Annotated in this window: 55 protein-coding genes (1 of these 55 cut by a window edge); 24 read left to right on the forward strand and 31 right to left on the reverse strand. The window is 67.5% G+C overall.

The window, feature by feature from the left end; all coding sequences use genetic code 11:
- The first annotated feature begins 227 nt into the window (after positions 1-227).
- Entirely contained in the window at positions 228-1,121 is an 894-nt protein-coding gene (locus RM532_RS06750; RefSeq protein ID WP_311652450.1) for a bile acid:sodium symporter family protein, read from the forward strand.
- Positions 1,122-1,245: 124 nt separating this feature from the next.
- The gene (locus RM532_RS06755) at positions 1,246-1,455 is read left to right on the forward strand and encodes a hypothetical protein (RefSeq protein WP_311652451.1); all 210 of its coding nucleotides are present in this window, start codon (positions 1,246-1,248) and stop codon (positions 1,453-1,455) included.
- A gap of 227 nt (positions 1,456-1,682) precedes the next feature.
- Here RM532_RS06755 and RM532_RS06760 read toward each other — a convergent pair whose 3' ends face one another.
- A complete protein-coding gene (locus RM532_RS06760) occupies positions 1,683-2,000 on the reverse strand; it encodes a DUF1244 domain-containing protein (RefSeq protein ID WP_311652452.1) in 318 nt (105 codons plus the stop codon).
- A 132-nt stretch (positions 2,001-2,132) separates the two neighbouring features.
- Between RM532_RS06760 and RM532_RS06765 the strand changes: the two genes are divergently transcribed.
- Complete coding sequence (locus tag RM532_RS06765; protein WP_311652453.1) at positions 2,133-2,621, forward strand: hypothetical protein; 489 nt, start codon at positions 2,133-2,135, stop codon at positions 2,619-2,621.
- A gap of 67 nt (positions 2,622-2,688) precedes the next feature.
- Here RM532_RS06765 and RM532_RS06770 read toward each other — a convergent pair whose 3' ends face one another.
- Positions 2,689-3,597: a hypothetical protein gene (locus RM532_RS06770; RefSeq protein WP_311652454.1), complete on the reverse strand. Its 909-nt coding sequence runs from the start codon at positions 3,595-3,597 to the stop codon at positions 2,689-2,691.
- A 324-nt stretch (positions 3,598-3,921) separates the two neighbouring features.
- On the opposite strand from RM532_RS06770, the gene RM532_RS06775 reads away from it, so the two are divergent.
- Positions 3,922-4,836 (forward strand): crotonase/enoyl-CoA hydratase family protein, encoded by a 915-nt coding sequence (locus RM532_RS06775; protein WP_311652455.1) that lies wholly within the window; start codon positions 3,922-3,924, stop codon positions 4,834-4,836.
- 52 nt (positions 4,837-4,888) lie between these two features.
- On the opposite strand, the gene RM532_RS06780 is transcribed toward RM532_RS06775, so the two are convergent.
- A complete protein-coding gene (locus RM532_RS06780) occupies positions 4,889-5,278 on the reverse strand; it encodes a group I truncated hemoglobin (protein ID WP_311652456.1) in 390 nt (129 codons plus the stop codon).
- Between the two features lie 184 nt (positions 5,279-5,462).
- On the opposite strand from RM532_RS06780, the gene RM532_RS06785 reads away from it, so the two are divergent.
- Entirely contained in the window at positions 5,463-5,945 is a 483-nt protein-coding gene (locus tag RM532_RS06785) for an MOSC domain-containing protein (protein ID WP_311652457.1), read from the forward strand.
- Between the two features lie 92 nt (positions 5,946-6,037).
- Here RM532_RS06785 and RM532_RS06790 read toward each other — a convergent pair whose 3' ends face one another.
- On the reverse strand, positions 6,038-7,366 hold the full coding sequence (locus RM532_RS06790) for an NAD(P)/FAD-dependent oxidoreductase (RefSeq protein ID WP_311652458.1): 1,329 nt from the start codon (positions 7,364-7,366) through the stop codon (positions 6,038-6,040).
- Positions 7,367-7,368: 2 nt separating this feature from the next.
- Positions 7,369-7,851, reverse strand: a complete 483-nt coding sequence (styC, locus tag RM532_RS06795) for a styrene-oxide isomerase StyC (protein ID WP_311652459.1) — start codon at positions 7,849-7,851, stop codon at positions 7,369-7,371.
- A gap of 158 nt (positions 7,852-8,009) precedes the next feature.
- Between styC and RM532_RS06800 the strand changes: the two genes are divergently transcribed.
- Complete coding sequence (locus RM532_RS06800) at positions 8,010-8,486, forward strand: hypothetical protein (RefSeq protein WP_311652460.1); 477 nt, start codon at positions 8,010-8,012, stop codon at positions 8,484-8,486.
- Positions 8,487-8,505: 19 nt separating this feature from the next.
- Here RM532_RS06800 and RM532_RS06805 read toward each other — a convergent pair whose 3' ends face one another.
- Positions 8,506-8,844, reverse strand: coding sequence for a hypothetical protein (locus RM532_RS06805; RefSeq protein ID WP_311652461.1), 339 nt, complete (start codon positions 8,842-8,844; stop codon positions 8,506-8,508).
- A 162-nt stretch (positions 8,845-9,006) separates the two neighbouring features.
- On the opposite strand from RM532_RS06805, the gene mddA reads away from it, so the two are divergent.
- The 5 genes from mddA (at position 9,007) to RM532_RS06830 (ending at position 12,997) form a co-directional block, all read left to right on the forward strand.
- The gene (gene mddA / locus RM532_RS06810; protein WP_311652462.1) at positions 9,007-9,747 is read left to right on the forward strand and encodes a methanethiol S-methyltransferase; all 741 of its coding nucleotides are present in this window, start codon (positions 9,007-9,009) and stop codon (positions 9,745-9,747) included.
- Between the two features lie 53 nt (positions 9,748-9,800).
- Positions 9,801-10,658, forward strand: a complete 858-nt coding sequence (locus tag RM532_RS06815) for a fumarylacetoacetate hydrolase family protein (RefSeq protein WP_311652463.1) — start codon at positions 9,801-9,803, stop codon at positions 10,656-10,658.
- 54 nt (positions 10,659-10,712) lie between these two features.
- On the forward strand, positions 10,713-10,967 hold the full coding sequence (locus RM532_RS06820) for a hypothetical protein (RefSeq protein WP_311652465.1): 255 nt from the start codon (positions 10,713-10,715) through the stop codon (positions 10,965-10,967).
- Positions 10,968-11,130: 163 nt separating this feature from the next.
- Complete coding sequence (locus tag RM532_RS06825; RefSeq protein ID WP_311652466.1) at positions 11,131-12,537, forward strand: TolB family protein; 1,407 nt, start codon at positions 11,131-11,133, stop codon at positions 12,535-12,537.
- The gene (locus RM532_RS06830) at positions 12,530-12,997 is read left to right on the forward strand and encodes a GFA family protein (RefSeq protein WP_311652467.1); all 468 of its coding nucleotides are present in this window, start codon (positions 12,530-12,532) and stop codon (positions 12,995-12,997) included. Before RM532_RS06825 ends, RM532_RS06830 begins: the two co-directional genes overlap by 8 nt.
- Here RM532_RS06830 and RM532_RS06835 read toward each other — a convergent pair.
- Positions 12,994-13,332, reverse strand: coding sequence for a DUF4326 domain-containing protein (locus RM532_RS06835; protein WP_311652468.1), 339 nt, complete (start codon positions 13,330-13,332; stop codon positions 12,994-12,996). The two genes, RM532_RS06830 and RM532_RS06835, sit on opposite strands and share 4 nt — an antisense overlap.
- A gap of 104 nt (positions 13,333-13,436) precedes the next feature.
- Between RM532_RS06835 and RM532_RS06840 the strand changes: the two genes are divergently transcribed.
- On the forward strand, positions 13,437-15,119 hold the full coding sequence (locus RM532_RS06840; protein ID WP_311652469.1) for a PHA/PHB synthase family protein: 1,683 nt from the start codon (positions 13,437-13,439) through the stop codon (positions 15,117-15,119).
- A 9-nt stretch (positions 15,120-15,128) separates the two neighbouring features.
- Here RM532_RS06840 and RM532_RS06845 read toward each other — a convergent pair whose 3' ends face one another.
- The 8 genes from RM532_RS06845 to RM532_RS06880 all read right to left on the reverse strand — a co-directional run bounded on the left by RM532_RS06845 (position 15,129) and on the right by RM532_RS06880 (position 22,840).
- The gene (locus RM532_RS06845; protein ID WP_311652471.1) at positions 15,129-15,773 is read right to left on the reverse strand and encodes a flavin reductase family protein; all 645 of its coding nucleotides are present in this window, start codon (positions 15,771-15,773) and stop codon (positions 15,129-15,131) included.
- Positions 15,774-16,036: 263 nt separating this feature from the next.
- Positions 16,037-16,576 (reverse strand): PaaI family thioesterase, encoded by a 540-nt coding sequence (locus RM532_RS06850; RefSeq protein ID WP_311652472.1) that lies wholly within the window; start codon positions 16,574-16,576, stop codon positions 16,037-16,039.
- 51 nt (positions 16,577-16,627) lie between these two features.
- On the reverse strand, positions 16,628-17,536 hold the full coding sequence (locus tag RM532_RS06855) for a fatty acid desaturase (protein WP_311652473.1): 909 nt from the start codon (positions 17,534-17,536) through the stop codon (positions 16,628-16,630).
- A gap of 16 nt (positions 17,537-17,552) precedes the next feature.
- Positions 17,553-18,179 carry a TetR/AcrR family transcriptional regulator gene (locus RM532_RS06860; protein ID WP_311652474.1) on the reverse strand — a complete coding sequence of 209 codons (627 nt, stop codon included), beginning with the start codon at positions 18,177-18,179 and terminating at the stop codon, positions 17,553-17,555.
- A gap of 66 nt (positions 18,180-18,245) precedes the next feature.
- Positions 18,246-18,893 (reverse strand): 3'-5' exonuclease, encoded by a 648-nt coding sequence (locus RM532_RS06865; protein ID WP_311652475.1) that lies wholly within the window; start codon positions 18,891-18,893, stop codon positions 18,246-18,248.
- Entirely contained in the window at positions 18,890-20,818 is a 1,929-nt protein-coding gene (locus tag RM532_RS06870) for a DUF294 nucleotidyltransferase-like domain-containing protein (protein ID WP_311652476.1), read from the reverse strand. Before RM532_RS06870 ends, RM532_RS06865 begins: the two co-directional genes overlap by 4 nt.
- An 88-nt stretch (positions 20,819-20,906) precedes the next feature.
- Positions 20,907-22,418, reverse strand: a complete 1,512-nt coding sequence (locus tag RM532_RS06875; RefSeq protein ID WP_311652477.1) for a flavin-containing monooxygenase — start codon at positions 22,416-22,418, stop codon at positions 20,907-20,909.
- Positions 22,419-22,552: 134 nt separating this feature from the next.
- Complete coding sequence (locus RM532_RS06880) at positions 22,553-22,840, reverse strand: hypothetical protein (RefSeq protein ID WP_311652478.1); 288 nt, start codon at positions 22,838-22,840, stop codon at positions 22,553-22,555.
- Positions 22,841-22,923: 83 nt separating this feature from the next.
- Between RM532_RS06880 and RM532_RS06885 the strand changes: the two genes are divergently transcribed.
- Positions 22,924-23,583 carry a thiopurine S-methyltransferase gene (locus RM532_RS06885; protein ID WP_311652479.1) on the forward strand — a complete coding sequence of 220 codons (660 nt, stop codon included), beginning with the start codon at positions 22,924-22,926 and terminating at the stop codon, positions 23,581-23,583.
- A 15-nt stretch (positions 23,584-23,598) separates the two neighbouring features.
- On the opposite strand, the gene RM532_RS06890 is transcribed toward RM532_RS06885, so the two are convergent.
- The gene (locus tag RM532_RS06890) at positions 23,599-24,069 is read right to left on the reverse strand and encodes a flavodoxin family protein (RefSeq protein ID WP_311652481.1); all 471 of its coding nucleotides are present in this window, start codon (positions 24,067-24,069) and stop codon (positions 23,599-23,601) included.
- Between the two features lie 191 nt (positions 24,070-24,260).
- Here RM532_RS06890 and prpC point away from each other — a divergent pair, with 191 nt between their 5' ends.
- Positions 24,261-25,421 (forward strand): bifunctional 2-methylcitrate synthase/citrate synthase, encoded by a 1,161-nt coding sequence (gene prpC / locus RM532_RS06895; RefSeq protein WP_423246885.1) that lies wholly within the window; start codon positions 24,261-24,263, stop codon positions 25,419-25,421.
- A 654-nt stretch (positions 25,422-26,075) separates the two neighbouring features.
- On the opposite strand, the gene RM532_RS06900 is transcribed toward prpC, so the two are convergent.
- Together RM532_RS06900 and RM532_RS06905 are read right to left on the reverse strand one after the other, a co-directional pair.
- Positions 26,076-27,203: a zinc-dependent alcohol dehydrogenase family protein gene (locus RM532_RS06900; protein WP_311652484.1), complete on the reverse strand. Its 1,128-nt coding sequence runs from the start codon at positions 27,201-27,203 to the stop codon at positions 26,076-26,078.
- A 14-nt stretch (positions 27,204-27,217) separates the two neighbouring features.
- Positions 27,218-27,598, reverse strand: a complete 381-nt coding sequence (locus RM532_RS06905) for a hypothetical protein (protein WP_311652485.1) — start codon at positions 27,596-27,598, stop codon at positions 27,218-27,220.
- A 162-nt stretch (positions 27,599-27,760) separates the two neighbouring features.
- Here RM532_RS06905 and RM532_RS06910 point away from each other — a divergent pair, with 162 nt between their 5' ends.
- From RM532_RS06910 to RM532_RS06930, 5 genes are all read left to right on the forward strand, one after another.
- On the forward strand, positions 27,761-28,390 hold the full coding sequence (locus RM532_RS06910) for a TetR/AcrR family transcriptional regulator (protein WP_311652486.1): 630 nt from the start codon (positions 27,761-27,763) through the stop codon (positions 28,388-28,390).
- Positions 28,387-29,769: a TolC family outer membrane protein gene (locus tag RM532_RS06915; protein WP_311652487.1), complete on the forward strand. Its 1,383-nt coding sequence runs from the start codon at positions 28,387-28,389 to the stop codon at positions 29,767-29,769. Before RM532_RS06910 ends, RM532_RS06915 begins: the two co-directional genes overlap by 4 nt.
- Before the next feature lie 3 nt (positions 29,770-29,772).
- Positions 29,773-30,897 (forward strand): efflux RND transporter periplasmic adaptor subunit, encoded by a 1,125-nt coding sequence (locus RM532_RS06920; protein ID WP_311652488.1) that lies wholly within the window; start codon positions 29,773-29,775, stop codon positions 30,895-30,897.
- A 54-nt stretch (positions 30,898-30,951) separates the two neighbouring features.
- Positions 30,952-34,056 carry an efflux RND transporter permease subunit gene (locus RM532_RS06925; protein WP_311652489.1) on the forward strand — a complete coding sequence of 1,035 codons (3,105 nt, stop codon included), beginning with the start codon at positions 30,952-30,954 and terminating at the stop codon, positions 34,054-34,056.
- Positions 34,057-34,270: 214 nt separating this feature from the next.
- Positions 34,271-37,714 (forward strand): pyruvate carboxylase, encoded by a 3,444-nt coding sequence (locus RM532_RS06930; RefSeq protein WP_311652490.1) that lies wholly within the window; start codon positions 34,271-34,273, stop codon positions 37,712-37,714.
- A 70-nt stretch (positions 37,715-37,784) separates the two neighbouring features.
- On the opposite strand, the gene RM532_RS06935 is transcribed toward RM532_RS06930, so the two are convergent.
- Entirely contained in the window at positions 37,785-38,186 is a 402-nt protein-coding gene (locus RM532_RS06935) for an Hsp20/alpha crystallin family protein (RefSeq protein ID WP_311652491.1), read from the reverse strand.
- 127 nt (positions 38,187-38,313) lie between these two features.
- Here RM532_RS06935 and RM532_RS06940 point away from each other — a divergent pair, with 127 nt between their 5' ends.
- A complete protein-coding gene (locus RM532_RS06940) occupies positions 38,314-39,492 on the forward strand; it encodes an acyl-CoA dehydrogenase (RefSeq protein ID WP_311652492.1) in 1,179 nt (392 codons plus the stop codon).
- A gap of 48 nt (positions 39,493-39,540) precedes the next feature.
- Positions 39,541-41,406, forward strand: a complete 1,866-nt coding sequence (locus tag RM532_RS06945) for a monovalent cation:proton antiporter family protein (protein WP_311652493.1) — start codon at positions 39,541-39,543, stop codon at positions 41,404-41,406.
- Between the two features lie 49 nt (positions 41,407-41,455).
- On the opposite strand, the gene RM532_RS06950 is transcribed toward RM532_RS06945, so the two are convergent.
- The 7 genes from RM532_RS06950 to RM532_RS06980 form a co-directional block, all read right to left on the reverse strand.
- Complete coding sequence (locus tag RM532_RS06950) at positions 41,456-41,911, reverse strand: hypothetical protein (protein WP_311652494.1); 456 nt, start codon at positions 41,909-41,911, stop codon at positions 41,456-41,458.
- The gene (locus RM532_RS06955) at positions 41,908-42,183 is read right to left on the reverse strand and encodes a hypothetical protein (protein ID WP_311652495.1); all 276 of its coding nucleotides are present in this window, start codon (positions 42,181-42,183) and stop codon (positions 41,908-41,910) included. Before RM532_RS06955 ends, RM532_RS06950 begins: the two co-directional genes overlap by 4 nt.
- Positions 42,184-42,236: 53 nt before the next feature.
- Positions 42,237-42,422: a CsbD family protein gene (locus RM532_RS06960; RefSeq protein WP_311652496.1), complete on the reverse strand. Its 186-nt coding sequence runs from the start codon at positions 42,420-42,422 to the stop codon at positions 42,237-42,239.
- A 63-nt stretch (positions 42,423-42,485) separates the two neighbouring features.
- A complete protein-coding gene (locus RM532_RS06965; protein ID WP_311652498.1) occupies positions 42,486-42,749 on the reverse strand; it encodes a hypothetical protein in 264 nt (87 codons plus the stop codon).
- A 142-nt stretch (positions 42,750-42,891) separates the two neighbouring features.
- The gene (locus RM532_RS06970; RefSeq protein WP_311652499.1) at positions 42,892-44,367 is read right to left on the reverse strand and encodes a PAS domain S-box protein; all 1,476 of its coding nucleotides are present in this window, start codon (positions 44,365-44,367) and stop codon (positions 42,892-42,894) included.
- Between the two features lie 60 nt (positions 44,368-44,427).
- A complete protein-coding gene (locus tag RM532_RS06975) occupies positions 44,428-48,786 on the reverse strand; it encodes an efflux RND transporter permease subunit (protein ID WP_311652500.1) in 4,359 nt (1,452 codons plus the stop codon).
- 39 nt (positions 48,787-48,825) lie between these two features.
- Complete coding sequence (locus RM532_RS06980; RefSeq protein ID WP_311652501.1) at positions 48,826-49,893, reverse strand: efflux RND transporter periplasmic adaptor subunit; 1,068 nt, start codon at positions 49,891-49,893, stop codon at positions 48,826-48,828.
- An 80-nt stretch (positions 49,894-49,973) separates the two neighbouring features.
- Here RM532_RS06980 and RM532_RS06985 point away from each other — a divergent pair, with 80 nt between their 5' ends.
- The gene (locus RM532_RS06985; RefSeq protein WP_311652502.1) at positions 49,974-50,633 is read left to right on the forward strand and encodes a TetR/AcrR family transcriptional regulator; all 660 of its coding nucleotides are present in this window, start codon (positions 49,974-49,976) and stop codon (positions 50,631-50,633) included.
- Between the two features lie 15 nt (positions 50,634-50,648).
- Here RM532_RS06985 and RM532_RS06990 read toward each other — a convergent pair whose 3' ends face one another.
- From RM532_RS06990 to RM532_RS07000, 3 genes are all read right to left on the reverse strand, one after another.
- Positions 50,649-51,881: an MFS transporter gene (locus RM532_RS06990; RefSeq protein ID WP_311652503.1), complete on the reverse strand. Its 1,233-nt coding sequence runs from the start codon at positions 51,879-51,881 to the stop codon at positions 50,649-50,651.
- Positions 51,882-51,888: 7 nt separating this feature from the next.
- Positions 51,889-52,362 carry a transcription elongation factor GreB gene (greB, locus tag RM532_RS06995; RefSeq protein WP_311652504.1) on the reverse strand — a complete coding sequence of 158 codons (474 nt, stop codon included), beginning with the start codon at positions 52,360-52,362 and terminating at the stop codon, positions 51,889-51,891.
- A gap of 133 nt (positions 52,363-52,495) precedes the next feature.
- Positions 52,496-53,356 (reverse strand): SDR family oxidoreductase, encoded by an 861-nt coding sequence (locus tag RM532_RS07000; RefSeq protein ID WP_311652505.1) that lies wholly within the window; start codon positions 53,354-53,356, stop codon positions 52,496-52,498.
- 114 nt (positions 53,357-53,470) lie between these two features.
- Between RM532_RS07000 and RM532_RS07005 the strand changes: the two genes are divergently transcribed.
- Positions 53,471-54,358 (forward strand): alpha/beta fold hydrolase, encoded by an 888-nt coding sequence (locus RM532_RS07005; RefSeq protein WP_311652506.1) that lies wholly within the window; start codon positions 53,471-53,473, stop codon positions 54,356-54,358.
- Here RM532_RS07005 and RM532_RS07010 read toward each other — a convergent pair.
- Positions 54,355-55,164 carry an SDR family NAD(P)-dependent oxidoreductase gene (locus tag RM532_RS07010; RefSeq protein ID WP_311652507.1) on the reverse strand — a complete coding sequence of 270 codons (810 nt, stop codon included), beginning with the start codon at positions 55,162-55,164 and terminating at the stop codon, positions 54,355-54,357. The two genes, RM532_RS07005 and RM532_RS07010, sit on opposite strands and share 4 nt — an antisense overlap.
- A 134-nt stretch (positions 55,165-55,298) precedes the next feature.
- On the opposite strand from RM532_RS07010, the gene RM532_RS07015 reads away from it, so the two are divergent.
- A complete protein-coding gene (locus RM532_RS07015; protein ID WP_311652508.1) occupies positions 55,299-55,679 on the forward strand; it encodes a DoxX family protein in 381 nt (126 codons plus the stop codon).
- A 19-nt stretch (positions 55,680-55,698) separates the two neighbouring features.
- On the opposite strand, the gene RM532_RS07020 is transcribed toward RM532_RS07015, so the two are convergent.
- Positions 55,699-55,963 carry the 3' portion of a TspO/MBR family protein gene (locus tag RM532_RS07020; protein ID WP_311652509.1) on the reverse strand. 185 nt of this gene lie beyond the right edge of the window, so 265 of the gene's 450 nt are visible here — the last part of the coding sequence; the start codon falls outside the window, past its right edge — the gene reads right to left on this strand; it ends in the stop codon at positions 55,699-55,701.

Raw genomic sequence — 55,963 nt, forward strand, 5'->3', positions numbered from 1 at the left:
TCGACCGTTCAAGCTCAAAAGGTCGTTGGCCGGCGATCCTGTGCGTTCGCGACAGGGACCATGGCCGGCCCTCTGTCTGCTCGGCTAGTCTGCAAGCGACACGCGATTCGCCGGCGCCAACGGTGGCGGAAAGCGAATCGGGCATACACTGTCGCGAGTTGATAATCGGCTGATAACACTGACCGGCGTTCAGCGCATGAGCAGGGCCGGCAGCAAGGGAGACACCCGTGGATCAGACACCGCTGATCGAGATCGGCCTGCCGATCTCGCTGATGATCATCATGGCCGGCATGGGGCTGACCCTGACGCTGGGGCATTTCCGGGAGGTGCTGCTGGCGCCGCGGGCGCTGATTGTGGGGACGGCGGCCCAGATTCTGCTGATTCCGGCGATCGCGTTCGCGGTGATCGAGATCATGGGGCTGCCGCCGCTGATCGCGGTGGGCCTGATCGTGGTGGCGGCCTGTCCGGGCGGCACCACGTCCAACGTGTTCACGTTCCTGGCGAAGGGCAACGTGGCGTTGTCGATTCTGCTGACGGTGATTGCCAGCCTGATCACCATCGTGACGCTGCCGCTTTTCACCAACATGGCGCTGGATCTCTACACGACGATGGACGCCGATGCGCCGCTGCGGCTGCCGGTGTTGCGCACGGTGGTCACGCTTGCCGTGATCGTGATTCTGCCGGTTGCCGCCGGCATGGCGCTGCGGGCGCGCCGGCCGGCGTTGGCCGCCAGCGCCGAACGCTTCGTGGGTGCCTTCGGCATGCTGGTGCTGGCCCTGCTGATCGTGGCCATTGTCTATCAGACCCGGGACGACATCCTGAGTCTGCTGGCCCAGGCCGGGCCGGCGGCCGCGATCCTGAATATCGCCGGCATTACCATCGGCCTGGCCAGCGGCTACCTCAGCGGCATCGCGCTGCGGGACGCCCTGACCATCGCCATCGAGGTGGGCATCAAGAACGGCACGCTCGGTTTGCTGGTGGCGCTGACGCTGCTGGATTCGCCCGAGATCGCCATTCCGTCCGCCGTCTACGGCGTGCTGATGTTCGGGTTCGGGGCCTTGCTGGTTGCCTGGGGGCGGCGGCGGGTTTCGCCCGTGCCGGAAAGCGGCGTTGCGCCTTGACGCGTGAGTCGGCGGCGCGTTCCGGCTGGTGTCTTGCGCTCATAGAAGATCGGCTGGCGTCATGCTTCGCGGATTCCCCGGCCCGCGCTACACTCGATGTGTGCACCGCACAGGGGAGATGGCGATGACCAACGAACTCCACGACTTGATCCTGCACGTCGACGGTTTCGATAAGCCGCTCAAGCTTCACGGGGGCTTTGAGGGCTACGACGATCCCTACCAGGCGCTGGCCGAGTACGGTTTTTTCCGGGACGCTCGCAGCGGCGAAATGCAGGTAGGCAACGCCCACATCCACATCCGCTTCGAGACGCGGCTGAAGCGCGACGACGAGTGAAAGCGGCGGACTGAAGTCCGCCCTACGACAATGGATGCTGGTGTAGGGCCGGCTTTAGCCGGCCTGTCGTTCCGGCTGGGCCTGTGAACGATACAACCGCCAATTGTTCGGGTGCGATATCGATAACAAATCCGGTCTGCTCCGGACCGGTGAAGGCGGCGGACTGAAGTCCGCCCTACAACAATGGATGCTGGTGTGGGGCCGGCTTTAGCCAGCCCTGGTGACAGCTAGTTCCCCCCTCGCGTATCCGCATGCAGGTGCTGCGTCGACTCGAACAACTGCTTCTGTTCTTCGCTGGCCTCCACCTGATAACGACGCTTCCAGTCCGGGTAGGGCATTCCGTACACGCGCTCCCGGGCCTGCTCGTAGTCCATGTCGATGCCGCGATGCTCGGCTTCCGCGCGGTACCACTTCGCCAGGCAGTTGCGGCAGAAACCGGCCAGGTTCATCAGGTCGATGTTCTGCACGTCGGTGCGTTGCTGCAGGTGCCTGATCAGGCCGCGGAAGGCGGCGGCTTCGGTTTCGATTCGAGTCTGGTCGTCCATGTTTTCCTCTGTGTTGACGCGAGATGACCGCTGCCCGGTGGGGCGGCGGCCGTGGGTTGTGCGTGCTGTTCTGGTTCCCGTCATAGGCCGGCGTTATGCTTCGAGGCCCACACAAGACCTCGGAGATTTGCCATGCACGCACGATCGGGTCTCAGCGTAGCAGCGGGCGCGCTGGTCCTCATGATGAGTGGTCCGGTGGCGGCGCAACTGCCGCTCGGCAACGGGCTGACTGGCGGCGGTACGGGCCTGTCGGTGGTGGATACCTCCGCGCTGGGCACGACGTTGCTGCAGGCCGGCTCGGATGGCGCGGTGGCCGCGACGGCGGGTACGCCGCTGGCGTCGCTTGGCGTCGCCACCTCGGACACGGTGTCGGGCGCCGCGCCGCTGGTCACGCTGCCGCTGGCCTACGCGGATTTCGTGTTCTTCGACGGCCCGGTGCCGTTGCCGCGCGTGCTGCCGGATTCGCCGGTGGATGTGCTGGCGCCGGTGCTGGCGGAACTGGGCGGCGGGGAGGGATCGGCCCTGCCCGGTCTGGCCGATCTGCCGCAGGTGAACATCGTGCCGCGGCTGGACCCGCTGCCGGTGCCGATTCCGCAGCTAGGGCAGGGCCTGGACCTGTAGGCGACCCCGCGGGGCGCGGTTGCCGCCGCCTAGAACATCGGATCGATCCGCAGGATGGCCTGGTTGTTCAGGGCGTAGGTGGTCTGGTCGGAGACGTCGCCGGCCGGCGCACGGCGGGGCCGGCGGCTTCCACCAGCACGTAGCTGCGGCCCTCGTGGGTGATCCAGGCCTGACCGGGGGCCGGCTCGGCGGCGATGCCGAGCAGATAGTGATCCGGCACCTTGACGCCGATGATGGCGGCGTCGGTGAGGTTGCCGAGGATGGCGGCCAGCAGCGCGGCCTTGGTGTCGCAGTCGCCGTAGCCCTCCGCCAGCGCCCGCGGCGGCGGGTAGAAGCCGATGATGCGGCGGCCGTTCTCCACCCCGGCCGGATGCCCGTAGGCCATGCCGCCCTGGACCAGTGCCATGGCGGCTTCCAGCGTCCATTCATGGCCGTGCCCGTGCCGGGCGGCCAGATCGCGTAACGCCCCGGCCACCGGGGTGACGCGCTCGCGGTTGCGGGCAACCACCGCGGGCACGTCGACCGACAGGCGCATGTGTCGATCGCTGAGGTGGCGGACCCGCACGCCGCGGGCCTGCAGGTAGCGGGTCATCTCGTGATCCAGCGCCGCCTGGTCGCAACCGGTGGTGGCGCGGCAGCGCTCGACGATGGCGTCCAGTTCCGACTGGAACACGCCGAACTCGCTGGCAGCTTCGTGGCTCCAGGCGACTGGCATGTCGAAGTTAATGGCCACCGGGTTGCCGTCGAAATCGTGGAAGCGGGCGTTGAACTGGTACTCGCCGTTGCCGGCCAGCGTCTTGTTCAGCGCTTGCCAGCCGCCGGGCCAGACCTCCTGGCCCGAGGCCACCGAGGCCGGCTCGGTTTTCGACGCCCGGACCTCGCCGGCGCCGGCCCCGGGGTGCCAGACAAGCGTCAGCGCCAGCAGCAGCCCGAGGCCGGGCAGACGAGGATGGCGGGCGAGGGGTGATGCGGTCATGGCCGATTCCGTGCAGTGTTGACTGGAGCGATGGCCGCTGGAATCCGGATGCGTTGTTGCGCGGTCCCGGTTCCGTCGTGCCTGACAAGGGCATCGGCCCGGCAACATGGCGACTTGATGACGACGCGTATTGGCCTGCGCGGTGGCTGGCGACCGCAAACGCCTGGTAGTCAATGGCTCGGGGCGGGCGCCGACACGGCGGACGGAAAATGCTGACAGCAGAATCCGCCCCGCCGCATGGCCGGCATGTCGAATTACGACGGGCCTCGCCGGCGCTCGCGGTTGCGGCACAATGGGCGGGTTGCCCGCTGATTAGTGACGCCGATGGCCTTTGAAACGCTTGTCTACGAAACCCGCGGCCCGATCGCCGCCATCACGCTCAATCGTCCGGACCGGCTGAATACCATCGTCCCGCCCATGCCGGACGAGTTCGAGGTGGCCATCGATGCGGCCACGCGGGATGCCGCGGTGAAGGTGATCGTGCTGCGCGGGGCCGGTCGGACCTTCTGTGCCGGCTACGATTTCGGCGGCGGTTTCGAGCACTGGGATGACTACATCACCACCGACGGCCGCTGGGACGCGGGCAAGGATTTCGCCTTCGCCACCGCGCCGCAGATCGCCCCCACCCAGAAGTTCATGAGCATGTGGCGTTGCCCCAAGCCGGTGATCGCCCAGGTGCATGGCTGGTGCGTGGGCGGCGGCAGTGATACCGCGCTGTGCGCGGATCTGGTGATTGCGTCCGACGATGCCTGCATCGGCACGCCGTACTCGCGCATGTGGGGTGCCTATCTGTCCGGCATGTGGCTGTACCGGCTGGGGCTGGCCAAGGCCAAGGAATACGCGCTGACCGGCAAGCCGCTGTCCGGCCGCGAGGCGGCGGACGTGCAGTTGATCAACCAGGCCGTGCCGTTCGCCGAGCTGGAAGACACGGTGCTGGCGCAGGCCGAGCAGCTGGCCTCGATTCCGGCCTCGCAACTGGCGGCGATGAAGCTGATGGTCAACCAGGCCTACGAGAACATGGGCCTTGCCAGCACCCAGACGCTGGGCCCGATCCTGGACGGGCTGATGCGCAACACGCCGGATGCCCTGAGCTTCATCGACAAGGCCGAGCGCGAGGGCGTGCGTGCAGCGGTGACCGCGCGCGACGGCCCGTTCGGCGACTACACCCAAGCCCCGTCGGCGCAGCGCCCCGATCCGGCCAACGAGGTGGCGGTTGCGGTGCCCTGGCGCCGGGACTGATCCGGGGCACGCATCACGCCCGGGCAGCCGGGCCCGGACGTGACGCAGCCGTTCAGGCAGCCTTGCCGACCACCATGCCGCGGTAGCTCTCGATGATGTCCATGAACTCGTTGGTTTCCGCGGGCGGCACGCCGACCGAGTACAGCGTGTTGCGGATTTCGTGCGCGGTCACGTCGAACTCGTATTCACTCAGGCCCAGGTTCTTGTGCGCCTCGAACATGTCGCGGCCGATGTAGCACTTGGGCCCGCCGGTCACCTCGATACTCCAGGCCGTGACCATGAACTTGTAGCCGGCCTTGTACGGCTCGACGTGAAAATCCTTCACGCCCTGGTTCATGTTGTTGAGCGTCTGGTTCACGTGCAGACGGTCGATCAGCACGTCCACCGCCCCCGAAATGGCATAGGCGCCGCCGAGGCGCTCGTAGAGTGATTGTTCCGACATCCTCTCCTCCTTGTTCGCTTGATTGCGCGTGGCCGGCTGCCTCCGCAGGGCCGGGCCACGGGTTTTGGTAGCACGCCCGGCGGATACTGGCAAGACAAACAATGGGAAAGCCAAGAATTGTGGAAATGCTCCCATGCAGGGCTAGACTGGTGGCCGAACGAATTTCCACACGGAGCGGTTGGCCATGACCGAGCAGGCGCGTCTGCTGGATATCTTCATCGCCCCCGACGCGGGCGCGCCGATGCAGTCGGTCGAGCGCTGCTGGGCCCTGGTAGAGACGGGGCTGGAGGGCGACCGCTACGCCCGGCGCTGCGGCACGTTTTCGGCGCGCAACCCGGCGGTGGCCGGGTCGCGGCCGGTGTCGCTGATTGCCGCCGAAGCGGTGGCCGAATGCAACGAGCGACTGGGCACCGACATCGCCGCGCAAGTGATGCGGCGCAACCTCCTGGTCTCCGGCATCGACCTGAAGGCGGCCATCGGCTCGGTGCTGTATATCGGCGAGGTGGAACTCGAGGTGATGAGCACCTGCCCGCCTTGCAGCTATCTGTCGCGCCTGCTGGGGGCGGATATGCGGGCGGGCCTGCGGAATCTCGGCGGGGTGCGCGCCACCGTGCGCGAGCCCGGCGAGCTGGAAGTGGGGACCGCGATCGAGCTGGTGCCGGGCTGATCCTGGCCGTTGACCGGGCCCCGGGGCCGTATCCGGGGAGAGAGATTGCGTCGCCGCCTTCGGCGACTCGCAATGACCGTCCTTCTCTGGAACTAGGCTGCGGCCAGCCGCTCGACCGCCCGTTCGGCATCCGCCTGCAGGCGCTTCGCCGTCCGAGCCGTCTGCAGGTAGCGCCAGACCGAATCGTGACCGACCGGGTTGAGCCGGCAGCGCCGCAGCCACCAGGGAAAGTGCTGGTTGGCGCGCAGCAGGTTCTGCAGGCTGATGTTCAGGCAGCCGGGCAGGTCGCCGGCCTGTTCCGGATGCGGGACGACCTGGCAGATCTGGTTGCGATCATCGTCGCTCAGGTCCAGCAGGGCGATGCGGGCCACCAGCGCGGCGCTGAACACCTGCTGGCACATGAATACCGACTGCAGAGCGATCTCGCCCGGCGCGAACATCGGCCGCGGGTCCAGCCGGGCCAGGCCGTTGGCGGTGCAGTCGACATGCAGCGTCCGGCCGTCGGTGGGCAGGCTGCCCTGTTCCAGGCGGATTTCGTCCGCGGTGATCGCTTCCACCCGGCCCAGCCGGACGACGTCGTCGATGCGGCGCAGCGCGGCCAGTTCGTCGCGGTTGACGGTGGCGCAGCGCCATTTGGTCGGGCGGACGGTGTCGTCCAGGCGCATGATGCTGCCCTGCTGCTCCAGCCGCAGGAACACGTCATCGACGGTCCCGGCCTCGACCATCACCTGCGTCATGCGCATCAGTTCCGCCCCGACGATGCCGGGCTGGATGCTGGCACGATCCCACAGCCAGGCGTCGTTGGGCACGATCCATTGGATGCGCTCGGCGGCCACGCCGCGTTCCAGCAGGTAGAGCACGGCGTCGATCCCGGTCTTGCCGCCGCCGATCACGGCATAGCGTTCCCAGGGTTGCCGGATGGCCGCCAGATGGTTGATCGGAATCAGCGCAGCGGCCGGGTCCACCTCGAACCGGGGCGGACGCATGGCCGGCACTTCCACGTTCATGCAGGTGGCGTCCACCACGCGCTGATGGGTGGTGACCTCGATGCGGCGTTCCGCATCCAGCGCGGATACCAGCTGGCCGTTGCCGCGGTACTCGGTCTGGGGCAGGAACTCGACCCGGCCGCTGGCCAGGAACCGCTTCATCAGCGCTTCGTAATAGGCCAGTATCCGGGTGCGCGAGGCCAGGTCGGCGCCGCCCTCACCGAGTTTCGCCGAGGGCGCGCCGTAGAAGGCGGCCGGCTGGTGCAGCGTGACGAACGGGTACGCATCCAGCCAGTGGCCGCCGGCCCGGTCGCGCCGGTCGGCGAGGATGATGCGGGCATCGGGCCGGGCTTCGAACACCACGTCGGCGAAGGCCATGCCCATGGCCCCGGCGCCGATGATGAGGTAGTCCGTCTGGCGTTGTTCCGCCGCCATGATCAGCGATCCCCGGCGTCGCGCCCGAACGCCTGCACCATCAGGATGACCATCGCGGCCATGGCCACGAACGCGAACACGAACGCCGGCAGCAGGCCGATGATGCCGGCGATGTTGGTGTCGCCGAAGCGGTTGTCGCCAAAGGTCAGGGCGCGGCTGGGGGCGAACAGCGCACCCCAGTAGAAGATGGTGTTGGCGTAGCCGGTGCCCACGAACATCCAGCCCAGGTGGAAGGCCGGGCGTTCCGGGATGCGCATCACATGGATCAGCACCGCGCCAGCGAATACCAGCAGGCCGTTGAGCAGGCCGCCCACGTGGGCCCGCGCCCAGGCGGCGCCGTCACCGGGCAGGCTGATCTGGAGGATGGTGCCCGGGAAGATTTCCAGGCCGCCCACCAGGCTGGTGGCCAGGCCGAAGCCCGCCACCAGGGCGATGAAGATCACGATGGCGCCGTGGCCCACCATCCTGCGCTGACGTCGATCCATCACGGTGTCTCCCCCGTCTCGTTGTTGTGGAATCATTCTGTCAGCAAATTTGGCGTTTTGCCCCACCTTTCCGCCGGGTCGGTACGGCGCATGATGCCGACGCCGAGGCATGTTTCTTGCTGGATATTCACGGCACCTTCCGATGAAGCGCCGTCACCATGTCCATCCCCGTTTGCTGCATCGCCTGCGAACCCAAGGAGGAGCGACTCATCCGCGGCCTGTTATCGGCCTTCGGATCCCGCCTGAATGCCGAATTCGCTTACGTTGCGCCGGAACTGGCGCAGTTGCGGATCGTGGACACGCGACAGCCGCTGGGCCGCGAAATCATCGAACTCAGCGGGCCGGATCAGTTGCACCATCTTGTGGCACTGGTGCCGGGGCGGCACGAGGAGGGGGAGCCGGATGCGCCGACGGGGGTCATCTGCCTGAAACTGCCGCTGTCGGGCAACGCCTTCATCCAGGCGATGAACACCTACGCCGAATCGCACGAACCGGCCCCCCCGCCGGCGCCGGCGGACGAGGGCGGCCGCTACTACCGCGGGGTGGCGGTGCCGCGATCAGCGCCGCCATCCGGCGATGCCGAACCCGGCCCGCGGCGACGTATCGTCTACCGGGGCCAGGTGATCGAGAAGTAGCGAGCTCGGTTACCGCGGATCAGCAGCGGCCCTGCTTGGCCAGGCCGGGCGGGCAGAAGCCGCCGCGGGGGGCGCGATCGCGATAGTAGCGACGATTGTCGTATCGCGGGTCGTAGCGCCCGCGGTCATCGTAATAGTAGTCGTCACGGCGGTCGGTGCTGATCGCGGCACCGCCGGCGGCGCCCACGGCACCACCGAGAATGGCGCCGTTGCGCCCGCCGATCTCGTTACCGATGGCGGCACCGGCCGCACCGCCCAGCCCGCCGCCGATCGCCGCGTCCAGGGTGTCCCGGTCGGCGAAGGCCGGCGCCGCGGTCAGTGCGGTGGCCAGGCTGATCATCACAAGGGGCTTGTTCATGCTCGATATCCTCTGCGCTTTCACGGAGCCTCGTTTTCGGCGAGCCGAGCATCGCGCGTCCTGCCTGAACCCCGGCTGAATCGGGCCGGTGCGGGTGGTGGTCCCGGCGGGCGAGCGGGTGCATGATGGTGGGCCGATCAACAACAAGACGAGGTGGGACTCATGAGCAGAACGCTGATCGCCGCATACGGTGCGGCCAGTTATTTCCTATTTCTGGGCACTTTCCTCTATCTCATCGGGTTCATCGCCGGCATCGGCGTGCCCAAGGGCGTGGATGACGGGCCGCTGGTGGCCTGGCCGTTGGCGCTGGGCGTCAACCTCGGCCTGATCGCCCTGTTCGGGGTGCAGCATTCGGTCATGGCCCGGCCGGGCTTCAAGCGGTTATGGACCCGGGTGGTGCCGCCGGCAGCGGAACGCAGCACCTACGTGCTGCTGTCCAGCGTGGCGCTGATCGTGCTGTATCTGGCCTGGCTGCCGATGCCGGCCCAGGTCTGGTCGGTGGAGGCGTCGTGGCTGCGGGGCCTGCTCTGGACGCTGTTCGGCCTGGGCTGGGCTGTGGCGCTGGTGTCCACCTTCCTGATCGATCATTTCGATCTGTTCGGGCTGCGGCAGGTCTGGCACCACTGGCGGGGCACGGAATGCCCGTCGCATCCGTTCTTCACGCCGGCCTTCTACCGCTGGGTACGTCACCCGCTGATGACCGGTTTCCTGATGGTGTTCTGGCTGGTGCCGGACATGACCGTCGGCCATCTGGTATTCAGCGCCGGCATGACCGCCTACATCGTCGTGGGCACGCTGTACGAGGAACGCGACCTGATCGCGGCCTTCGGTGAGCGCTATCGCCGGTATGCCGCGTCCGTGCCGCGTTTCATTCCGATGCCCGGGCGACGCACTGGCGAATGACGTGATCGCCGGCCGGCGGTTGGGAGGGGTGGAACGGCCGGTTATGATGGCGTATGCGTTTGCGCAGTTATCGCCGGCACGAGGCCGACTACGGTCCGTATGACGCTGACCTCGGGGTCGTAACGTCCGATGGCGTCCGCCCGCTGACCCGGCTGTCCGATTTCTATGCCGACCCGGCGAGCTGGCAACAGCGGGCGGTGGCCTGCGATGCGCCTCCGCTGTCGCCGGGCACCTTCGACCTCGCCCCGCCCGTGCCACCCACCGCCAAACTGCTGTGCGCGGCCATCAATTACCGCAGCCACGGCGAGGAAACCGGCTTCGAGCCCCCGAAGTATCCCAACCTGTTCGCCCGCTGGACGGCCTGTCTGTCCACCGACGGCACCGAGGTGCCGGTACCGGTGGCCGAACATCACGGCCTGGACTGGGAAGTGGAACTGGGGGTGATTGTCGGACGGCCGTTGTACAACGCCGATCCCGATCAGGCGCAGGCCGCCATCCTCGGGTACACGGTGTTCAACGACATCAGCGGCCGGGTCAATCAGGGACGCGCCAACCGCCAGGCCAAGGGCCAGTGGGCGCTGGGCAAGAACGGCGATGCCAGCGCGGCCATCGGGTCGGACATCGTTACCGCCGATGCGCTGGATGCGGACAATCTCCGCCTGGGCACCCGCCTGAACGGCGAGACCATGCAGGACGGCAATACCCGCGACATGATCTTCGGCATTGCCGAGATGCTGGCCTTCGCCTCGCGCGGACTGACCCTGCAACCCGGCGACCTGCTGGCCACCGGCACCCCGGCCGGCGTCGGCGTGGGCCGCAAGCCGCCACGCTTCATGCAGCCCGGCGACACCGTGGAAGCGTTTGTCGACGGTGTGGGGTCGGTCGTCAGCAGGATCGTGGCGGCCGAGTGACGCGGCGTCTGGCACCCTGTCCGGCGCAGAGTTATTTCACGGCAGGAATTAACCATGTGGCGCACCATGCTGATAGCCATCAGCCTGACCCTGATGGCGGGCACCGCTGCGGGCGAGGCGAAAGTTGATCTCGGTATCGATGCCGAGACGGACGCCGGCCTGGATTCCGGGATGAAGCTCGAGGACGACGTCGACGTGAATCTCGAGGCCGAGACCGAGGCCGGCGCCGCGTCCGGTGACGAGGGCGTCGATGCCGATGGAAAAGCCGATGCCGACTGGTCGGCTTCGGAGGATGCGGGCAGCCGTTAGCGGTCGCGGCCGGGGCGGGCCGGCGTTGCGTTCAGTCCGAGTTCAGATGGTCCCTGGCACCGCCGGCTGCCTTTCATTGCACCGCGGCATCGCGCGAGCGGGGTCGTGGCTGACGCGGGATATGGCTTAAGATTCGGCGAAGCACCCGTTCGACTCTGCTGTCATGCGCTGTTTGAGATTGACCAACCCTGTATCGGCCCCGGCATGCCGGATCGGCCTCGGCCTGCTGTTCGCCGGCGGCCTGCTGTTGACCGGGACTGCCCAGGCCCAGCAGCAGCTCACCTTCGCGCCGGCGGGCCAGTCCACGACCGCCGACATCGATGCGGCCGGTGCCCGGGTGGTGTTTCAGTCCACCGCCAATCTCGACGACGGGGTGGGCAATGCGGACGGCTCGAGCGAAATTTTCGCGGTGGATGCGGATGGCGCGAATCTGGTTCAGCTGACCCAGTCCGCCCTGGCCTCGACCCAGCCGGCCATCGCCGGTGACGGCTCACGGGTGGCGTTCGTCTCCAGCGCCGATCTCACCGGGGGTAACGCCGATGGCGGGCCGGAAATCTTCCTGGTGGACGCGAGCGATGGCGGCAATCCGGTCCAGGTCACGGATACCGCCCCGGGCAGCGGCATTGCCCAGCCCGATCTCTCGGCCGATGCGAGTCGGATTGCGTTCACCGCAACGGCCAATCTCACCGGTGAGAATGGCGACGCCAGCCGCGAACTGTTTGCCGTGGACGCCGACGGCGAGAACCTGGTGCAACTGACCACCGGGCCGGCTGGCACCGCGGTGGGATTCGCGCGCCTGCAGTCGGATGGCAGCCAAGTGGTCTTTTCCTCGGCCGCGAATTTCGCCGGGAGCAATGGCAACGGCAACAGTGAAATCTTCCTGGTCGACGCCGACGGCAGCGAGTCGTCCGTACAGCTCACCGACACCGTGGCCGGCGCCTCGATCCGCCCCGACATCGCCGACAATGGCCGCATCGCGTTCGAATCCACCGCGGCGCTGGATGACAACCCGCAGGGCACCAGTGCCGTTTTCGTGATGGATGCCGATGGCGACAACCTGCAGGCCCTCACCGGCCCTGACGAGGGCAGCGCCGGTTTCGTGCGCATTGCCGGAGACGGCAGCCGGGTGGTGTTCCAGGCCACCGCCGGCGTCAGCGGCGATAATCCGGATGGCGGCCCCGAAGTGTTCATCATCGATGCCGATGGCGGTGATCCGGACCGCCTGACCAGCGGCGGGCTGGCGTCGGAACAGCCGGCGATTACCGGGGATGCCGGTCAGGTGGCGTTCCAGTCCGCGGCCAATCTGGCCGGCAACAACGCCGAGGGCAACGTCGAAATATTCATCATCGATCCGGCGGATGCCGACGATGATGATGACGGCGGCAACGGCGGCGGCGATGATTCCTTCGTCTGTGACAGCCTCGGCAGCGGTTGCAGTTTCTGTGACGACGACGATCAGACCGCCGCCATCGACCGCGACGTGGACCCGCTCTTCGCGTTGCTCTGCGGGATTGCGGTCTGGCGCATTCGCGCCCGCGGCCGTCCGGCCGGGGAGAAACCGCATGACTGACACCATCGGGCGCGGCCATTGCCGGTGCGGCGCGATCGAACTGACCGTCACGGGCGCGGCCCTGATGCGTGGCCTCTGCCATTGCACCATCTGCCAGGCGTTCAATGAGGCGCCCTACGCGGATATCACCCTGTTCCGGTCCCGCGATGTGCAGGTGAATGCGCCCGAACGGGTGCGGTTCGACACCTACCGGCCGCCGCCCGCGGTGCAGCGCGGCAAGTGTGCGGACTGCGAGCAGCCCGCGATCGAATATCTCGACCTGCCCGGCTTGCCGAAGCTGGCCATCGTGCCCTCGGCGAATCTGCAGGAGCTCCCCGGCCTGCCGGATCCGGCGCTGCATATTTTCTACCACCGGCGAACGGCCGACGTTGACGACGGCCTGCCCAGGTTCAGCGGCTACTGGCGCAGTCAGCTCGCCTTCTCGTGGCGGGTGATGGCGGCACTCTGGCGCACCCGTTAGGCAGTCTCGCCGTGGTTGGCCAGTGCCAGCAGTACGTCGGCATGGCAGGGCTGATCCAGCGGGCAGAAGCAGGCCAGATTTCGGCCCCGTAGCGGCGCCAGCCAGGCGGCTACGCTCGCATCCAGCCCGCGACGGCGGGCGCTGGCATGGCCCCGCACGATTGCCAGGATGGCGCCGGATTCGCAATCCGCCCGGAAGCGGGCGACGCATTCGGCGGCATCGCCGTGCTCACCCACGCGATACGGATTCCCCCAGATACCGGGCCGCGCCACGCTGACGGTATTCGCCGGCAGGCGCCAGCCGCGGGTTCGTTTTTGCTGCACGCGGTGGGGCATGGATGGTACCTCGCGCCTCGGGGCGGCCCCGACTTTCGTTTCGGCATTTGCCACCGTAATCCCTGCTATCGTAGCGCTGAACAAGCAAGGAGGAGGCGGCCACCATGACAGAGCGTGTTCAGCGCCCGGCCAAACCGGATGTGAGCGGATTCAACCCGCTGCAGAGTCTGCGCCGGCGGGTGGGGCAGACCCGCGACGCCCTGACGGCGGCATCGCACCTGTTCGATACCCGGGCGGTCAGCCGGGAAACCGCCGAACTGGCCCGCGAGATGATCGCGATCCTGCGCGGGGACTCGGCCATCACCATTGATCCCAGGGACAAGCGCTTCCGCGACCCGACCTGGGAGGAAAATCCGTTCTTCCGGCGGCTGGCCCAGACCTACTTCGCCTTCTGCCGCGCGGTGGATAACAGCGTGGCCGAAACCGGCGACTGGAAGGAGCACGAGCGGGCCGAGATTCTGGCCGACATCGTTACCTCCAGCCTGTCGCCTACCAATCTGCTGTTCTCCAACCCGGCCGCGTTGAAGCGGGCGGTGGAAACCCGCGGCGGCAGCCTGGTCAACGGCCTGCGCAACTTCCTGACCGACCTGCGGCAGAACGGCGGCATGCCCCGGCACGTCGACCGCAATGCCTTCGAGGTGGGCAAGGACCTGGCGGTGTCACCCGGGGCGGTGGTGTTCCGCAACGAGGTGCTGGAAATCCTGCAGTACCAGCCGCAGTGCAAGCAGGTTCACAAGCGCCCGATCCTGGTGATGTCGCCGCAGATCAACAAGTTCTACTTCATGGACCTGGCGCCGGGCCGCAGCTTCATTGAATACGCGGCGCAGAACGGCATCCAGATATTCGTGGTGAGCTGGCGCAATCCCGGGCCCGAGCAGTCGCACTGGAACTTCGAGACCTATATCGAGGCCCTGCTGGAAGCGATCGACGCGGTGCTGGACATCACCAAGTCGCCGGACCTCAACACCATGGGCTTCTGCGCCGGCGGCATCACCCAGTCGGCGCTGCTCGGGCACATGACTAACCGGGGCGACAAGCGCGTGCACTCGCTGTCCTATGCGGTGACGCTGCTGGATTTCTCGGTGCCGACCATGGTCGGGGCGCTCAACAACGACCAGATTCTCGATTCCAGCAGGCGCGACTCGGCCCGGCGCGGCGTGCTGCCGGGCAAGACCCTGCGCACGCTGTTCGCCTGGTTCCGGCCCAATGATCTGGTCTGGACCTTCTGGGTGAACAACTACCTGATGGGTAACGACCCGCCCAAGTTCGACATCCTGGCCTGGAACAACGACAGCACCAATCTTCCTGCCGGGCTGCACGCGGACTTCCTGGATGTGTTCCAGAACAACCCGATCCCCGCCGGGGAGCTGGAAATGTTCGGCGAGCGGGTGGACCTGAGCAAGCTCAAGATGGATGCGTTCGTGACCGGGGCGGTTACCGACCACCTCACGCCCTGGCGGGCCTGCTATCGCACCACCCAGTTGCTGGGCGGCAAGAGCCAGTTCCTGCTCAGCAACGCCGGCCACGTGGCCAGCCTGGTGAATCCGCCGGGCAACCCCAAGGCCAGCTATTTCCGCAACGATACCAATAAGCCGCCGGCCGACCCGGACGAGTGGTACGCCGATGCTACCCAGGAAACCGGTTCCTGGTGGGAGTACTGGCTGGAATGGATCCAGGCCCGTAGCGGCGAGAAGAAGAACGCCCCGCGCAAGCTGGGCAGCAAGAACTATCCGGCGCTGGATCCGGCCCCGGGCACCTACATCTTCGAGGAGCCGGGCGAGGGATAGCCGGCGGCGTCAGTCGCGAAAATCCGGCACCCGGTCGGGTCGGGCGTAGGGGAAGAAGTCCGCCGGCTCGATCGGGTGATAGCGGTTGAGCCCGGCGATCGCCCGCAGTTCCAGTGCGGCCAGGTCGATGGCGCCGTCGTCCATCAGCCCGTCGTCGCGCACCTCGAGCGTTTCCACCCGTCCCACCAGCAGCGCCGTGCCGTTGCTACGGATGGGAATCTCCTCGGTCAGCCGCAGCCCGATGCGGATGGGGCTTTCCGCCACGAACGGGGCGTCGAAGCCGTCGCGGTAATGCGGGGTGAGCCGGCAGTGTTCGAACTCGGATTCGTCCGCGCCGAACTTGGCCGAGGTGTAGTGGGCCCGTTCGGCCATCGCCCCGGTAATGGCGTTGAGCGTATACACCCCGGTGGCTTGGATGTTCTCGTGACTGTGGCGCGGCACGGTGGTGGGCCGCAGCATCAGGCCCAGAAACGGCGGATTCGATCCGAGGTGCACCGCCGAACTGAAAACCGCCAGGTTCTCCCGGCCATCGCGGCTGCGGGTGCCGACCAGGTTCGCGGCCTTTACGCCGGTCACGCTGTTGATCAGGTTCAGGCGGTAGACGCGGTCCAGTTCCTCGAGGGCGGTGGCGTCGAAATGCTGCCAGTCGGTCATGTTAGCCCGGATATTGCACGAGGGATCGCGAGTGATTTGGGATTTCGCAGCAAGCAGCGCGCCGGCCTGGAGCGTAAACCCTAGCCGTAGCTAGGGTTCTAGTGAAGGCCAAGTGATGCGCCGCGAGAAACCCAAAGCGCCGCGATAGATTGGCGCGCAATTCAAGCCGTGCAGGCGGAATCAGTTTACGACGATGCCTGTTTTTCATGTGTTCCCGTGTGTTACGCGACCGCGTCAACCGCCCTCGTGCCATATCCGGGCTACTACCGCCGGCGTGGCCGCATCTGATAGCGCGCCAGGCTGGTGGCCACCACCTCGCCGTCGTTGTTGCACAGCTCGCCGTGGAGCACGAATTCGGCCTTGCCCTCGGCGATGGTTTCGGCCTCGATGCGCTCGGCCTCGGTGGGGGTCATGGTCAGTTCGATGGTGACGTCGGTCTTGGCCGCCTTGACGAAGGCCATGTCCAGCGAGGTCACGATCGGGATGTAGCGGCGCATGCCGAAGGTGGCCAGCATCAGCGGCCCGCCGGGGAATTCCGCCAGCGTGAACAGGGCGCCGGCATACATGGTGCCGATGTGGTTGACGTTGCCCTTGAGCGGCATGCGACAGACCACGCGGCCGGATTCCAGCGCCTCCACCCGCACGCCGGAACGGCGCACGAACGGGATCACGAAACGGGACAGCGACTGGATCAGCCGCGGCTGGATGCGGTCACTGTAAATCTGCTCGGCGCGGTCCACGGGCAGGCCGGCGGCGCGGGCGCGGTCCAGCATGCGCTGGGACAGGTCGGCGATATCGGGCATCGATGCTGGTGGTCCGGAGTGGGGCTGCGCATGTTAGCACCGGCCGCGTTGTCAGCCCGTGGACGTACCCGGATGGATCACCGGCTTGATGGCGAAATCGTGCTGAATGGCCAGGTCGTGTTCGCGTAGCTGCGGTTCCAATAGCGCCCACATCTCGTCGTAGCGATAGAAGGGCACGCGCGGGAACAGGTGGTGGATGAGGTGATAGTTCTGCGACTGCAGCAGCGGCGTCATCAGGGTCTCGAAACCCTGGCGCACGGTGGTGGCGCGGGTGAAATTCTCGGCCTGCGGGGTGTCGTGGGGTTCATGCGGCAGCCAGAAGAAGGCGAAGCCGAGTAGTACCTGGGTCAGCCGCCCTGGCAGGAACCACAGGAACAGCAGTTCCAGGCCGTAGCCGGCGGCGATGATGGCCGCGAACAGGCTGGCGCAGATAGCGATGGCTACCAGCGTGGGCCTGAGATGCCGGTAGGCGGTCTTGTCGCCGTGGCGCAGGACGAAATAGAAGTACCAGGCGTCGATGAACATCCAGCGCACCGGCAGCAGCGACTTCGGGCCCTCGAAGCACCAGCGGTCCGGGTCCTTCGGCCCCGAGGCGTGCTGGTGATGCTGGATGTGGCCCCAGCGGAACAGGCCGAGCGTGACCATGGGGGCGAACGGGATCAGGGCAATCTGGCCGATGACATCATTCAGCCCCTGGTGGCGGGACACCGCGCGGTGGATGGCGTCGTGCACCACCGAAAAGATCAGATAACCGATCAGGCCGTTGATCAGGGCGCCGGCCCAGAGCGGGATCAGCCCCGCCACACTGGCCGCCACCGACGAGAAGAACACCGCGAAGCACACCGCCATCATCGCCAGCGTCTGCCAGGCCACCAGTGGCGGCTGGCATATCTCCCGGATGCGGGCGCGGTTGTCGTCGTTGGTCAGCTCGCGCTGGATCTGGCCGAGGGTCATGGACATGGTCGGATCTCCGGATTCAGGCTGACCGAAGGACGTCGTGGTCGGTCTCGAACAGCGGATGCAGCACCGTGCGCAGCAGCGGCTGAGTGAGTTCTTCCAGCCGCCGCCCGTGCAGCAACTGGCCGGCGGTGTGCAGATTGAGCAGGCCATGCACCGCGCCCCAGGCCACATGCATGATGTCGCGCGGGTCGCCATCCAGCCGCCCGGCCTCGGTGGCCTGGGCCACGATCGCTACCAGGTAGTCGAACGCCGCGCGGCGCACGGCCAGCAGGTCGGGATAGTCGGCCAGTGGTGGCTGGTCGGCGGCGAACATCAGTTGATAGTCGGCCGGCTGCGCCCGCACGAACTCGAGGATGCCGTGGTGGATGGCCTGCAGCCGCGCGGCCGGGTCCGAGCCGGGCCGGTCGCAGTCGCGGATGCAGTCGAAAAAGCGCTGGTAACAGTCCAGCCGCAGGGCGGCGAACAGCGCGTCCTTGTTCTCGAAGTAGCGGTACGGCTGGGTGTGGCTGGTGCCGGTGCGCTCGGCCAGCCGGCGAAACGACACCGCGTCGGCGCCTTCCTCGCGGTACAGGGCCAGGGCGGCCTCGCACAGCCGGCGACGAACACGTTGGATTTCCCGATTGTCCAGGGCAGCACGCGGCATCTTGTAACAGTGTTTAATTTACACCGTAAAGTTATGGATGCCGTCGGCTTCTGTCAACCGGGCGAGTTAATGCCGGGCCGCGCGCAGCAGTCGCTGCCGGCGCAGGGCCCGGGCGAGTTCGCGGGTGTCGGTGAACGGCCGGCGGGCTACCAGCCGGAGCAGTAGCAGGGCGGTGACCAGGGCGTCGGCATGGGCGTTGTGCCGGTCGCGGGTCAACAGTGGCAGGCGGAAGAAGGCCGCGGCGGCATCCAGCGTCGGCGGCCGGGCGGCGAACTCGGGTTCGGCCAGGCACACCCAGTCGGCCACGTCGATCACCGGGCCGGCCAGCCGCGGCTCGCCTGTCCGGACCAGCGCCCGGTCGAGCACGCAGCGGTCGAAGGCGGCGTGATAGGCGAACAGCGGCGCGTCACCCCGCCATGCCCGGAAGGCGGCGGCGGCCCGGCCGGCCGGCGGCGCGGCAGCCAGCGTCTCGGGGGTGAGCCGGTGCACCAGGATGTTGTCCGGATCGGTGACCCGTTCGGGGTCGGCCAGCTGGTAGAAGCCGTCGTCCAGATCCAGTTGGCCGCCGGTCACGCTCACGGCGCCCACCGACAGCAGGGCCGCCCGGCGGGGGTCGAGGCCGGTGGTTTCGGTGTCCACCACCACCAGCCGCCCGTCCAGCGGCCGCGGCGGGCCGGCGCGCCAGGGGCGCAGGCGGTCAAGCAGGCGCCTCACGGGTAGTCGAGTTTCAGCCGCGTCTGCAGACGCCGGGCCTGGCGTAACGATTCCTTGAGCACGCGCTGGTCCAGCAGGCTCAGGCGATAGGGGTCGATGCGGTTGCTCAGCGGTTCGTCGGCGGCCAGCTGGGCCTGGTTGTGGCGCAGCCGCAGCAGCTGCACGAACGAGAAGGCCTCCTGCCAGGCCTGGGCATCGCGCCGACGGATGGCTTTTGTCGCCGCCAGCGCGGCCAGACGTTCCTGGGTGTTGTTGGCCGCCACCCGGTGGGTCAGCGCCAGCACCCGCGTGGCGCCGATGAACGGTTGCAGGGCGCTCTTCTTGAGGTCGAGCCGCCGGCCTTCCTCTCCCCGCTCGGTGACGAAATCCCGCACCAGACCCAGCGGCGGCCGGTTGCCCAGCGCGTGGTGGGCCAGGGCGTGGCGGAAGATGCTGTTGCCCGCGGCGCGATCGAGCACCATCGCCCGCAGCCGCTCGACCGCGTCGACATCCCCGGCCAGCGCCCGGCAGTCGAGATAGATGGTGGCGTCCAGCAGATGCGCCGGCGTGGTGCTGCGGATGATGCCCTCGAAACGGGCCTGCCATTCAGCGCGGCTCAGGCACAGCGCCGGATTGCCGGCCATGATGTTGCCGCGGCACAGGTCGAAGCCGATCTGGTCCAGCGCCTGGTTGATCTGCTGCGCCAGCGGTAGCAGCCGCGTGCGCACCGCCTCGGTGTCGCCCGGTGCGGCCTCGAACAGCAGGCCGTTGTCCTGATCGGTGGCCAGGGTCTGTTCGCCGCGCGCCTCGCTGCCGAACGACAGCCAGGTGAAATCGGGCACCGGTTCCGGCCAGGCCTCCCGGCAGATGGTGATGGCCCGCTCGACCGCGGCGTCGTTGAGCCGCGTGATGAGCCCGGTGAGCTGGGTGGCGGAGGCGCCGAAGGCCAGCATGGCGCGGATCAGTTCCCGCATCTCGCGGCGCCGGGCCCGCAGGCCGTCCAGCGTCCGGCAGCGGTCGATACCGCGCGACAGATGCACCAGATTGACCCGCCGCAGCGCGAACAGGTCGCGTTCGGAAATCACCCCGGCCAGCGCGCCGCCGCGGGTGACTACCAAGTGGCCGATGCGGTGTTCCACCATCAGCAGGGTGGCCTCGAACGCCGACTCGCCGGCGTCCAGCTGCAGCGGGTTCGGGGTCATTACCGCGGACAGCGGGGCCTCCAGCCCGTCGGCCCGGGTAGCCACCAGCCGGCGCAGGTCGCGCAGGGTGAAGATGCCGGTGGGTTGCCGGTTGCCGTCGACCACCACGATGCTGCCCACCTCGTCGGCATGCATGCGCCGCACGGCCTCGCGCACCGACAGATCGGGCTCGCCGGTCACCGGCGGCCGGCCGATCAATTGCTGCAGCGGCGTGTCCAGGGACACATCGGCCTGCAGATCGGCGGCCGCCTCGCCGCGCCAGCACTCGTGTGACTGGTGCAGCAGGGCGCCGGCGCGCCGCCGGCAGAATTCGCGGAAGGGCTCGGCCTGTTCGTGCAGCAGCCGGAAACCGGCGGCCGGGATATCGATCACGAAGCTGTCGCGCTCGGCCACATGCCGGGTCCGGGTGGCGCGGTTTTCGCGCAGGGCGGCGCTGAGCAGCGTTTCCCCCGGGCCGGACTCGAACACGATCTCGTCGTCCGCCCCGTGGCCGCCGATCAGCCCCTGCTGCACCACGCTGAAATGCGCGGGCGGGCCGTCGTCGGGCGAGATCAGCGTGTGGCCGGCGGGATGGTAGGCGAGGTGCGCGCCGGCCAGCGCCCGGTCCAGCAGAGCCGGCTCGATGCGGTTATAGGGCTCGAATGCGGCCAGGAATTCGCGTGCCGCGCGCCGGGTGGCCAGCGCCCCCGGGGCGTCATCGATCGGCGTCTGGCCGCTGCCGGTGGAAGAGTCTGTTGCCGTCACCCGATTGCCGCCCGTGGTTGCGTGCCACGCCGGCGAATGTCGCAGACCGCCGCTGGCACGGCAATCCCGTCTGCAGGCGGTCAGGCGGTCAGGCGGCGCGGTCGGTCGGCTCGTGCCGGCTCCCGTCGAGGTGATAGTTGTCCAGGTCCAGTTCCGACGTCAGCGCGCGGTATCGCCGGTTGGTGCCCGGCCAGTTGTTGGTGATGCGCCCGTCGGCGGTGTGATACCAGCTGTTGCAACCCCAGTTCCAGACGGTATCGGCCAGTTCGTTCTGGATGTCCGCGTTGTACTGCTGCACCACGTCCGGTTTTACGTCCAGGGTCCGGGCCCGGCCGGCACGCAGCTCGCCCAGGCACTGGCGGATGTATTCCACCTGACACTCGATCATGTAGATGATGGAGTTGCCGCCCAGGTTGGTGTTGGGCCCGTAGCAGATGAACAGGTTGGGGAAGCCATCCACGGTGATGCCCAGATAGGCCTCGGCGCCGTCCGCCCAGCGATCGGCCAGCGACCGGCTGCCGCTTCCCTCGATGGTCATCGGAGCCAGGAATTCGGTGGCGCGGAAACCGGTGCCGTAAATGATCGCGTCCACCGCGTAATCGCGGCCGTCCGCGGTGCGGATGCCATCGGGGGTGATCCGCTCGATACCACCGGTTTCCAGGATGACGTTGTCGCGGGTCAGCGCGGGGTAGTAATCGCTGGAAAACAGAATGCGCTTGCAGCCGATGGGATAGTCGGGTGTGAGTTTCTCGCGCAGTGCCGTGTCCTTGACCTGGCGTTTGAGATGGAAGCGCCACCAGGCGCGGAACAGCCCCGAAAGCCGGCTCTGCTGATGGAAGGCCGGCACGCTGGCGTCGCCGGAAGCCCGCAGTGCCCAGCGGAAGATGTCGCGGTAGCGGGGGAGATGCCGGAACAGCCAGCGGTTGATCCGGCCGTAGGTACGCTGGAAGCGGGGCAGCAGGTAGGGCGCGCTGCGCTGGAACAGCACCAGCCTGCCCACCTCGGCGGCGATGCGCGGGACGAACTGGATGGCGCTGGCCCCGGTGCCGATCACCGCCACCCGCTTGTCGCGCAGATCGTAGTCGTGATCCCACTCGGCCGAATGGAAGCTGTGGCCGGCGAAGTCGTCGCGGCCGGGGATGTTCGGCCAGCCGGGCCGGCTGAGCTGGCCGACGCCGGTGATCAGGGCGTCGAACTCGTGTGTCTCGCCCTGGCTGGTGCGCAGATGCCAGACCCGGGCCTCGTCGTCGAAGCGGGCCGATTCGATTTCGGTGTTGAAACGGATATGCGGATACAGCCCGTAGCGGCGGGCGCAGTCCTGCTGATAGGCCAGGATTTCCGGCTGCTCGGGGTACGGGCAGGTGAAGCGGGCCTGGTAATCGAACGAAAACGAATACAGATGCCAGGGCACATCGCAGGCCGCCCCCGGGTAGGTGTTTTCCCGCCATACGCCGCCGACCTCGTCGCCCCGCTCGAACAGGGTGAGATTCTCGAACTCCTCCTGCTTGAGCCGGATGCCGGCGCACAGGCCGGAAAAGCCGGTGCCGATGATGGCGATGCGCGGCGTGGCGGCGCTGGTGTCGTGTCTGGCGGCCTGCATAAGCGGTGTGCTCCGAGTCGCGGCGTGATGGCGAGCGGGACGGTAGTTCGAAGATGACGGGGTCGTCAACTTTTATCCCTCGCCGGGCCGGGTAACGGGCCGGCAGCGCCAGCCGCCTGCCCGTTACCGAGCGATTAGCTGATCAGCCAGCTCAGCAGGAGCACGCCCAGCAGCAGCCAGATAATGCCGGGGATCACCGCCTTGCGGACCAGCGCACGCGCGCCGGCGTAGACGAGCAGCAGGCCGATCAGGAGAAAGGCAAGGCTGAACACCGAGCTGCTGATGCCCAGGGCCTCGGTCAGCCCGTCGACGAAGCTGTTCAGCACACCGTCGATCTGTTCGAACAGCCAGCGCAGGCCATCCACCGCGGCGCGGATGCCGCTGCCCAGCAGTTCCCCGATCCAGTAGAAGAATTCCTGCACCCTGACTCCGTCGAATGCCGCGATGCTGCGGCCGTCAGTGTAACCTCGGGCCGGTCATCGGGTAGCGACGGGAGGGCGGAACGGTGGATCAGGCTTTCTGGCACGCGCGCTGGTCGCGCGATGAAATCGGATTTCATCAACCGGCGGGCAATCCGTTGCTGGCTGCCCACTGGGACAGGATCGGCGTGCCGGCCGCCGGCGAGGTGCTGGTGCCGCTGTGCGGCAAGACGCCCGACATGGCCTGGCTGGCGGGCCGCGGCCACAGCGTGACGGGTGTGGAACTCAGTGATACCGCCGCGCGTGATTTCTTTGCCGAACAGAACATGACGCCACGGATGGACGAATACGCCGGTTTCCTCCGCTATCGGGCCGATCGCATTCGTATCGACGTGGGCGATTTCTTCGCCTGGCCGGCTGCCGCGTTCGCCGGCTGTGACGGGTTCTATGACCGCGCTTCGCTCATCGCCCTGCCGCCCGACATGCGCCAGCGCTATGCCGATACCCTCGGCAGCAGGCTGCCACCCGGCAGCCGTGGCCTGCTGATCGGCCTGACCTATCCGCCGGGGCAGATCAGCGGCCCGCCGTTTTCGGTAGACCATGACGAGGTGATGGCACGGCTATCACCGTACTTCGACATCGAAGTGCTGGCGGATAACGATGCCCTGGCGAACAGCCCCAACTTGCGTGACCGCGGGGTCACGGAACTGCGGGAGACCGCCTACCGGCTGGTGCGCAGGGCCTGACCCGTCGCCGGCGGGTCAGAACACGCCGGCCTCGAGCCCGGCCGCCATGGCCATGCCCAGCTCGCGGCAGTCATCGACGAATGAGTCGCGGAAATCGCCGCGACAGACCAGCGGCTCGTTCACGGCACGCCAGCGCAGGCCGGTGGTGATGGTATCCACCGCTCGGCAGGTGCCGGTGCCGTCCGATCCGGCCCGCACGCAAAGGGCGTAGGGCAGACCCTGCTTATGGTCGAGCACGGCGTAGTAGGTCCGATCGAAGAAATCCTTCAGCGCGCCGCTCATGTAACCCAGATTCTCCGGCGTGAACAGCAGGATCGCGTCGGCTGCGAGCACGTCATCCGGCCCGGCTTGCAGCGGCGCGGCCCGCTGCATGGAAACCCCCTCGATGGTGGCATCCGAGGCGCCTTCGGCCAGCGCTGTGGCCAGCCGTTCGGTATTCGGCGAGGGGGCGTGGGCGATGATCAGAAGCTGCTTGTCGGTACTCATGATTGTTCCGTCGGCTTGCCCGCTGGTGCGTCCGGCCGGCAGTTTAGGTACGCTACTGCGCCCTATTCGAAGGTGTGGCGAATTATCGTCGCGCTGCAGGCAGTGTAAGAGTTCGTCATCCACGTCGTCGGCGCCACTGGCCCACGACGATCACCAACACAGCAAAACAGGCTGACTATTCGGGAGGATTGATCGTGACCGCAGACAATACTGAGGCAAGCACACCCAAGAAGAAATCGGTTGCCCTCTCGGGCGTGGTCGCCGGTAACACGGCGGTGTGCACGGTCGGGCGCACCGGTAATGACCTGCACTACCGTGGGTTCGATATTCTCGACGTTGCCGAGGCCTGTGAGTTCGAGGAAATCGCCCATCTGCTGATCCACGGCAAACTTCCCAATCGCGCCGAACTGGCGGCCTACAAGCGCCAGCTGCGTGCCTTGCGCGGCCTGCCAGCCAACGTCAAGAAGGCGCTGGAGTGCCTGCCCGCCGCCACTCATCCGATGGACGTGATGAAGGTCGGCGTGTCGGTGCTGGGTTCGGTGTTGCCGGAGGCGGCCGATCATCCCCATTCCGGCGCCCGCGACATCGCGGATCGGCTGCTGGCCAGCCTCGGGTCGATGCTGCTGTACTGGTATCACTTCTCGCATTCCGGCCGGCGCATCGAGGTGGAAACCGACGATGATTCCGTCGGGGGGCACTTCCTGCATCTGCTGCATGGCGAGGCACCGCCGGACCTCTGGGTGCGGGCCATGCACACCTCGCTGGTGCTCTACGCCGAGCACGAATTCAACGCCAGCACCTTTACCAGCCGCGTCATCGCCGGGACCGGTTCGGATTTCTACTCGGCCGTGGCCGGCGCCATCGGCGCCCTGCGCGGACCCAAGCATGGCGGCGCCAATGAAGTGGCGTTCGAAATCCAGAGCCGCTATGACAATCCGGACGAGGCGGAAGCCGACATCCGCGAGCGGGTGGCCAACAAGGAAGTTGTCATCGGGTTCGGGCACCCGGTCTACACGGTTTCCGACCCCCGCAACCGCGTCATCAAGGATGTCGCCAAGCAACTGTCCGACGATGCCGGCCGCACCAAGATGTTCGACATCGCCGAGCGGCTTGAGACGGTGATGTGGGACGTCAAGAAGATGTTCCCCAATCTCGACTGGTTCAGCGCCGTCAGCTACAACATGATGGGCATCCCCACCGCCATGTTCACCCCGCTGTTCGTGATGTCCCGCATCACCGGCTGGGCGGCCCATATCATCGAGCAGCGCCAGGACAACAAGATCATCCGCCCGGGTGCCAACTACATCGGTCCGGAGGATCGTAAGTTCGTGCCGATTGACGAGCGGGACTGATTCAGGCGACGTCGTGAATCCGGCGAAAGGCCCGGGCGACTTCGGTGTGCTCGGGTTTTTTGGGTTCAGCTGGGTATTTCGGTGGCCATAGGCCGGCATAAGTGGCGCGTTTCCGGCAATGCGGCGTTGCCAGCGCTCCGAGAAAAAGAAGATTCCGCCCCGCTGAAGCAGGCCGGGTAACTTTACTTGTGCGACAAGAAAGTTACCAAAGAAGCGCTTCCGGCGGGCGAGTCCTGCCTCGAACGGTGTTCGAGGCAGGATGCCCTGTGCGCCTCGGTCGGCGAGGGGGTTTCCGACAGTACATCCATTTACTGGCGGAAACCGCGCGCCCGTCCTGGGCGCGCCCACGGGTCGGGAACCTCGCCGCCCTGCAGAGCTCGGCTCGTCCCGACGGGGCAAGAGCTGCTAAATCCGATTGTGGCAGCTTTCTTCCGCCTCCTTAGCGCTTGCCGACCGGCCGGTGGGCAAGCGGTCCGGGTCGCCTTTCTTTTCGTCTCTTTTCTTCGGCGACGCAAAGAAAAGGGACTCGCCCTTCAGGGCGAAATTCTTCTTTTCTCAATCTTGAATTGGCGCACTGGATGGGTCTTACGCCGGTGCTTGAGCGGTGGTAGGGCCAGTATTCCGACCGGGTGCAACGTCAGGAAGCTGCTGCCCTCAATCGAATAAAACTACCTGCCGCACCGCTTCCCCGGCAGCCAGTCGGTCGAACCCGGCGTTGATCTCGTCCAGCCGCAGCCGGTGAGTCAGCAGCCGATCCACTGGTAGGCAGCCGGCCCGGTACAGGGCGACGTAGCGGGGGATGTCGCGCGAGGGCACGCCGGAGCCGAGATAGGAACCGCGCAGGGTGCGTTCCTCGGCTACCAGGCTGACCGCGGGAATCGCCAGCTGATCCTCGGGATGCGGCAGGCCGACGGTGATGGTGGTGCCGCCGCGACGGGTGGCGGCGTAGGCCTGGGCCAGCACGGCGGCGCTGCCCACGGTTTCCAGCGCATAGTGGCCGCCCCCGCCGGTGGCGCTGCGGGCCGCTTTCACGGCATCGGTGTTCGCGGCATTGATGGTGGTGGTGGCGCCCAGGTCGCGGGCCAGTTCCAGTTTGCTGTCCAGTCGATCGACGGCGACGATCGGGTGTGCCCCGACGGCGCGGGCGCCGATCAGGGCGGCGAGTCCGACCCCGCCCAGTCCGAAGATGACGACCGATTCTCCGGGCCGCACCCGGGCGGTGTTGGCGACCGCGCCCACGCCGGTGAGCACCGCGCAGCCGAACAGAGCGGCGATTTCCGGGGGCAGATCGGGATCAACACGCACGGCGGAGTTCGCGGCCACCACGGTCTGTTCGGCGAACGCGGATACGCCCAGATGGTGATGCCGGGTGTCGTCACCCCGGTGCCAGCGTCGGGCGCCGGACAGCAGCGTACCGGCACCGTTGGCGGCGGCGCCGGGTTCGCACAGGGCAGCCCGGCCTTCGGCGCACGGGGCGCAGTGACCGCAGCCGGGTACGAATGCGAAGACCACCTGGTCGCCGAGGTCGAAACCGGACGTGTCCGGGCCCAGGGCCTCGACCGTGCCGGCCGCTTCGTGGCCCAGCACCATGGGTGTCGGCCGCGGCCGCGAGCCGTTGATCACCGACAGGTCGGAATGGCACAGCCCGGCGGCGCGCACGCGGACCCGCAGTTCGCCGGGGCCCGGCGGGTCCAGGTCAAGCGGTTCGATGGTCAGCGGCCGAGAGTCGGCGTACGGGGCGGGCAGCCCCATCTCGTGCAGTACAGCAGCGTTGACCGGCATCAGGAACGTTTCTCTTAGTAGGCCCGCATCTTGAGCACCTTCCAGTTACCTTTTTCCTCGGTAACCTCCACCCGCGCGGCCATGCGGCTGCGGTTTTCGCCCATGCGCAGGTTGAACATGGCGTCGGCGTCGTAGCCGCCTTCCTCGGTTTCGGCCATCTTCTGGATCTTCAGATCCGACACTTCGATGGTATCCGGGTCCGCCAGCGTGCCCATGTCGCGCGCCAGCCGCAGGGCGTCCTTGTCGGTCTTGCGGAAATACTCGATCTGCTGCTCCGCACTCGCACGCAGCTGGCTCTCGACCGCCTCGGTGAGTTCGGCATCCGAGGGGGCCTCGGCTTGCGCGCCCATCGATACGGCGAGCACGGCTAGGGCGAACAATCCACGATGAATCATGATGGCCTCCGATCAGGCATATGTCTGACCAAGACTATACGCCCCGTGGCTCTGTGTGGAGTCAGCCGTGAGCAAGCTATCCTCTGGCCCCATGCGGTCATGAGCTTTACAGGTGCCGGCGCCGGGCCTAGAATGCCGCTGACCAATCGATCAGTCAGCCTAATGGAAGCCGCTACTCAAGCCTTTGACGGCGCCGACAAGATCCGGCGCGCCGCCGCCGATTTGTTCGGCGAACGCGGCTTCGATGCCGTGTCGATCGCGCATATCGCGGACCGGGCCGGTTCCAGCAAGGCCAACATCTTCCACCATTTCGGCAGCAAGGAAGCTCTGTACTTTGCGGTGTTGCGTGAGGCGGTGGACCGCAGCACCGACCATTTCCGCGATGCCATGCGGGCCGAACTCGATCCGGCCCAGCGTATCGAGCGGGCTATCCGCGGCAGCCTGACGGTGCTGTTCGAGGATCCGGAGCGGGCGCGCCTGATCTTCCGGGAAGTCATGGAGTCAGGCCCCTGCCGCGCCGAGGCGCTGGCCAACGAGGTGTTCGGCGATGATTTCACCGCTCTGACTCGGCTGTTTGCGGACATCCAGCCCGGCGGCGAGACCGACGGCGCGGTGCCGCCCAGTTTTCTCGCCCATGTGCTGCTGTCCTGTAACGTCATGCTGTTCCACTGTCATCAGGTGCTCCGGCATCTGCCGGGCGGCGAGTACGCGGAGCAGCAGGAGCACTACATCAAGATGCTGCGTGATGTGCTTCTCAGCAGTATGCGAGCCAAACAGGAGACCAACGCGTGAGATCCGTTCGAGTCGCGGCTGTGGCACTGCTGGTGGCCGGCTGGCCGCTGGCAGGTCAGGCCAACAAGCTGATCGACATCTATGAGTTGGCCAAGCGCGAGGACGCCACTTTCGCGGCGGCCGAGGCCCAGTATCGCGCCGACCGCGAGGTGTGGCCGCAGGCACGGGCCGCAGTGCTGCCCAGCGTGAACGCCACCGCCAGCTACTCGAAGATCGAACGCGAGGTCGAGCAGACACCGTTTGCCGGCGGCGGCGGGGCCGGCCCGACGCCGCCGTTCACGGATGACTTCAACAGCAAGTCCTACGGCGTGGAACTGCGCCAGCCGCTGTTCAACTGGGGTATTCCGGCCACCCTGCGGCAGGGGCGCGACCGACTGGAAATCGCCGAGCTGGAACTGCAGCAGGCGCGGCAGAATCTTCAGGCACGGGTGATGCACGTCTATGTGGACTTTCTCAAGGCACAGGCCGCGCTGCGTCTGACCCGCGAGGAGCGCGAGGCGATCGCGGCCGATCTGGAACAGACCGAGGGCCGCTATGAGGTGGGGGAGATCAGCGTCACCGCCCTGCAGGAGGCCCGCGCCGCGCGGGACCTGAGCGAGTCGCGCATCATCGCCGCCGAGGCCGCGCTGGATGAAGTGCGCGAGCGGCTGCGTGAACTCACTACCCGCTGGTACGAGACCCTGCCGGACGTGCCGCTGGGCTATGACCCGCAGATGCCGGAACCGGCCGACATCGACGTGTGGGTGGACCGAACCCTGCGCTACAACCCGGGCTTCACCGCCACCGAACGCCAGACCGAGGTGGCGCGCGAGGAGATCGAGCGCAAGCGCGCCGCCTATATCCCGGATGTCGATCTGGTGGCTGGCTACCAGGACACCGACGACACCGACTTCGTGTTCGGCGGCGCCAGTAACGACACCCGTATCGGCCTCGAGGCCACCTGGGCGCTGTTCGACGGAGGCCGCAACTTTTCCGAAGCCCGCGAATCCCGCGCGCTGTATGCGGCCTCCGAAGCGGAGATGGAACGGGCCCGCCGCGAGGTGACCTCGGCCACCCGCAACGCCTACCGCGGCGTGGTCACGCAGCTGCGCCAGGTACAGGCGCTGGACAAGGCGGTAGAGTCGGCCCGCACCGCCCTGCGCAGCATCCGCAGCGAGTTCGAGCTGGGCGAACGCAATCAGACCGACGTGATCGACGCGCGTCGCAATCTCTATTCGGCGCTGATCGAGCGTGCCCGCGCGAAATACGATTACGCCAGCGCTGTCACCCGGCTGCGCCTTGCCGCCGGCGTACTGGTGCCGGAAGACCTCGCCCGGATCGATGCCCTGCTGCTCGATCCGGACGCCCCTGCTGAAACCCTGATTCCCGAGTCGGAGTAACCCATGCGCCTACGCATGTTCATTGTCATCGTGCTGCTCGCCGTCGTGCTGGGCGGTGTTTTCGGCTGGAAGCTGTTTACCAATCACATGCGTGATCAGTTCATCGCCAACATGCAGGCGCCGCCGGTGAACGTGGCTGCCGTGCCTGTCGACACCGCCGAGTGGGAGAACACCCTCCAGGTCACCGGTGAAGTCGTGGCCATCCAGGGGGTATCGGTCAGCGGCGAGGCGGCCGGCATCGTGCGCGAAATCAAGTTCGAATCCGGCGACCGGGTCGAGGCCGGCGATACGCTTGTTGCCCTGGATACCGCGGAGGACCGCGCTCGGCTGGAAGGCCTGCGGGCGGACGCCCGCCTAGCCCGGGCCACGCTCAAGCGCAAGCAGGGCCTGCGCGACCGTGATTTGGGTTCGCAGGCCGATCTCGACGAGGCTCAGGCCCGCGCCAGTCAGACCTCGGCGGCCGTTTCCGCACAGGAAGAACTGATCGCGAAGAAGACCATCCGGGCCCCGTTCGCGGGACGGCTGGGTATCCGGCAGGTGGACCTGGGCGAATACCTGAGTCCCGGTGCCGGCCTGGCGATGCTGCAGCGTCTGGATGAGGTATACGTCGATTTCGAGGTGCCGCAGGAGCGTATTGCGGCGCTGTCCCCGGGGCAGTCGGTGGACGTGCGGGTGGCGGGTTATTCCGACACCTTCGAGGGCACGGTGGAAGCCCTGGATCCGGCCCTCGACACCGCCACCCGCACGGTGCGGGTGCGGGCGCGGGTGGCCAACGAGGACGAACGCCTGCGCCCGGGCATGTACGGCAACGTCGAGTTGTCCGTGGGCGAGCCGGAGGAGTTCCTCACCATCCGCCAGACGGCGATCGCCTACAACACCTACGGCGACTCGGTGTGGGTGGTAGTGCCGAAGGACGGCGAGGGCGAAGACGGCCTCACCGCCGAGCGCCGCACGGTCAAGGCCGGTCGCACCCGCGGTGATCAGGTCCAGATTCTCGACGGCCTCGAACCGGGGGACCGGGTGGTCGTGTCGGGTAATCACAAGCTGCGCCCGAATGCCACGGTCGAGGTCGACAACGAGATCCTGCCCTCCGACGAGTCCGATCCCGAGAACGTGGAAAACTACTGATGCGCCGCCGTCTCTCGCCGGTCCCGCATCGCCCTGACGCAAGGTAATCAGCGTATGCAGTTCACCGATATCTTCATCCGCCGCCCGGTGCTGGCTACCGTGGTGAGCCTGCTGATCCTGCTGGTGGGCCTGCGGGCCTATTTCGATCTGACGGTGCGCCAGTATCCGCAGTCGGACAAGGCGGTGGTGAGCGTGCAGACCACCTATGTCGGCGCCGATGCGGAACTGGTCAAGGGCTTCATCACCACGCCGCTGGAAAAGGAAATCGCCTCGGCCGACGGCATCGACTATCTGCAGTCCACCAGTGCCCAGGGTGTGTCGGTGATCCAGGCGCATCTGGAACTCAACTACAACCCGATCGAGGCGCTGACCCAGATCACCTCCAAGGTGAACAAGGTGCGCTCCGAACTGCCGGAAGCCTCGGAAGACCCCGTGATCGACGTGCAGGTGGGCGAGACCACCGCCTCGATGTACATGAGCTTCACCAGCGAGGTAATGGAGCCCAACGAGATCACCGACTACCTCAACCGGGTGGTGGTGCCGGAGCTATCCACCGTGGCCGGGGTGGAAAGCGCGGAAATCATCGGCGGACGGCGTTTCGCCATGCGTATCTGGCTGGACCCGGACCGGCTGGCCGCCTTCAACCTGACCCCGCGTGAGGTGCGCCAGCGCCTGGCCGAGAACAACTTCCTGGCCGCAGTCGGCTCGACCAAGGGCAACATGGTCAAGGTGGCGCTGGATGCTGCCACCGACCTGAGCAGCGAGCAGGAATTCCGTGATCTGGTGGTCAGCGAGTCGGACGGCACCCTGGTGCGTCTGGGTGATGTGGCCGAGGTGGAACTGGGCGCCGAAACCTACGACAACAGCGCCATCAATACCGGCCGCGAGGGGCCGTTCGTGGGCATCACGGTGCTGCCGCTGGCCAACGAATTGACGGTGATCCAGGACGTGCGGGAGAAATTCCCCGAGATCACCGCCCAGTTCCCGCAGGGGCTGCGCGGCGAAATCGTCTATGACGCCACGGAGTACATCGAGGAAGCCATCAACGAGGTGGTGTTCACCCTGGGTCTGGCCCTGGCCATCGTCACCCTGGTGATCTACCTGTTCATGGGATCGCTGCGGTCGGTGCTGGTGCCGGTGCTGGCGATTCCCTTGTCGCTGATCGGTGTGGGCACGGTGATGCTGGTGCTCGGCTTCTCAGTGAACCTGTTGACGCTGCTCGCGCTGGTCCTGGCGATCGGTCTGGTGGTGGACGACGCCATCATCGTGGCGGAGAACATCCACCGCCACATCGAGAACGGCATGAGGCCCATCGACGCCGCCATCCGCGGTGCGCGCGAACTGGGCACCGCCATTATCGCGATGTCGCTGACCCTGATTGCGGTATACCTGCCCATCGGATTCACCGGCGGGCTCACCGGCAGCCTGTTCACCGAATTCGCCTTCACCCTGGCCGGCGCGGTGTTCATTTCCGGCATCGTGGCGATCACCTTTTCGCCGATGCTCTGTTCCAAGGTACTCAAGCCGCACAACGGCAACGGTGGTGGTTTCCAGAACTGGCTCGACGACAAGTTCGAGCGTCTGCGCGCTGCCTATCAGCGGCGGCTGCACGGCTCGCTGGAGTTTCGCCCGGTGACCTATCTGTTCGCCGCGGTGGTGGTGGTCAGCTGCTACTTCCTGTTCATCATGGGTGAGAGCGAACTGGCCCCCACGGAGGATCAGAACATCCTGTTCGTGCAGGCCACCGCCCAGCCCAATGCCACGCTCAAGCAGCTGGAGATGTACACCCGGGAGATGACTTCGTTGTATGACGAGTTCCCGGAGAAGGACCGCTACTTCCTGATCAACGGTTTCGCCGGGCCGGGCCAGGCCGGGGCCACCAACCGGGCGATCTCGGGCATGGCGCTCAAGCCCTGGGGCCAGCGCGAACGCAGCCAGATGGAGATCAAGCCCGAGTTCACCGAGGTCATGCGCGGCGTGGCCGGGCTGGATACCGCGGTATTCGAGCGGCCACCCCTGCCGGGCAGTGGCGGCGGCCTACCGGTGCAGTTCGTGGTGGGTTCCACCGCGGAACCGGATCAGATGCGCGATGCCGTCAACGAGCTGGCCGCCCGGGCTCAGCAGAGCGGGTTGTTCCTGTTCACCGATCTGGATCTGAAGTTCGACCGCCCGCAGGTGACAGTGCAGATCGACCGCGAGGCGGTGGCCGATCTGGGGCTGACCATGCAACAGGTGGGCAGCGACCTGGCCACGATGATGGGTGGCAATCTGGTCAACCGGTTCTCTATCCAGGGTCGGGCCTACGAGGTTATTCCCCAGGTGGTGCGCGGCGAACGTCTCAACCCCGACCAGCTGGAGAACTACTACATCCGTTCGGCCGACGGGCGGAAGGTACCGATGTCGGCGGTGGTGTCGCTGGAAACGAATGTCGAGCCCCGCAGTCTGGCGCGATTCCAGCAGCTCAACGCCGCCACCCTGTCCGCGGTGCCCACGCCCGGCGTGACCATCGGCCAGGCGCTGGAATACCTGCGTGGCGAGGCGGCGCAGGTGCTGCCCAGCGACTACAAGCTGGATTATGCAGGCCAGTCCCGCCAGTTCGTGGAGGAAGGCAATGCCCTGATCATTACCTTCTTCTTCGCCATCATCCTGATCTATCTGGTGCTGGCCGCCCAGTTCGAGTCCTTCCGCGACCCCATCATCATGCTGGTGACGGTGCCGATGTCGGTGGCCGGGGCGCTGGCCTTCATCACCGTGGGCGTGACCACCATCAACATCTACACCCAGGTGGGGTTGATTACCCTGATCGGGCTGATCAGCAAGCACGGCATCCTGATCGTGGAATTCGCCAACCAGTTGCAGGCCGAAGGCCGTAGCAAGCGCGAGGCGATCGAGGAGGCCGCCAGCCTGCGTCTGCGTCCGATCCTGATGACCACGGCCGCCACGGTCATGGGCATCATGCCGCTGGTGGTGGCCACCGGCGCGGGGGCGGCGGCGCGCTTCTCGATGGGTGTGGTGATTGTGGCAGGCATGTCCATTGGCACGCTGTTCACCCTGTTCGTGGTGCCGGCCATCTATATGCTGCTGGCGCGCGACCGTCGGGCCGAAGCGGCCGAATCCACTGACGACGGCAGCCGGACCACCGCGCCCGACCCGGCCTGACGCGGAAATGCAGACCCGGGCGGCGGCGTTGTGCCGCCGTCCGTTGTCGCATCTGCCCGTACCCCGGTCGGGGTCGCGCCCACGACAGACGTGCCTGTCGGCTCTATGATGTAGGCCATGCCGCCGGTTCCGGCGGTGACAGGTCTGGGCCGACATCCGTGGGGGCGGTGGTGGCGGTCGTTGCCACCGATCCGAGCACGGCCAGGGAGACGTCATGGGTTTCGAGAAGTTGCTGATCGCCAATCGCGGCGAGATTGCCATCCGTATCATGCGGGCGGCCGCCGAGATGGGCATTTCCACCGTGGGCATCTACGCCCGTGAGGACCGGTTCGCGCTGCACCGGTTCAAGGCTGACGAAAGCTACGTGGTGGGCGAGGGCGCCAAGCCGATCGCCGCCTACCTCGATATCCCCGACATCATTCGCATCGCCCGCCAGAGCGGGGCCGATGCCATCCATCCCGGCTATGGGTTCCTGTCCGAGAACGCGGATCTGGCGGAGGCCTGCACGCAAGCCGGCATTACGTTCGTGGGGCCGCCGGCCGAGGTGCTGCGGCGGCTGGGCGATAAGGTCTCCGCCCGGGCGGCGGCAGAAGCGGCGAAGGTTCCGGTGCTGCCGGCCTCGAAGGTTCTGCCCGAGGACATCGAAGCGGTGCGGCCGATTGCCGAGGAAATCGGCTATCCGGTAATGCTCAAGGCCAGCTGGGGCGGCGGCGGCCGCGGCATGCGCATGATCCACGAGCCGGACGAGCTGGCCGGTGCGGTGGAGTCCGCCCGCCGTGAAGCCAAGGCCGCCTTCGGCAACGACGAGGGCTATCTGGAAAAGCTGGTGGTGCATGCCCGCCATGTGGAAGTGCAGGTGCTGGCCGACGCCCACGGCAACGTCATGCACCTGTTCGAGCGCGACTGCACGGTGCAGCGCCGCCATCAGAAGGTGGCCGAGCGGGCACCGGCGCCGTACCTGAGCGAGCAGCAGCGACAGTCCCTGTGCGATTCGGCGCTGCGCCTGTGCCGCGAAGTGGGTTACGTAAACGCCGGCACGGTGGAATTCCTGATGGACGCCGACACCGGCGAGTTCTACTTCATCGAGGTCAACCCCCGGATCCAGGTCGAGCACACGGTGACCGAGGAGGTCACCGGGGTGGATATCGTCAAGGCCCAGCTGCGCGTGGCGCAGGGCGCCCGCATCGGGGATCCGGCGGGCCATCTGCCCGATCCCGACCAGCTGCGCCTGGACGGCCATGCGCTGCAGTGCCGGGTCACCACCGAGGATCCGGAGAATGGCTTCGCCCCGGATTACGGGCGGCTCACCGTCTACCGCAGTCCGGCCGGCCTGGGCGTGCGGCTGGACGGGGGCACCGCCTATTCCGGGGCCGAGATCACCCCCTATTACGATTCCCTGCTGGTGAAAGTCACCACCTGGGCGCCCACGGTGGAGGAGGTGGTCACCCGTATGGACCGGGTGCTGCGTGAATTCCGCATCCGCGGGCTGTCTACCAACCTGCAGTTCCTGGAGAACGTGATCGGCCATCCGACGTTCGCCCCGGCGGACTACACCACCGACTTCATCGATACCACGCCGGAGCTGTTCGAGTTCACACCCCGCCGTGACCGTGCCACCAAGCTGCTGCGCTTCATCGGCGACGTGGCGGTCAACGGCCATCCGCAGATGGCCGGCCGCACCCCGCCGCCGCGGCCGCTGCCGGCGCCGCGGCTGCCGGACGCGGACCTGCAGACGGAAATCCCGCGGGGTCTGCGCGATGAACTGCTGGAACGCGGCCCGGCCGGTTTCGGCCGATGGCTGCGCGAGCAGGACCGCGTGCTGCTCACCGATACCTCCATGCGCGATGCCCACCAGTCGCTGTTTGCCACCCGGCTGCGCACCCGCGACATGCTCGAGATCGCCCCCTATTACGCGCGGATGGCGCCCGATCTGTTCTCGCTGGAGTGCTGGGGCGGGGCGACCTTCGACGTGGCCCTGCGTTTTCTGAGGGAAGACCCCTGGCTGCGGCTGGCGCGCATCCGCAAGGCGGTGCCAAACATCCCGCTGCAGATGCTGCTGCGGGCCTCGAATGCGGTGGGCTACACCAATTATCCCGACAACGTGGTGCGCTACTTCATCGAGCAGGCGGCGGCGACGGGGATCGACATCTTCCGGGTATTCGATGCCCTCAACAACGTCGACAACATGCAGGTGGCCATGGCCGCGGTGATCGACGCCGGCGCCGTGTGCGAGGCCACCATCTGCTACTCGGGCGATCTGTGCGACCCGGGCGAGGACAAGTACACGCTGGCCTACTACGTGACCATGGCCCGCCAGCTGGAAGACGCCGGCGCGCACATCCTGGCGATCAAGGACATGGCCGGGGTGTGCAAGCCGGCGGCCATCGATCAGCTGGTGCGAGCCCTGCGCGAGGCCACCGATCTGCCGGTACATTTTCACACCCACGACACCAGCGGCATTTCGGCCGCCAGCGTGCTGGCGGCGGTGGCCGCCGGGGCCGACGCGGTGGACGGGGCGCTGGATGCGCTGTCCGGCCTGACCTCGCAGCCCAACCTCGGTGCCATCGCTGCCGCGCTGGCCGGCGGCGACCGCGATCCGGGCGTGGATCGCACCGCCCTGCGCCAGCTATCCGACTACTGGGAAGGGGTACGCCGCTATTACGCCCCGTTTGAATCGGGCGTGCGCTCGGGTACCGCGGATGTCTACCGTCATGCCATGCCCGGCGGGCAGTACAGCAACCTGCGCGAACAGGCCCGGTCCATGGGGCTGACCCGCCAGTGGCCGGAAGTGGCCCAGGCCTATGCCGACGTGAACCGTCTGTTCGGCAATATCGTCAAGGTTACCCCCACCTCCAAGGTGGTGGGGGACATGGCCCTGTACATGGTCGCTCAAGGGCTGACGCCGGAGCAGGTGGTCGACCCCGACCATGAAGTGGACTTCCCGGACTCGGTGGTGTCGTTCTTTCGCGGCGAGCTGGGCACGCCGGTCGGGGGATTTCCCGAGGCGCTGCAGCGCAAGGTCCTGCGCGGGGAAGCCCCCATCGAGGGGCGCCCCGGCGCCAGCCTGGAGCCGGCGGATCTCGACGCGATCCGGGCCGAGGCCGAAGCCGAGATCGGCGGCGAGGTCAGCGCCACCGACCTGGCCTCCTATCTGATGTACCCGAAGGTGTTCGTCGAGTTCGCCGATCACCGCAGCCGTTTTGGCGAGGTCAGTCGTCTGCCCACCCCCGTGTTCTTCTACGGGCTGGCGGAACAGGAAGAGATCAATGTCGACATCGAGACTGGCAAGACGCTGGTGATCAGCCTGCAGGGCCGGGCGGAGGACGAGGACGAGGGGCACACCAAGCTGTTCTACGAGCTGAACGGTCAGCCGCGGATGATTCGGGTTGCCCACGAAGGCAGCGAAGCCGCCGCCAGCCGGCCCCGGGCCGACCCCGACAACCCCGACCACCTTGGCGCCCCGATTCCGGGCATGGTGGTCCAGGTGGCGGTACAGGAAGGACAGGCGGTGAAGAAGAACGAATCGCTGCTTTCGCTGGAGGCGATGAAGATGGAAACTGGGGTCGCCTCGCCCCGGGACGGCAAAGTCATCCGGATTCACGTCAAATCCGGCGAAACCGTGGCCGCCCGCGACCTGTTGATTGAGGTCGGGGACTGACGTCGTGGCCCGGCCCCGAAGAGGGGGCCGGGCGTTGACCGCTGCAATTCCCGCCGTGTGGCCGGCGCCCTCAGTTCTGGACGGTAATCCGGCGTGGCTGGGTATCGGCCCGCTTGTCGATAGTTACCCGCAGGACGCCCTGGTCCACGCGGGCGGTCACGCTGTCGGTGTCCGCGCTGTCGGGCAGCGCCAGCTGGCGTTCGAAGGTGCCCACCCGGCGTTCGCGGCGGCGGATCTCACCGGTATCCGACGTGGGTTTGCGCTCGCCGGAGATCGTCAGGATGCCTTTCTCCAGATTCAGGTCGATGTCGTCCCCGGCCATGCCGGGCACATCCACCATGATTTCGTAACCATTGGCGGTTTCGGTGATGTCTACCGGTGGCGTCCAGGCCTGCGGCCGTTCGTCGTGGCGGGCAAGGCCCGCGAAAGCCGGATGGAAAACGGGGCTGTAGAAACGATGCTGCAAGCTCATGATCAATCCTCCTGACATGCTGACTTGTGCGATGACAGGAAGATGCGGGCTGGCCCGGGGCTTTCAAGGTGGGCAGGGCCGGTCCGGGTCTTTATAGTGCGTGGACGATCAGGAACGATGGCTTGTCATGACCGGAAAACCGAGTTTCAACTGGGCGGACCCCTTGGGCCTCGAAGGCCAACTGACCGAGGATGAGCGCGCGGTGCGCGATGCCGTGCGCAGCTACGCCCAGGGCCAGCTGGCCCCCCGCGCGACCATGGCCTTCCGCGAGGGCCGCTTCGATCCGGGTATCTACCCGGAGATGGGTGAGCTGGGGATGCTGGGCACCACCCTCCAGGGTTACGGGTGTCCGGGGCTGTCGCATGTGACCTATGGATTGACCGCCTTCGAACTGGAGGCGGCGGATGCCGGCTACCGCTCGGCGCTGTCGGTGCAGTCCAGCCTGGTGATGTATCCGATCCACACCTACGGCAATGAGGCCCAGCGGGAGCAGTATCTGCCACGCCTGGCGTCCGGGGAACTGATCGGCGCTTTCGGCCTGACCGAGCCCGATCACGGGTCCGACCCCGGCGGCATGACCACCCGCGCCAGACGCGACGGCGACGACTGGTTGCTGTCCGGCACCAAGACCTGGATCACCAACGCCCCGATCGCCGGCGTGTTCGTGATCTGGGCCAAGGACGACGATGGCGTGATCCGTGGCTTCGTGCTGGAGCGCGACATGCCCGGCCTGGAAACCAGCACCATCGAGGGCAAGTTCAGCATGCGGGCCTCGGCAACCGGCATGATGCACATGGACGGCGTGCGCGTGCCCGACAGCCAGCGACTGGCCGGTGTCGAGGGGCTGAAGGGACCGTTCGGCTGCCTCAACAAGGCTCGCTACGGCATTTCCTGGGGCGCGATGGGGGCGGCCACCGCCTGCTGGCACGCCGCCCGCGAGTACGTGCTGGAACGCAAGCAGTTCGGCCGGCCGCTGGCCGCCAACCAGCTGATCCAGAAGAAACTGGCGGACATGCAGACCGAAATTGCCCTGTCGCTGAATGCCTCGCTGCAGCTGGGACGACTGTTCGACGCCGGCCGGGCAACCCCGGAAATGGTGTCCCTGATGAAGCGCAACGCCACCGGCAAGGCACTGGACATCGCCCGCGCCGCCCGCGATATGCACGGTGGCAACGGGATTGTCGATGAATACGCGGTGATCCGGCACATGCTCAATCTGGAGACCGTGAACACCTACGAAGGCACCCACGATATCCACGCGCTGATCCTCGGCCGGTCTCAGACGGGCATCCAGGCCTTTTTCTGATCCGCGTCGCCAACGCCGCCGGTCGGGGCACCTGACCGGCCGATCGCAATGCACGAATCCGAGATTTCGTTTGTTCCGCTGCTGGTGGTAGTGGCGCTGGGCTTTCTGGTGCCGCTGGCGCTGTCGCCCGTGCGCCGCTTCGGCATTCCGGTAATCGTGGGCGAGATCGTGGCCGGCATCATTGTCGGCCAGAGCGGGCTGGGGCTGGTGGAATCCGGGCGCGTGCTGGAAGTGCTGTCTGCCTTCGGCTTCGCTTATCTGATGTTCCTCTCCGGTCTGGAGATGGATTTCTCCCAGATCCCCCGTCAGCGTTCGCTGCAGGCCAGCAGCCGGCTGGCGCGACTGGTGCGCAATCCTTTCGCGCTGGGCGGTCTGATGTTCGCCCTGACCGCGCTCTGTTCCGTGGTGGCCGGGTTCTATCTGCGCCATCTCGGTGTGGTCGACAGCCCCTGGCTGATGGCGATGATCCTGTCCACCACGTCGCTGGGCGTGGTGGCGCCGGTCCTCAAGGAGCGAGGGCTGCTGGCCGAGCGCTACGGCCAGACCATCCTGGTGTGCGCGCTGATCGCGGATTTCGTCACCGTGCTGCTGATCAGCACCTATGTGCTGTTCCAGAGCGAGGGCCTGAGCCTGGAAATGTTTGTGGTGCTGATCCTGGTGATGGTTTTCCTTATCGCCTACCAGTTGGCCGCCCGCTTCCGCGAGCATGTGCCGGCCCAGGACCTGATGCGGATGCTGTCCACTGCCACCGCGCAGATCCAGGTGCGAGGGTCGCTGGCGGTGGCGCTGGTATTCATCGCGCTGGCGGAAAGCCTCGGCGCGGAGAACATTCTCGGTGCCTTCCTGGCCGGGGTGATCATCTCGCTGCTGTCGGGCAGTCACAGCTCGGTGCTGCGCGAGAAGCTGGATGCCATCGGCTACGGCTTCTTCATCCCGGTTTTCTTCATCATGGTGGGGGTGCAGTTCGATCTGCCCGCGCTGCTGGCCTCCGGCTCCGGACTGCAACTGGTGGCGGTACTGGTGGCGATTGCGCTGGCGGTCAAGCTGATCGGCGGTCTGGTGTTCCGGCTGGCCTATTCCTGGCGCCAGACGCTGGCCGCCAGCACCCTGCTCAGCGCCCGCCTGTCGCTGATCATCGCGGTAGCCACCATCGGCCGGGAGATCGGTGCCATCACCCCGGCGCTGGAAGCGGCCATCATCCTGGTAGCCATCGTCACCTGTCTGCTATCGCCGATGCTGTTCAATCGCCTGCTGCCACCGGGGCCACGGCCGCGCGACCATATTCTGGTGGCTGGCGCCGGTGCTGATGCGCGGGCACTGGTGGCACGTCTGCGCGCGCTGGAACTGGACGTGGAGGCCGTTGCCCTGCGGGAGGCCCACGCGGAAGACGAAGCCAAGGGCGATACCTCGTCGGCGCGTCTGGCGAGGCTGAGCGAGGCCGGTATCGACGAGGCCGGCATCGTGGTCGCCATGGCCGAGTACGACGAAGATAGCCAGTACGTATGCCGCCTGGCCCGCGACATCCATTCGGTCCATAACGTGGTGGCCTGGGTACGGGACCCGGCGCACAACCGCCGTTTTCTGGATGCCGGCGCCCAGGTGATCAACCCCAGTACATCCAAACTGCTGATGCTGGAAAGCCTGATTCTGAGCGGTGAGGCCCGCACGCTCAGCCCGGATCAGGCGCTGAGCCAGGACGTGCGGGTGGTGAAGCTGCGCAACCGCTGGCTGCGGGACCAGAAGCTCCGCGATATCGGCCTGCCGGATGGCGTGAGCGTGCTGCGCATCGAGCGCGGCGGGGAGGTGCTGATCCCCGGGCTGGACAGCAGCACCCGTGCCAACGACGTTTTCACGCTGGCCGGGGACGCCGGTCTGGTCGACGAGGTTGCCCGCCGGCTGGCCCGACCCTGGTAATCGGTAAACCGGGTCTCGCTTCTGCTTGGCGCAAGCCGCGCAGGTAGCGTCAGTCCAGCAGTTGCGACACCACCTTGCTGCCGGCCTTGGTGGCCGCCGGGCCGAGTGCCTGTCCGGCGGCGCGGCGCAGTGCCGGGCTGCTCGCTACCAGCAGGCCGGCGATGCCGCCCGCCACCAGCACGGCCCGTGGATGGGCCCGGGCCCATTCGAGCACCTCCTCGGTCCTGTATGCCGGCAGGCTGTCGCCAGCCGTGGATGGGGCTTCCTCGGCGGTTGGCGGTGCTGGCGGCGTCACCTGCCGGTGCAGCCAGGCACTCAGACCCGCCGCGACCAGAAGCAGGCCGATGCCGGTAGTCAGGGCTGCCAGCGGCTGTCCCCATTGCGGGGCCAGCCAGGCATAGCAGCCCCAGGCGCAGGCGAGCAGACCCGCCAGCCCCAGCAGCAGGGGTAGCCAGACCGCGGCGTTCAGTCCGAACACCCCGGCCAGCTTCGCCTTTATATTCACCGGTCCAGTAGCTTGCCGAGCAGGAAGCCGACGCCGAACGCCGCCGCCACGCTGGTCAGCGGCCGTGCTGCCACTTCGGCTTCCAGGCCGCGGGTGGCCTCGCGCGCCCGGTCCTGAAACTGTGCCGCCGATGCTCGCGCGGCGTCCGCGCCGGCACCGAGTTCATCGCGCAGGTTGTTCTTGAGCGATTCGGTGAGCTGGGAGAAATCCTGGCGCAGGGTCTGGAGATCGTCCTTGAGTGCCTGGACTTCGTCGCTGTTCTGAGCCGCCATGCAGGTCTCCTTGTCGTCGGGTTTGCGGGGTGAGGCCGGCGCGGTTGCCGGCGCTACTTGTCGAAGGTGTCGCGCAGCTTGTCCTTGCCCTCGCCGTACTTGTTCTGCACCTTGCCCTCGGTGCGGGTGGCCTTGCCTTCGGCCTCGGTCTGCTCGTCGCCCGTGAGCTTGCCCACGGTTTCCTTGATCGAGCCCTTGACCTTCTTGGCGGTGCCTTTGAGGCGGTCCTTGTCCGGCATGCGTATGCTCCTTTGTCGTCAATGCCGCCAGCGGCGGCGAAATACGCCCACCCGCCCGGCGGATCAGGCGCGAATCAGGCGGTGGTAGATCGACACCGCCAGCAGGGCGCCGACCACGGCCACCCCGATGCTGTAAACGCCGAAACCGGGTACACCCTCGCCTTCGGCCGCGTTGAGTGCGAGCACGCTGGCGCCGGACGCGATGACGCCGGCAATGGCGCCGATCACGCCGAGCGCGATATCCAGCAACGGCCCGCGGCCGCCCGCCAGAATGCTCGCGATGAAGCCGGCCAGAAGGCCGACCCCCATACCCATCAGAGTGGACATGCCTGTCCCCCGAGTGTTCCCGTGCATGAAGATGACCGGCTGCCGTGCACGGCAACGCGATCGCCACTTGCGTCATGCAGGGTGGGCACCGATCGGTGACAGGGGAAGAGCCATTCGAACCAGAACGGCTGGTATGAAAATACTAGGCGGGATCGGGTCGCAGGCCCCGTTCCCGGGCCCAGATCACGGCGCCGGCGCGGCTGTGCACGTCGAGCTTGGCGTACAGGTTGGCAACATGGTTGCGCACGGTGTTGGGGGAGATGGCCAGCCGAGCGGCGATGTCGCGATTGCCGTAGCCGTCGGCCAGCAGCGCCAGAATCTCGCGCTCGCGTTCGGTCAGGCTGTCCGCACCCCGGACGTCCCCGCTGCCCTCGGTGGCCTGGCGCACGTCAGCCAGTTTCTCGATCAGGCTGCGGCTGAACCAGGAGGTGTCGGCCATCACCGCCTCGATGGCCGCCGCCAGTTCCTCCTGCGAGCGCTTGCGGTCGGTGATGTCCTGAAATGCGCCCAGCACGCAGGGCCGGTCGTCGATGCGCACGGTATCGGCCCACAGCAGGCCGTCGATACGGGTGCCGTCGCGGCACTGTAGCTGGATTTCCTGTTCGGCGGCCGCCACCAGCTGTTCCCCCCGCAGTGGGGCCGGCCGGCCACCCCGATCCGGACGGCGGGCGATACCGGCCAGCCCCCGGTCGCCGAAATCGGCGGCCTCGTAGCCGGTGGTCCGGGTGAAGGCGGCATTGACGTTCATTACCGCCAGCCGGTCGCGGGTGGCGATGAACATCGGCACCGGGGCCAGGGTGAATGCGCGGGAAAAGCGCTGCTCGCTCTGGCGCAGCTCGTTCTCGGCCTGCTTGCGCGGGGCAAGGTCCATGAAGGTGAACAGCATGCAGGATTGGTCACCCACTTCCATCGGCTGGCCGGCCACCACCACCGGCTGCCGGTCGCCGTCCGGCCGGGGCAGGCAGGCTTCCATCTGCGGGATGGTGCGGCCGGCGCCGAGCCGTGCCACCGCCAGGTCCCGGTCGGTGGCGTCGGCGAGCACGTCGATTTCGTAGACGGTGCGCTCGAGCAGTTCGGTTTCGGTATAACCGGTCAGGTCGGTGAAGCCGGCATTAACCTTGATGTAGAGCAGGTCGGACAGACGGCAGATCAGCGCCGGGGCGGGGTTGGCGGCGAAGGTGCGTTCGAAGCGTTGTTCGGCGCTGACGAAATCGGTGATGTCCTCGATGATCAGCACCAGACAGTCCGGGTCATCGTCGGCGTCGGTGAGAATCAGGCCGCGCACGCAGTGGGTGCGGGCCTGATCGGGGTCGTGCCGCGGGGTGACCTCCACCACGACGTTGTCGAAGCGCTCGCCGGTCACCATCCGGTCCAGCGGATAGCGATGCGGCGCCACCTCGCGATTATTGCGGTAGCGCAGCGTGAAGCGCCGTCGGTAACCCTCGCAGCACCCGCCCAGCGCTTCGCGTTCGCGAATGCCGTGCAGCGCCAGCGCCGCGTCGTTGGCCCAGGCGATGCGGCCGTCGGGCTCCAGCAGGATCACGCCGTCGCGCAGGCTGGCGATGATCTGCTGGAGTTGACGGCGGTCGGTCTGCCGGCGCAGGGCCTGGTCGATCATGGTGGGTCGGGTCAGCCGGGTCGGGCCGCCAATACTACGACAGCGCCGCCTCCGGTCGCTTCACTCCGGCAGCGCCGTCACCCAGTCGCTGCGCGCCAGGGCCCCCTGCAGGCCGATCCAGGCTTCCAGGTGATCGTAACGGGCGATCACCCGGCGGGCCTGCTGGCGCGCCAGTTCGGCCTCGGCCTCCACCACATCGTCGGCGGTGGCGCGGCCGGCGCGGAAGCGGGCATCCCGCAGCTCGAGGCGGCTGCGCGCACTCGACAGCCCGGTTTCGGCGAGGTCGGCCAGCGCCAGGGCGCTGTCGATGGCGGCCAGCTGTTCCTCGATCTGCACGCGGATTTCCTGCATGAACGCCCGCCGGTCCGCGAACAGCGCCTGGCGCTGGGCCTCGGCCTGATCACGGCGGGCGGCGATGGCGCCGCCGGCGAACGGGGTCCAGGTCAGTTCCGCGCCGATGCGGCCCTCGTCGTCGGGGAAGAAGGCGTTGCCGCTGCGCCAGGTCTGGCTGGCAACGGCGTCCAGTTCGGGCAGCCAGCGGCTGGCGGCGGCACGCGTGCGCAGCCGGGCGGCGTCGAGGTCGTGCTCGATCGCGTCCAGGTCGCGCCGGGCCTCGATGGCGTCGGCAAGCAGGGCGTCCGCGTCCGCGTGGACCGCCGGGGGGGTGTAATCCAGCGGGGCGGGCCCGACCCGGCCGTCGCGCCCCATGGCGCGGGCCAGCCGGGCCGTGGCCACCCGGTAGCCGGTTTCCAGCTGCACCTGCGTGCGTCGGGCCTCCTGCAGGGCCAGTTCAATATCCAGGCGGTCGCTTTCCAGCGCCCGCCCGGCCTCGACCTGGGCGCTGACCCGTTCCACCCGTGAGGCGAGGCTGTCGCGCAGCCGCGCGTTGGCGTCCAGCCGGGCCCGCAATCGGAGAGCCTCCAGATAGCTGCCCGCCGCGCGCAGGGCATTGGCCAGTTTCAGGCTCTCGGTGCGGGCCAGACTGGCGCGGGCGGTCTGCGCCGCCGCCGGCGCGCCGTAGAGCTGGTCGGCCAGGCGCAGCAGCGGCTGGCGGATCTCGATGATCGCTTCGCTCTGTTCGCGGGCCGTGGTTTCAAAGCGCTGTTGTCCCATCGGGCCGGGCACGGTAATGGCACCGGTGGCGTCCGATCGCGACGCCCGGGCCCGCACGCTCAGCCTGGGCGCGAGCGCGTCGCGATAGGCCGCGCTGGCACCGGCCTGCGCGGCCCGGGTCCGGGCCGCCAGGGCATCGACTTCCAGCTCGTTCGCGCCGGCCAGGGCGGCGGTGTTGAAGTCCACTGTCTCGAGCTCGTCGGCCTGGGCCGGCGGCGGCGCGAATCCGGTCAGGGCCAGCCCGCCGGCCAGCAGTATGGCACCACTGGTGCCGGTTGCCCGCGCGGGCATGGAGCGGTGGCCGAGAAGCAGCAGGCACAGCGCCGGCATCACCAGCAGCGTGAGCAGGGTGGAGGCGATCAGCCCGGTAATGATGGTCCAGGCCATGGGCGGCCACAGGGTGGTGTCGGACAGGGCCAGCGGCAGCAGCCCGGCGATGGTGGTGGCGGTGGTGAGCAGGATCGGCCGGGTGCGGCGGTGCACGGCGTCCCGGACCGCGGTGGTAATGTCCTCGCCCTCGGCCAGACGCTGGTCGATCACGTCGATCAGCACGATGGCGTTGTTCACCACGATGCCCACCAGCGCGATGATGCCCTGCAGCGGCTGGAAGCCGAAAGGGATGCCCAGCAGCAGCAGGCCCGGGATCACGCCGGCCACCGCGAAGGGAATGGTCAGCAGCACCAGCCCCATGCGGCGGAACGAGTTGAACTGCAGCAGCAGGAAGAACAGCAGCAGCCCCACGCCCAGGGGCGCGGCCTGCAGCAGCGCCGAGTTGGCGTCGCGGGAAGCCTCGGCCTCGCCGCCGAACTCCACGCGGGTGCCGGCGGGCAGGTCCAGCGTGTCGATGGCATCGCGCACCGGCGACAGCACCTCGCTGAAGACGAAGCCCTCGGCCAGCTCGCTGTAGACGCGCGCCACGCGGTGCTGGTTGTAGTGGCGGATCGCCCCCGGCTGCATGGTGAGCCGGGCGCTGGCCACCTGGGCCAGGGGCACGGCGTTGCCGTCGGGGGTGTAGACGTTGATGGTCTCCAGTTCCGGCAGCGGGAACAGCTGCCCCTGCGGGCTGCGCAGCTGGATCGGCACCGGATCCTCGCCGGCCCGGTACTGACCGACGTTGACGCCTAGGCTGCGGCCCTGCAGGGCCTGGGCGATATCCACCCGGGAAATGCCCAGCCGACGGGCCACCTGGTCATGCACCTCGAACACGATGCCCGGTGCGCCGGTGCCCAGGTCCTGACGCACGTCGCGGGCGCCGGATACGGCCAGCACGGCCGCAAACACCTGTTCGGTGGCGGCCGCGAGTTGATCGGCGTCGGGATTGAATACCCGGATTTCGATCGGCGAGGCCACCGGCGGGCCCTGGCGCAGGATGCTGGGCACCACGTCCACGCCGGGCAAGCTATCGCGACCGTATGCTCGAGCCCAGTCGATCACCGCCTGGTTGGCGGTCAGACCGTCGGTTTCGGCCACCAGCCTGGCCCGCTGCGGGGCGTTGGGGTTGCGTTGCAGGTTGTAGTAGAACGTGGGTCCGGCGAAGCCGATGAAACTGTGCACCACGTGGACATCCTCGCGCTGGCGCAGGTCGCGCTCCATGCGGGCGGCCACTTCCTGGGTGCGGGTCAGATGGGTACCTTCCGGCAGGGTCAGGTCGATCAGCACCTGATTGCGGTCGGCATTGGGGAAGAACTGCTGATCCAGCATGCCGCCGCTGACGAAGGCTGCTGCCACCACCAGCGCGCCACCGGCCGCCATCCACCAGGGGCGGGCGGTGGAGATCCGGCTGAGTTGTTCGGCCAGCCGCATGAGGGGGGCGCTGGTTTCCTTGTCGGCCGACTGGCGGCGCAGGAAACGGCGGGCGGTGACCGGCGTCAGGGTGATCGCGAACACGTAGCTGACCACCAGCGAGAGCATGATCAGGATGGGCATGGCCCGGATGAAATCCCCGGTGTTGCCCTCCGACAGGGCCATGGGCACGAACGCCGCCAGTGTGGTGCCGGTGGCGGCGAACAGCGGCCCGCCCAGTTCCCGCACCGATTGCGCGGCCGCGCTGGCGCGGCTGGCGCCGCGGTTCAGGTGGTGCTGGATGTTCTCGGTCATCACGATGGCGTTGTCCACCAGAATGCCGAGCGCGATCACCATCCCGATAATGGCGATCTGATGGAGCACCCCGCCGCCCATGGCATAGATGCCCAGCGCGCACAGCGTGACCAGCGGCAGCAGGGTGGCCACCAGCAGACCCACCCGCAGCCCCATGCCCAGGAACAGCACACCGACGATGATCAGCACCGCCAGCAGCAGGCTGCCCACCAGGTTGTCCAGTCGCGATTCGGTGTAGGTGGGCTGGTAGAACATTTCCCGGATCTGCAGCGGCTCGAAGGCCGGCCGCAGTTCGTCGACCTCTGCCCGCAGCGCCTGTCCGAACTTCACCACATGGGTGCGGTTGCGTTCCGCCTTGATGTCCAGGCCCACGGCACGCTGGCCGTCGAAACGCAGTCGGGCGTTGGGCGGGTCCTGTTCCCCGCGCACCACGTCGGCGATGGTGCCCAGCGGCACCACGTCACCGCCGGCCAGGGTTATCGGGGTATCGCGGATTTCTGTCAGCGAGGCGTAATCGGTTTGTGGCCGCAGGGTCAGCGATCGTCCGGACAGGCGCAGGGAGCCGCCGGGAATGATCGCGTTCGATGATTGCAGCTGGGCCAGCAGCTGGTTCGGCGTGAGCCCGCTACGCAGCAGGGCGGCGTCGCTCAGCGCAATTGTGATCTGCTCTTCCGGATCGCCGATGATGCGGATGGACGACACGCTGGGCATGTCCAGCAGCTGCGACTTCAACCGCTCGGCGGCATCGGCCAGTGCCAGCGGGTCGTCGCTGCCGGTGACGGCCAGCACCGCGGTCGAGGCGGTGACGATGCGATCTTCCAGGGCCGGTTCGGCGACGCCATCGGGAAAGTCGCGGCGCGCGCTGTCCAGCGCCACCCGTACCCGGTCCCAGGCGCTGTCGGTGTCGTACACCCAGGCCTGCAGTTCGATGCGCACGATGGCCACGCCCTGGCGGGCGGTGGATTCGGTGTGATCGATCTCCTCGACCCCGGCCAGCTCCTCCTCGATGGGTTCGAGCACCAGCCGCTCGATACGGCCCGGGTCGGCGCCGGGGAACGCCACCGTGATCAGGCCGGCGCGATAGGGGAAGGCCGGGTCCTCCTGGCGGTCCATGGTTAGGTAGGCGGCCAGACCCGCCAGCGCGAGCACCGCCACCAGGGTGAAGATCAGCCGCTCGTTGGCCAGCAGCCGTTGCAGCCGGTCAGACATGATGCCGACCCCGGCTGGGCGTCATGATCGCGTCCCCGATCATGGCCGTACTGCCACGGCGCGGCCGTCGACCAGACCGTCCAGCCCCAGCGTCACCACGGTGTCGCCGGGCGCCAGGTCGGCGTCCACTACCACCCGTTCGCCGACGACGACCCCGAGGGTGACCGTCACCGAGCGGGCCCGATTGTCATCCACCCGGAACACCCGCGGCTGGCTGCGTCCGCCGGTGCTGGCGATGGCGGATACTGGTACCGTCAGGCGCTCCGGCTGGTCGGAGCGCAGGCGCCATGTCACGGTGGTGCCGGCCCGCAGCTCGGGCGCGTCGTCCAGCGTGAGAACAGCCGGGAACAGATGCCCGGCGCCATTCGCGGCGGTCGCCAGTTCGGTGACGCGGCCGGTGATCTCGCCGCCCATGATGGGCATCACCAGATCGGCGTGGTCGCCGACGGCCACTTCGCCGAGCAGGTTTTCCGGCAGGCCGATTTCCACTTCCAGCCCGCCGCTGCCGCCGGACAGCGCCATCACCGGCTGTCCCGGCGAGACGAACTCACCCGGCTGGGCCAGGATTTCCGCCACGGTGCCGGCCACCGGCGCTTCCAGCCGGGTTTCCGCCAGCAGGCGGCGGGCGCGGCTGGCATCGGCCCTGGCCTGCGCCAGCGACGCCTGCAGGCCGTCCAGCCGTGACTGCGCCGACTCGAGTTCCTGCTGGGTGGCGGCGGCATCGGCCTTGAGCTGCTCCACCCGTTTGAGGTCCCGCTCGGCCTGCGCGGTCTGGGTTTCCAGCTGCCGGACGCGGGCGGCAGCGGCGTCGGCCGCCGGCGCCAGCTCCGGCTGGGCCAGACGGGCAATCAGCTGGCCACGCTCCACCGATTCACCGATGTCCACCATGCGTTCCACCAGCCGGCCGCCGACCTGGAACGCCAGCCGCGCCCGGTCCGCGGACCGAACCACGCCCGACAGCGCGAACTGCCGGTCGGTGTCGATCACCCGCACCTGCCCGGTTTCCACCGGATGCGGCTGGTCCGCCGGCGGCGGCGTGCCCGGCGCCGAGACGGCATCGCAGGCCGCCAGGGGCAGGATCAGAAGCAAGCTGAACAAACGGACCATGGCCGATCCCTTGGATGTAATCAGCGTTCACATTAAGGTGCCATGTTGACGCTGTCAACACTCCCGTTTAGAGTTGTCCCATGACCGCAGCCGCTACCGATTCCCGGCCCTATCACCACGGCGACCTGCAAAATGCCTGCGTGCGTGCCGCGCTGGAACTGCTGGAAGCCGAGGGGCTCGAGGCGGTCACCCTGCGCGGGGTGGCCGAGCGGGCCGGGGTGTCCCGCAGCGCTCCCTACCGGCATTTCAGCGACAAGCGGGCGCTGCTGGCCGCGGCGGCCGAACAGGGTTTCAAACTACTGGCGAAGACGATTCAACGCGCCAACCAGGCGGCGGGCACGGACCCGGCGAATCGGCTGCTAGCCGGATGCCGCGCCTATGCGCGTTTCGGCGCCACCCATCCCTGTCTCTACCGGCTGATGTTCGCCGGTGACTTCTGCGAAGGCCCGCTGTTCGATGCCGAGAAATCGCCCGAGCAGTCCGAGTTCCCGAGTCTGGCGGCCGCAGGCGATGCCGCTTATGACGTGCTCATCGGCGAACTCACTGATGCCCAGGCCGCCGGCGCGGTGCGCCCGCGCGACCCCAAGTCCCAGGCGCTGGTGGTGTGGGCGGCCATTCACGGGCTGATGAGCCTGTATCTGGACAACCGCACCGGGTATGCCGGCCACGAAACCGCCGAGCTGGAGACCGTAGTGGAGGGTGTACTGCAGACGGTCCTGGAGGGACTGCGGGCGGGATAGTCGCCGGCCGGCGCGTCATCCCGTGCGGCAATCCTCCAACCGGTCGATGCGCCACAGCGCCGGGAAAGCCGCCCGCCAGATGCCCACGATCGCCAGCGTGCCGATGCCGCCGACCACCACCGCCGGTACCGCGCCCAGCCAGGCCGCTACCGCCCCCGACTCGAATTCGCCCAGCTCGTTGGAGCCGCTGATGAACAACGAGCTGACCGCGCTAACCCGGCCGCGCATGGCGTCGGGAGTGGCGATCTGGATCAGCGTGGCGCGGACGAACACGCTGATCATGTCCGCGGCGCCCGCCATGGCCAGGGCCGCAAACGAAAGCCAGAAATGGGTAGACAGGCCGAACACGATCATCGCCACCCCGAATAGCGCCACGCCGCCGAACATGGCCGGCCCCGCGCGGCGGGCCAGCGGCCGGCGGCCCAGCCAGATGCCGGTGACGAACGCCCCCAGTGCGATTGCGCTGCGCAGCATGCCGAGCCCCACCGGCCCGACGTGCAGTATTTCGCTGGCATACACCGGCAGCAGGGCGGTGGCCCCGCCCAACAGCACCGCGAACAGGTCCATCGACAGCGCGCCGAGAATCATCGGCCGCGATCGCACGTATGCCACGCCGGCGAGAAAACGCTGCAGGGCACTGCCGCCATGTTCCGAGCCCTGCTGGGCCCGGGCCAGCGGCAGGCCGGCAACGGCGGCACCGGCCACCGCGAATAGCGCCGCGGCCAGCAGATAACCGGCGGCCGGGCCCAGCAGATAGACCAGCCCACCCAGGGCCGGTCCCACCACGATGGCCATCTGAAAGAACGATGAATGCCAGGCGACGGCCCGGCTGAGCAGCCGTTCGCCCACCACTAGGGGCACCAGAGACGGCAGCGCCGGGGCGGCCAGCGCCCGGGCGGTTCCGAGCAGCAGCAGGACAGCGTAGAACGGCAGCAAGCTGACTGCGGCATTCAGCGTCAGCAGCAGGAATAGCGCGCCGGCCACTGCCTGGATGGTCCAGCTCACCGCCAGCAGCCGGCGGCGGTCGACCCGGTCGGCCAGATCCCCGGCCGGCAGGATGAACATCAGCATCGGCAGGAACTGGGCCAGCCCGACCCAGCCCAGCGTCATGGGATCGCCGGTCAGGTCGTAGAGCTGCCAGCCCACCACCACCGACTGGGCCTGGGTGGCCAGCGTGGCCGATACGCGGGCGAACAGCAGCCGCCGGAAGGCCGGCAGGCTGAGCACGTTGTCGGCTGTGGCCTCCACGCCCCGGTCAGCCGGGGTATTCCACGGCCAAAATCTCGAACTCGGCCAGTCCGCCGGGAAGCGTGACCGCAACCGTATCACCTGCTGATCGGCCCAGCAGCGCCCGGGCCACCGGTGAATTCAGGCTGATGGCACCGGTGGCGGCATCGGTCTCGTCCGCGCCGACAATCCGGTAGACATGCTCGCGTTCGGCGTCGTCGATCAGCGTGACGCGGGCGCCGAAGAAAATCCGCCCGGGGTCATCGGGCCTGGCGTCGGCCACCACCAGCTCGTCCAGTCGCCGGCCCAGATAGCGAAGCCGCCGGTCGATTTCCCGCAATTCCTTCTTGCGGTAGATGTACTCGGCGTTCTCCGAGCGATCCCCCTCGGCGGCGGCATCGGCCAGGGCTCGGACCACCGCCGGCCGGCGCGTGCGCCAGAGGTGATCGGCTTCATCCCGGAGCATCTGCCAGCCGGTGCGGGTGATGTAGTCGCGCGTCATCTACGAACCCACAAGGGAAGCTTGTCATCGGTTTCCCCTCTCCGCCGGGGAGGGGCGGCGTCTGAACGATGCCAGCGCGTGATCAGACCACTCTCCCCCGCGAGCGGGCGGGCGAGATCACGCCGTTCGCGGCTCAGTCCATGGCCCCGGGCGGCGGGGTATTGTCATCCGGCACGAAGAAGTCGGGCGCCAGTTCGCGAGCGTCCGGATCGACCTTGTACTGGCGGAAGTCGGTTACGCCGGCGTCGAACAGAACCTGGTCATCGATGCAGAAGTTGCCGCTGAACTCGCGGCTGGGCCGGATCAGGATTTCATGGGCGGCGTCGGCCATGATCTCGGGCGTGCGCGAGGCATTCACCATGTCCTCGCCACCCAGCAGATTGCGTACGGCGGCGGTGGCGATGGCAGTGCGTGGCCACAGCGCATTGAAGGCGATGCCGGCCTGGCGGAATTCCTCGGCCATGCCCAGCACCCACACACTCATGCTGTACTTGGCCAGACTGTAGGCGGCATGCTGCGCGAACCACTTGGCCGAGAAATCCAGCGGCGGGGACAGGTTCAGTACATGGGGATTGGCCGCCTGTTTCAGATGCGGGATGCAGGTTTGACTGACCAGAAAGCTACCGCGGGCGTTGATCTGGTGCATGAGATCGAAACGCTTCATCGGTGTGTCCAGGGTGCCGGTCAGGTTGATGGCGCTGGCATTGTTCACGCAGATGTCGATGCCGCCGAAGCGTTCGACCGTGCTGGTCACTGCGGCGTTGACCTGATCCTCGTCGCGGATGTCGCAGACCAGCGGCAGGGCCTTGCCGCCGGCGGCCTCGAACTCCTCGGCGGCGGTATGGATGGTGCCCGGGAGCTTGGGATGCGGCTCTGAGGTCTTGGCCGCGATCGCCACATTGGCGCCGTCACGGGCCGCGCGCAGGCCGATGGCCAGCCCGATGCCACGCGATGCGCCGGTGATGAAGAGTGTCTTGCCGTTCAAGTCGGCCATGATGGTATTCCGTTGGTCCAGGTTCGGTTGGAGGTTAGCGGCAATCGTGATTATTCGCAGCACCTGCCGGTTGCGCTAGCCTTGTGGAATGGTGCGCGAAAGCGGGACAGGGTCATGGATGATTTTCCGGTGCAGCCGGTGGAGACGCCGCGCGGACGTTTCGCCTGCCGCGTGACCGGCAGCGGGCCGCCGCTGGTGATGCTGCATGGCTGGCCGGAGTCGTCCCGGTGCTGGTGGCCGGTGGCAAGCCGGCTGGCCGGCCGGTACCGGGTGATCGCCCCGGATCTGCGCGGGCTGGGTGACGCCGAACGCAGCATGGACCTCGAGGCCTATACCAAGCAGGCGCTGGGCGCTGATCTGCTGGCGCTGCTCGATGTGCTGGAAGTTCCACAGGCCACCCTGATCGGCCACGACTGGGGCGGCGCGATAGCCCAGGAGGCGGCGCTGGCCGAGCCTGGTCGGTTTGACGGTCTGGTCCTGCTTAACATCCACGTGCTGTCCAACGCCCGCGGCAACGCCTCCGCCCAGGCGGCCCTGCGGAACAACCCGGCGGCGCTGTGGTACCAGTTCTTTCAGAACGCGCGGGACGATCGCGGACAAGGGCTGGCTGAAGCGATGATCCCCGGCAACGAGCGGGCCTGGCTGGGGCATTTCCTGCGCACCTGGTCGCGGCGCGACTTTCCCGCCGATGCGCTGGACGAATATGTGCGCTGCTACCGTCAGCCACACACCGCCACCACCGGCGCCAACTACTACCGCACTTACAAGACCGACCGCGCCCGCTGGGCCGAACTGGCAGGCCGGCGGTTCGCCATGCCCGGGCTGTATATCCACGGCCGGCACGACCCGGTGATTGTCCCCGAGTTCACGCAGCATCTGGACGATGCGTTCGACGACATCCGCCTGGAAAGCCTGGACGCCGCTCACTTCGTCCAGGAGGAGTGCCCGGATCAGGTTGCCGAGCTGATTGGCACGTTTGCCGGGCTGGTCAACGGGCCCTAACCGCCGGCCATCTTCATCACCCGGCCGGCGAGGGCGCTGGTTACGCTGCGGGGGGTGACGCGGGTGCTGCCGACCAGCAGGCGGTTGGACCAGCCCGGGATCACCACACTGCGCCGGCCCAGGCCCTTGAGTGCGGCCGCCACCACGTCGTCGGCATCCATGATCATCTTGCGGGCGGCCGCGGGCCACTTGTCCTCGTCCACCTCGGCCACATCGAAGAATTCGGTGCGGGTGGGGCCGGGGCACAGGCTGAGCACGTCCACGCCCTTGTCCTTGAGTTCCACGTGCAGCCCCTCGCCCAGGAACAGGTCCCACGCCTTGGTGGCGGCGTAGTGGGCGAAATAGGGGTTGGGAATCAGACCGGCCACCGAGGCAAGCATGATGACGCCGCCGCGACCTCGCTGGGTCATGGCGTTGCCCAGAGCATGGGTGAGAATAAGCGGCGCCCGGCAGTTGACGTCGAGCATGCGCAGGTCATCCTCGAGCCGGCCCTTGAGGAATGCGCCGGTGTTGCCGAAGCCGGCATTGTTGACCAGCAGGCCGATCTCGCGGTCGCCGACGGCCTGTTCCAGATCCGGCATGAAGTCCGGCCGGGACAGGTCCAGTGGCACGCTCAGGGTGTCGATGCCGGATTCGCGTTGCAGGCGTTCACCCAGTTCGTTGAGCCGGTCGGCCCGCCGGGCCACCAGTACCAGGTTGAGCCCGCTTGCCGCGAGTTGCCGGGCGAATTCGGCGCCGAGGCCGGCCGAAGCGCCGGTTATCAATGCCCAGGGGCCGTACTGATCGGCGAATCGTTGCTTTGACATAACATTTGACTCCGCTAGGTATCGGGGTGTGGGCAGGGTCGGCTGAAGGCGGGTACCGGGCGGAGGACGCTTGTATCCCGCCAGTACCCGCCGTAGCCTTGAAGCCACATGGCTGGATATCGGAGTTTGGCATCATGCAACACTTCGGCGTACTGGCTGGGCGCTTGCTGATGGCGCACCTGTTCCTGCTGGCGGGTCTTGACAAGGTCCAGGGTTACGCGGGCACGACGGATTACATGCAGAGTCATGGTGTCCCGATCTGGTTGCTCCCCGCGGTCATCGCACTGGAACTGGCTGCCGGCCTGGCAATCACTGTCGGCTGGCAGACGCGAATCGCCGCCGGCGCGCTGGCCGGGTTCTGCGTGATCGCGGCTATCCTGTTTCATCGCGATTTCGCCACTGAGCCCAATATGGTGATGTTCATGAAGGATTTCGCGATGGCCGGTGGACTGCTGGTGCTGGCAGCCCATGGTGGCGGGCGCTGGAGTGTTGATCACTGGATTGCACGCCTGTAGCCGGTCGGCGTCGCGCGCGTCAGTTCAGCACCAGCAGACCGGCGTTGAGCCAGGCCGCATAACTCACCCAGATCAGGTAAGGGACGAGCAGCCCGGCCGCCAGAGGTCGGGCATGAGCAAACGCGCGCAGGGTCGCGGCCAGCGCCAACCACAGCGCGGCGATCACCAGCAGGCCCAGGTCGAGCCGGTGGGCGCCGAACACCACCGGCGACCATACCGCGTTCAACGTCAGTTGAATGCCGAACAGCCACAAGGCTGGCCCGACGCCCTGCACGCGCCAAACC

Origin of the sequence: Spectribacter hydrogenoxidans, assembly GCF_031846275.1 — a bacterium.
GTDB classification, from domain to species: domain Bacteria; phylum Pseudomonadota; class Gammaproteobacteria; order Nevskiales; family Salinisphaeraceae; genus Spectribacter; species Spectribacter hydrogenoxidans.

Coding starts and splice junctions, on each gene's coding strand:
- RM532_RS06755 (WP_311652451.1), top strand. CDS start 1,246: ATGACCAACGAACTCCACGACTTGATCCTGCACGTCGACGGTTTCGAT.
- RM532_RS06760 (WP_311652452.1), bottom strand. CDS start 2,000: ATGGACGACCAGACTCGAATCGAAACCGAAGCCGCCGCCTTCCGCGGC.
- RM532_RS06765 (WP_311652453.1), top strand. CDS start 2,133: ATGCACGCACGATCGGGTCTCAGCGTAGCAGCGGGCGCGCTGGTCCTC.
- RM532_RS06770 (WP_311652454.1), bottom strand. CDS start 3,597: ATGACCGCATCACCCCTCGCCCGCCATCCTCGTCTGCCCGGCCTCGGG.
- RM532_RS06775 (WP_311652455.1), top strand. CDS start 3,922: ATGGCCTTTGAAACGCTTGTCTACGAAACCCGCGGCCCGATCGCCGCC.
- RM532_RS06780 (WP_311652456.1), bottom strand. CDS start 5,278: ATGTCGGAACAATCACTCTACGAGCGCCTCGGCGGCGCCTATGCCATT.
- RM532_RS06785 (WP_311652457.1), top strand. CDS start 5,463: ATGACCGAGCAGGCGCGTCTGCTGGATATCTTCATCGCCCCCGACGCG.
- RM532_RS06790 (WP_311652458.1), bottom strand. CDS start 7,366: ATGGCGGCGGAACAACGCCAGACGGACTACCTCATCATCGGCGCCGGG.
- styC (WP_311652459.1), bottom strand. CDS start 7,851: ATGGATCGACGTCAGCGCAGGATGGTGGGCCACGGCGCCATCGTGATC.
- RM532_RS06800 (WP_311652460.1), top strand. CDS start 8,010: ATGTCCATCCCCGTTTGCTGCATCGCCTGCGAACCCAAGGAGGAGCGA.
- RM532_RS06805 (WP_311652461.1), bottom strand. CDS start 8,844: ATGAACAAGCCCCTTGTGATGATCAGCCTGGCCACCGCACTGACCGCG.
- mddA (WP_311652462.1), top strand. CDS start 9,007: ATGAGCAGAACGCTGATCGCCGCATACGGTGCGGCCAGTTATTTCCTA.
- RM532_RS06815 (WP_311652463.1), top strand. CDS start 9,801: ATGCGTTTGCGCAGTTATCGCCGGCACGAGGCCGACTACGGTCCGTAT.
- RM532_RS06820 (WP_311652465.1), top strand. CDS start 10,713: ATGTGGCGCACCATGCTGATAGCCATCAGCCTGACCCTGATGGCGGGC.
- RM532_RS06825 (WP_311652466.1), top strand. CDS start 11,131: ATGCGCTGTTTGAGATTGACCAACCCTGTATCGGCCCCGGCATGCCGG.
- RM532_RS06830 (WP_311652467.1), top strand. CDS start 12,530: ATGACTGACACCATCGGGCGCGGCCATTGCCGGTGCGGCGCGATCGAA.
- RM532_RS06835 (WP_311652468.1), bottom strand. CDS start 13,332: ATGCCCCACCGCGTGCAGCAAAAACGAACCCGCGGCTGGCGCCTGCCG.
- RM532_RS06840 (WP_311652469.1), top strand. CDS start 13,437: ATGACAGAGCGTGTTCAGCGCCCGGCCAAACCGGATGTGAGCGGATTC.
- RM532_RS06845 (WP_311652471.1), bottom strand. CDS start 15,773: ATGACCGACTGGCAGCATTTCGACGCCACCGCCCTCGAGGAACTGGAC.
- RM532_RS06850 (WP_311652472.1), bottom strand. CDS start 16,576: ATGCCCGATATCGCCGACCTGTCCCAGCGCATGCTGGACCGCGCCCGC.
- RM532_RS06855 (WP_311652473.1), bottom strand. CDS start 17,536: ATGTCCATGACCCTCGGCCAGATCCAGCGCGAGCTGACCAACGACGAC.
- RM532_RS06860 (WP_311652474.1), bottom strand. CDS start 18,179: ATGCCGCGTGCTGCCCTGGACAATCGGGAAATCCAACGTGTTCGTCGC.
- RM532_RS06875 (WP_311652477.1), bottom strand. CDS start 22,418: ATGCAGGCCGCCAGACACGACACCAGCGCCGCCACGCCGCGCATCGCC.
- RM532_RS06890 (WP_311652481.1), bottom strand. CDS start 24,069: ATGAGTACCGACAAGCAGCTTCTGATCATCGCCCACGCCCCCTCGCCG.
- RM532_RS06900 (WP_311652484.1), bottom strand. CDS start 27,203: ATGCCGGTCAACGCTGCTGTACTGCACGAGATGGGGCTGCCCGCCCCG.
- RM532_RS06905 (WP_311652485.1), bottom strand. CDS start 27,598: ATGATTCATCGTGGATTGTTCGCCCTAGCCGTGCTCGCCGTATCGATG.
- RM532_RS06910 (WP_311652486.1), top strand. CDS start 27,761: ATGGAAGCCGCTACTCAAGCCTTTGACGGCGCCGACAAGATCCGGCGC.
- RM532_RS06920 (WP_311652488.1), top strand. CDS start 29,773: ATGCGCCTACGCATGTTCATTGTCATCGTGCTGCTCGCCGTCGTGCTG.
- RM532_RS06925 (WP_311652489.1), top strand. CDS start 30,952: ATGCAGTTCACCGATATCTTCATCCGCCGCCCGGTGCTGGCTACCGTG.
- RM532_RS06930 (WP_311652490.1), top strand. CDS start 34,271: ATGGGTTTCGAGAAGTTGCTGATCGCCAATCGCGGCGAGATTGCCATC.
- RM532_RS06935 (WP_311652491.1), bottom strand. CDS start 38,186: ATGAGCTTGCAGCATCGTTTCTACAGCCCCGTTTTCCATCCGGCTTTC.
- RM532_RS06940 (WP_311652492.1), top strand. CDS start 38,314: ATGACCGGAAAACCGAGTTTCAACTGGGCGGACCCCTTGGGCCTCGAA.
- RM532_RS06945 (WP_311652493.1), top strand. CDS start 39,541: ATGCACGAATCCGAGATTTCGTTTGTTCCGCTGCTGGTGGTAGTGGCG.
- RM532_RS06955 (WP_311652495.1), bottom strand. CDS start 42,183: ATGGCGGCTCAGAACAGCGACGAAGTCCAGGCACTCAAGGACGATCTC.
- RM532_RS06960 (WP_311652496.1), bottom strand. CDS start 42,422: ATGCCGGACAAGGACCGCCTCAAAGGCACCGCCAAGAAGGTCAAGGGC.
- RM532_RS06965 (WP_311652498.1), bottom strand. CDS start 42,749: ATGTCCACTCTGATGGGTATGGGGGTCGGCCTTCTGGCCGGCTTCATC.
- RM532_RS06970 (WP_311652499.1), bottom strand. CDS start 44,367: ATGATCGACCAGGCCCTGCGCCGGCAGACCGACCGCCGTCAACTCCAG.
- RM532_RS06975 (WP_311652500.1), bottom strand. CDS start 48,786: ATGTCTGACCGGCTGCAACGGCTGCTGGCCAACGAGCGGCTGATCTTC.
- RM532_RS06980 (WP_311652501.1), bottom strand. CDS start 49,893: ATGGTCCGTTTGTTCAGCTTGCTTCTGATCCTGCCCCTGGCGGCCTGC.
- RM532_RS06985 (WP_311652502.1), top strand. CDS start 49,974: ATGACCGCAGCCGCTACCGATTCCCGGCCCTATCACCACGGCGACCTG.
- greB (WP_311652504.1), bottom strand. CDS start 52,362: ATGACGCGCGACTACATCACCCGCACCGGCTGGCAGATGCTCCGGGAT.
- RM532_RS07000 (WP_311652505.1), bottom strand. CDS start 53,356: ATGGCCGACTTGAACGGCAAGACACTCTTCATCACCGGCGCATCGCGT.
- RM532_RS07005 (WP_311652506.1), top strand. CDS start 53,471: ATGGATGATTTTCCGGTGCAGCCGGTGGAGACGCCGCGCGGACGTTTC.
- RM532_RS07010 (WP_311652507.1), bottom strand. CDS start 55,164: ATGTCAAAGCAACGATTCGCCGATCAGTACGGCCCCTGGGCATTGATA.
- RM532_RS07015 (WP_311652508.1), top strand. CDS start 55,299: ATGCAACACTTCGGCGTACTGGCTGGGCGCTTGCTGATGGCGCACCTG.